The following is a 56,441-nucleotide window of genomic DNA, read 5'->3' on the forward strand; positions in this document are numbered from 1 at the left end:
TTTTTGTGGGGGGGGGGCGCGCGGGGGCGCCCCCCCCCCCCCCCCCGCCACCGGAGCAGTGGGCCTTCGGCCCGGGCCAGTTGGGCCGGGGACGATCAGGCCGGGGCAGGGGCGGTCAGGAGAGCATGTTGATCCGGTACTGCATGATCCGGTAGTTCGTCACGTCGTACCACTGGCTGACGACGATGTGGAAGTTGCCGAACGTCGAGCCGGGGATGACGAAGCCGCCGTACGGGCTGGCCACGACGTTGGCGGTCTCCTGGCCCGGGGCGCCGGGGAGGATCATGGCCTGTTCCAGCGTCCTGGTCAGGTCCGAGGTCGGGAGTGCGAAGACCATCGCCCTGATCGACAGCGGGTCCGTGTTCAGCCAGGTGAGGACGTACTTGCCGTCCATGGCGCGGAAGCACAGCTCGCCCCACTTGCGGGTGCCGAAGACGGTCGTCGGGGCGGGGGCGTTCCACTGCCAGTTGCCGTCGGTGTAGCCCCAGGGCTCGTAGGCGTCCGGGGTGCCGAGGCTCTCCTTCCGCACCCGGTGCAGCAGCATCCCCGATTCCACCTCACGGTTGAAGACCGTGGACAGCACGTAGCAGTAGCCGTCGTCGGCCACCGCGTAGGTCTTCTGCTGGAACTGCCCGCCGTACAGGTCGCCGGGCCACTGGCACAGGTACTCCCAGGTCTGCCCGTTGTCGGTGGAGCGCCAGAAGTCGGTGTGGTGGGTGTCGTAGATGACCCCGCGCATCAGGTGCATGTACATCACGCCGTCGACGACGAAGGCGTCGGAGGGGATCGCGGTCGTGAACTTGTCGCCGACCTGGGTGTGCGGCTCGTCGACGAGGCTGATGCCGTAGGCGCCCTGGACGACGCCGTCGATGCGCAGGTTGTCCAGGTCGGCGCTGCTGGAGCGCAGTCCGACGGGCGCGTTCCACTGGCCGGTGAAGAGCTGGTCGCCGGAGTAGGTGTCGCCGCAGACGAAGAGCATGGTGCCGTCCGGGCACCGGACGGGGATGCCGAGGTCGGTCCACGCGGCGCCGAACGATCCGGTCTCGGCCGGGCCGCTGAGGTTCTTGATCTTGGTCGCGATGGTCGGGGCGGTCGGGTCGTACGGGCCGTTGGCGAGCGCGGCGGGGGCGCCGGAGCCGAGGGCCCCGGCCCCCACGGCGACGCCGATGCCGATCCTGAGCAGGTGGCGGCGGGAGGGCCCGCCGGGCGTCTCGTCGTGTCCGCCCGCTGAGCGTGTCATGGTGTCGGTGGCCTTCCGGATCGACGGATCCCGCACCTTCGCCCGGATCGCGCACCCGAGCGGCGACGGGGCGCCACCGAGGCTACGGCGGCCCGCCGCCGCCCCGTCGGTGGGTGGACGGACCTTCACCCGAATTGGGTAGGCGTGGGGCCCGGCGGCCTCAGGAACGGGTGGGGGCCGGGGGGTGAGGGGCCGGGGCGGGGGTGCCCCGGGGGAGGAGGAGGGGGGCGGCCAGGATGAGGAGGCCCGCGGCGGCGAGGGCGGTGCGTGGGCCGGTGGTGTCGGCGAGGAGGCCGCCGAGGGCGGTGCAGACGGCGATGGCGGTCTGCTGGCCGATGGACCAGGCGGACAGGGTGCGGGCGAGGAGGTGCTCGGGCGTGCGTTCGAGCCGGTGGGTGGCGAGCACCGGGGTGTAGAGGCTCATGTTGATGATGATGGCGAGTTCGACGGCCATCACGGTGACCAGGCCGACGACGCCGGGGCGGACGAGGACCAGGCCGATCAGCCACACGGCGCGCAGGGCGCCGACGGTCCGGAACACCCGGTGTCGGCCGTAGCGGGTCACGACGCGCTGGGCGAGCCGGGAGCCGATGAGTCCGCCGAGGCAGGGGGCGGCGAAGGCGAGGCCGTACTGCCAGGGCGGGAAGTGGAGTTGGCGCAGCATGAGGACGGCCAGCAGCGGTTCGGTGGCCATGATCAGCCCGGAGACGAGCAGGTTGTTGAGGTAGAGCGCCCGCAGCTCGGGGTCGCCGAGGATGTGCCGCCAGCCGTCGAGGACCGAGCCGGCCCGCCCCGGGTTCCGCCCGGCGGGCGGCGGCGTCTTCTCCCGGCCGCGGATGGCGCCGATGCCGAGGGCGGAGAGCAGGTAGCTGAGGGCGTCGGCGATCACGGTGGTGACCGGTCCGAACAGGCCGATGGCGGCCCCGCCCAGGGGCGGTCCGATCGCGATGGAGCTCCAGTTCGTCGATTCGAAGCGGGAGTTGGCCACCAGGAGGTCCTCGGGTCGGACCAGGGCCTTGAGGTGGGCGCCGGCGGCCGCGTTGAACGCGATCTTGGCCGCGGCGACGACGGCCGAGACGGCCAGCAGTTGGGCGAAGCCGAGCAGCCCGAGGGCGTAGGCGGCCGGGATCGTCGCCATGGCCGCGAACCGGACCAGGTCCATGGTGATCATCACCGGGCGTTTGCGCTGGAACTCCACCCAGGGGGCGAGCGGCAGCGCGATCAGCGCCCCCACGGCGGGGCCCACGGCGGACAGTGCGGACACCTGGGCGGGCCCGGCGTGCAGCACCAGGACGGCCAGCAGCGGCAGGGCGCCGAACCCCAGTCCGGACCCGTACGCGCTGACCGTGTAGGCCGCCCACAGCCACCCGAACCGCGGCCCCAGCCGTCTCCTGCCGAACCTGCCCGCTGTCGCTGTCGCTGTCGCTGTCGCTGTCGCTGCCGTGCCTGCCGTGCCTGCCGTGCCTGCCGCACCTGCCGCGTCCCCCGTGCCCACCATGTCCGGCGCACTCCCTCGGCATCCCGTTCGAACAATCCGACGTTGACCGGGGAGAGCTAACCGAGCAGCTCGACCGCAGGTCAAACAACCGATCCGCCCCACGGGTACAACCATCCGTTGTTCACAAGGGCGTGTCTGACATTGCGCGTCGGATCGGCCTAGGGTGGGCCGACGTGGACCTCGAAGCCGTACGCACCTTCGCCGCCGCCGCCGAGGCCGGCCAGTTCCAGAAGGCCGCCGTCGACCTGGCGGTCACCCAGCAGGCCGTCTCCAAGCGCATCGCCGCCCTGGAGCGCGACCTCGGGGTGCGCCTGTTCACCCGCACCCCGCGCGGCGCCGAACTCACCATCGACGGACAGGCGTTCCTGCCCCACGCACGCGAACTGCTGCGCGCCGCCGAGCGGGCCGTCGCCTCGGTGCGGACGGGCCGTCGGCCGCTGCGGGTCGACATCATCGCCTCGCGCGGCGCCGGGTCGGGTCTGATGCGCGACTTCCACCGCGCGCACCCCGGGATCGAGTTGGACGTGGTGATGCTGTTCGACGTGGCGGCGGCCGTCGCCGCGATCCGCTCGGGGGCGATCGACGCGTCCTTCCGTGCCGTCGCCGCACCCGGGCGGCCCTTCCCGGAGGACGTCGAGTCCGTCCGGGTGCTCGACGAGCCCTTGCAGTTGCTCACCGGTCCGGCGCACGCGCTGGCGGGCGCGCGTTCGGTGACCGTCGCCCAGCTGGTCGGCCACCGGATCTGGATGCCCGGCATCGCCCCCGGCACCGAGTGGGCCGCCTACTACGACGACCTGGTCGCCGAGTTCGGCCTCACCATCGAGGCGACCGGCCCCAACTTCGGTTCCGACGCGCTGCTGGACACCGTCGCCGACACCCCGGCCCTGGCCACCTTCATGAGCGAGCGCACCCGGCTGGTCTGGCCCGCCGGGCACGGTCTGCGCCGCATCCCGGTGACCGACCCGACGCCGGTCTACCCGCACTCGCTGCTGTGGCACCGGGACAACCCCCACCCCGCCCTGGCCACCCTCCGGGCCCACCTCGCCGCCACCACGCCCGCCCACGACGCCCCCGGGACCTGGCGGCCGGACTGGGTGCTGCCGAACTGACCACCTCGGGGAGCGCCGGGGGCGCCGAGGGCGACGGGGGCGGGCGACGGTCGGGTCAGGCCTCCTCGCGCCAGCCCTCGTAGGAGGCCGCGACGGTGTCGAGGGCGTGCAGGAGGGTGGGCGTCCAGCCGTCGGACGGGGGGTCGAGGACGACGAGCCACTGGGCGTCCTCGGCGTCGTCCTCGCCGGCCAGCGCGTCGCGGACGATCTCCAGGTCGCCGAGGTCGGGATGGGCGGCGGAGAGCTCCTCGGCGGCCTCGTCGGCGGTGTCGCGGTCGGGCAGGACGAGCAGCTGGCGGACGAACGGGTCTTCGACGTCCGGCAGGTCGGGGGTGTGGTTCTCGGTCACCGGGCCATTCTCCAGGTCGGGCCGCGCGCCCCCGCAGGGCGGTCGGCCTTCACGAGCCCCGGCCCCGGCCCCGGCCCCGGCCCCGGCCCCGGCCCCGGCCCCGGACCACTGGCCCCCGTCCCCCGCCCGCCCGTACGCCCCCGCCCGTCCGTACGCCCCCGCCCGTCCGGGCGGGAGTGTCCGCGGCGCGTGGGATGCTGGTAGGCGATGGCCAGGAAGAGTGCACCCGACGACCTGCTCGCCCCGCTGACCCTCGCGGTCGGTCAGGAGGAGCTGCTGCTGGACCGTGCGGTAGCCCAGGTGGTGGCCGCGGCCAGGGCGGCGGACCCGGACACCGACGTGCGGGACCTCCCGCCCGGCGGCCTGCAGCCGGGCAGTCTGGCCGAGCTGACCACGCCCTCGCTGTTCGCCGAGCGCAAGGTGATCGTGGTCCGGGCCGCGCAGGACCTCTCCGCCGAGTCGGTGAAGGAGGTCAAGGCGTACATCGAGGCCCCGGCCGAGGAAGTGATCATCGTCCTGGTGCACGCCGGCGGGGCCAAGGGCAAGGGCCTGCTGGACTTCGGGCGCAAGGCGGGCGGGCGCGAGGTGGCCTGCGCCAAGCTGGCCAAGGCGGGCGAGCGGCTGGCCTTCGTCAAGGGCGAGTTCCGTACGCTGGGCCGCTCCGCGACCCAGGAGGCCTGCCAGGCACTGCTGGACGCGCTCGGCAGCGACCTGCGCGAACTCGCCGCCGCGTGCAGCCAGTTGACCTCGGACGTCGAGGGCACGATCGACGAGACGGTGGTGGCCCGCTACTACAGCGGCCGGGCCGAGGCGACCGGGTTCGAGGTGGCCGACCTGGCGGTCACCGGTCGGGCGGCCGAGGCGCTGGAGCGGCTGCGCTGGGCGCTGGCCGTCGGCCAGCCGCCGACCGGCATCACCTACGCGCTGGCCTCCGGCGTGCGCAGCATCGGCCGGCTGGCGACGACCGGGCGGAACATGCGCCCGGCCGATCTGGCCCGCGAGTTGGGCATGCCGCCGTGGAAGGTGGACCGGGTCCGTCAGCAGATGCGCGGGTGGACCGGCGATGCGGTGGCCACGGCGCTCACCGCGATCGCCCAGGCCGATGCGGCGGTCAAGGGCGGCTCGGCCGACCCGGCCTTCGCCCTGGAGCGGGCGGTGGTGGCCGTCGCCAAGGCCGCCCGGGCCGGCTCCCGTCCCTCGTACTGACCGCGGAGGCGGCGGACCGCTACTTGCGCATGGCCCGTACGGCGTTGTCGGCGTCGGTCTGCAGGTCGTTGCGGAGCTCGGTCATGGACGGCGGGTTGGCCTTCCCCTGGGTGTAACTGGCGTTGTAGCTGATGTAGTAGGTCATCCCGCCGTCGCGGATCTGCACCTCGCCGAACAGGCTGTGGTACGAGCCCGAACCGCCGTCGTCCTTGTAGATGAAGAACGCGTCCTCGCCGATCCCCGGGATGTCGGTGATCTGGTAGCCCCGGGCCCGGTAGAGCTCCTTGCCGGCCGTCTGCTCGGGTGCCGGGTTGACGGCCTTGTGCAGGTCGGCACGGATGTACACGCTGGCGTACTCGCTGTCGGTGCCGCCGCCGGTCCGCTTGAGCGACATGGAGCAGTTCATGCTGTCCAGGGCGGCGGTCCGGTCGGTGTGGTGGGACGGCGAACTGCTGTCCGTGGTGACGGTGTAGGTCTCCAGCAGCCGGGAGGGCTTCGCGGTGGCGCAGAAGTCGTCGGAGAGGTGGTAGTTGCCGAGGCTGCGCGGTGAGGAGTCGTTGCTGACGAGGTCCGGGACGGCCACCACGGCGGCGGCCCAGCCGGCCGAGGCGAGGACCGCGCCGACGAAGGCCCAGACGGCGTTGCGGCGCAGCCCACCGCCCTTGGGCGGCGCGGCGGGCAGCCCGGGCGCGGCGGGCAGCCCGAGCGGCGGCCCGAAGCCGCCGGCCCCCGGCCCGCCGGATCCACCGAGTCCGCCCGGCCCGCTCGTGCCGGGTGCGGGCGCCGTGGCCGGTTGCTGCGGAAAGCCGTAGCCCGGTCCGTTCGAACCCGGACCCTGGCCCGGACCCGGACCCGGCGGTGGCGGCGGTGGCGTCGTCATGGAAGTTCCCCCCTCGGGACTGGCCGCCGTGGGTGCTCCCCGCACCCCCGGTCGCGCCTGACCGACCCTAGCGGCCGGGGCGCGGAACGCGACAGGCGCCGCAGTCGCCCTCGGGGAGAGGATGACTGCGGCGCCTGTCGTACAGCTCGTGCTGCACCGCACCCGCGTGGCGAACGCAGGCCGCGTGCGGTGCGAGTCTCGCACGCCTCGGGGTTCCGGGTAGAGGGCCGGTCGCCCTGAGGCGGTGGGGGCCGGAGCCCCCGGGGGGCGTCAGGCCTGGACGGCGGTGTTGACGCGCTTGGTGATGGCCGACTTCTTGTTGGCGGCCTGGTTGGCGTGGATGACGCCCTTGCTCACGGCCTTGTCGAGCGCCTTGGAGGCGGCGCGGGCCAGCACGGTGGCCTTCTCGGTGTCACCGGCGGCAGCGGCCTCGCGGGCCTTGCGCAGAGCGGTCTTCAGCGAGGACTTGACGGCCTTGTTGCGCAGGCGCGCCTTCTCGTTGGTCTTGTTGCGCTTGATCTGGGACTTGATGTTCGCCACGAAGGAGCCTCAGTCTTGTCTGAATGGTTTGAACGGGCTGCACCGTGCGGCCGTCGGACCAGCTGAGAGGGCATGCCGAGGCCAGGTGCAGCTGACCACGCTACCAGGGGCCCGCCGCCCGCCCCAAACCGGCGGCCGGTCCGTGGCCGGTCCGCGGCCGGGAGACGGCGGGTAGAAGTGGTGCGGCAGCTCCCGCCACCGCACGTACCCGGCCGAGCCGCGGGACCCCTCGGTGCGGCCGGGCGAAGCCCTTCGGGCGCCCTCGGGAGGCTGTGAGGTGCCCGAACGGCGTCCCGCCCCGTAGTCGTGGGAGGATGGGAGGAACTATTTCGATCGGACGAGACTGTCCGGTCCCCGGGATAGCCGGTCAGCGATGATCCGGACACCCCCGGCCCCGGACCAACGGAGAATCGGACCAAGGTGCCCGCGACCCCCAGCAATGTGCCAGAGCCCAGCCGTACCGACCCGGCGCTGATCCGCAACTTCTGCATCATCGCCCACATCGACCACGGCAAGTCGACGCTCGCAGACCGGATGCTGCAGATCACCGGCGTCGTCGACCCCCGGCAGATGCGCGCCCAGTACCTCGACCGCATGGACATCGAGCGCGAGCGCGGCATCACCATCAAGTCGCAGGCGGTCCGCCTCCCGTGGGCCCCGAAGACCGGGCCGGACGCCGGGACGACCCACATCCTCAACATGATCGACACCCCCGGCCACGTGGACTTCACGTACGAGGTGTCCCGCTCCCTCGCGGCCTGCGAGGGCACCGTCCTGGTGGTCGACGCGGCCCAGGGCATCGAGGCCCAGACCCTCGCCAACCTGTACCTGGCGCTGGAGAACGACCTCACGATCGTCCCGGTCCTCAACAAGATCGACCTGCCGGCCGCCCAGCCGGAGAAGTACGCCGCCGAGATCGCCCACATCATCGGCTGCGACCCCTCCGACGTGCTCCAGGTCAGCGCCAAGACCGGTCTCGGTGTCGAGGACCTGCTGGACCACATCGTCAACACCGTCCCGGCCCCGGTCGGCGTCAAGGACGCCCCGGCCCGCGCGATGATCTTCGACTCGGTGTACGACTCCTACCGCGGCGTGGTCACCTACGTCCGTGTCGTGGACGGCCAGCTCACCAAGCGCGAGCGCATCGCGATGATGTCGACCGGCGCCACCCATGAGCTGCTGGAGATCGGCGTCATCTCGCCCGAGCCGAAGGTCGCCGACGGCCTCGGCGTCGGCGAGGTCGGCTACATCATCACCGGTGTGAAGGACGTCCGGCAGTCCAAGGTCGGTGACACGATCACCTCGATGCACAAGGGTGCCACCGAGGCGCTCGGCGGCTACAAGGACCCGCGCCCGATGGTGTTCTCGGGCCTGTACCCGCTGGACGGCTCGGACTACCCGCTGCTGCGCGACGCCCTGGACAAGCTGCGCCTCAACGACGCCGCCCTGGTGTACGAGCCGGAGACCTCGGTCGCGCTGGGCTTCGGCTACCGCTGCGGCTTCCTCGGCCTGCTGCACCTGGAGATCATCCGGGAGCGCCTGGAGCGCGAGTTCAACCTCGACCTGATCTCCACCGCCCCGAACGTGGTCTACCGGGTGGTGATGGAGGACGGCACCGAGCACACCGTCACCAACCCGAGCGAGTTCCCGAGCGGCAAGATCTCCGAGGTGTTCGAGCCGGTCGTGCGCGGCACCATCCTGGCGCCGAACGAGTTCGTCGGCGCGATCATGGAGCTCTGCCAGTCCCGCCGCGGCAACCTCCAGGGCATGGACTACCTCTCCGAGGACCGGGTCGAGCTGCGCTACACCCTGCCGCTCGCGGAGATCGTCTTCGACTTCTTCGACCAGTTGAAGTCCAAGACCCGCGGCTACGCCTCGCTCGACTACGAGCCCATCGGCGAGCAGGCCGCCCAGCTGGTGAAGGTCGACATCCTGCTGCACGGCGACCCGGTGGACGCGTTCTCCGCGATCGTGCACAAGGACAAGGCCTACGGCTACGGCGTGATGATGGCCGGCAAGCTGCAGAAGCTCATCCCCCGCCAGCAGTTCGAGGTGCCGATCCAGGCCGCCATCGGCTCCCGGGTGATCGCCCGTGAGACGGTCCGCGCGATCCGCAAGGACGTCCTCGCCAAGTGCTACGGCGGTGACATCTCCCGTAAGCGGAAGCTGCTGGAGAAGCAGAAGGAAGGCAAGAAGCGGATGAAGATGGTCGGCAGCGTGGAGGTCCCGCAGGAGGCCTTCATCGCCGCGCTGTCCACCGACGCCGAGACGCCGAAGGACAAGAAGTAGGCGTAGCGGGAAGCGGTGCGAGGAGGGCCCGGGCGGGACTGCCCGGGCCCTTCCGCGTTCCCGCCGGGCACGGGAACCGGTAGGCCCCGGACGGAACCGGTGGCCCCCGGCGGCTACTTGAGCGCGCCGAGGACGAGGCCGACGATCCCGGCCTTGGCCAGCCGCCCCGCGGTGCCGGTGAGCACGGTGGGCTTCATCGAGTCGTCGGGGTGGACCAGTTGGAGCAGCCCGTCCCGCCGGCCCAGGCTGAGGCACTGCACGAGGTACGTGAAGGAGAACGGCGCCGAGGTGCGCCCGTCGAGCAGCCGGCCCACGTACTGGCCCTGCGGCAGCGCGGTGGCGCAGCCCATCCGCAGGGTGCCGACGCCGGGGACGGTGACGGCGGCGGCGTCGCCGACCACGTGGACGTCCGGGTGCGAGACCGACCGCAGGTGGTCGTCCACCAGGGCGCGGCCGCGCTCGTCGACGGCCAGTCCGGCCTCGGCGGCCAGCGGGTGGGGTTCCAGTGAGGCGGCCCACAGGGTGAGGTCGGCGTCGACCGGGCCGGCGGTGGTGCGCAGCCCGCCGGGGGTGACCTCGGTGACGGTGGCGTCCTCGTGGACGTCGACGCCGAGACGGTCGAGGACGCGCCGGATGTGGGCGCGGCCCTTGGGCGAGTAGGCGCCGCCGACGGTGCCGGAGGCGACGATCCGCACCCGCCAGCCGGGGTGGGCCTCGGCGAGTTCGGCGGCCAGTTCGATGCCGGTGGCGCCGCCGCCGACGACGGCGAGGGTGCCGGGGCGGGCGGCCTCGCGGATGAGCCGGCGGACCTCGGCGGCGCGCTCCACGGGGTGGGCGTGCTCGGCGGCGCCGGGGACGCCGTGCCAGGCGGTGCGGCTGCCGAGGGCGTGGACCAGGGTGTCGTAGCCGAGGGTGGTGCCGTCGTCGAGGAGCACCTCGTGCCCGGCCAGGTCGAGTGCGACGGCCCGGGCCCGGCGGTGCTCGATCCGGCGGCCGCGGGCGAGTTCGGTGAGCGCGGGCCAGTCGCGGCCGCGGCCGGCGGCGGTCTCGTGCTGGCGGATGCGGTGCAGGAGCCGCTCCTCGGGGGCGACCAGGGTGACGGCGCGGCGGCGTCCGGCGCCCTTGGCCGCGGTGATCCCGGCGTACCCGGCGCCGAGGACGACGATCCGCTGATCGGTGCTGGTGGTGCTGCTCATCTCGTCCGCCTCCTCGTGGGGCGCTCCGGTGGAGCGCTGTTCGGGAAGGGGACGACGCGGCCGGCCGGAGTGTGACGGTGACCCGCGTCACAGCCCGGCGGGGCCCGGTTCAGCCGGTCGTGACCGGGTCGATCCGGCCGAGCTTCTCGGGGTTGACCACGACGAAGGCCTCGGTGATCCGGCCGTCGGCCACGGCGAAGGCCAGCACCCCGCCGACGTTGCCGGTGCCGCGCTCGTACCAGACCAGGCCGGGTTCGCCGTTGACGGCGGCGAGGCCGATCGCGGCGTCGGGGGTGAACCACTTGGCGACCAGTCCGGCCACCAGGCGGGCGACCTTGTCGGCGCCGCGCACCGGGCGGGCGGCGGCGCGGACGATGCCGCCGCCGTCGGCGTGCCAGACCACGTCGGGGTCGAGGACCGCCATCAGGCCGAGGATGTCGCCCCGGGCGCTGGCGGAGGCGAACGCCTCGACGGCCCGCCGGTGTTCGGCCGGGTCGGTGCCGCCGGGGTGCCGGCCGCCCTCCTTGACCCGGCGGCGGGCCCGGGAGGCGAGCTGGCGGGTGGCGTCCGGGGTGCGGTCCAGGGAGGCGGCGATGGACTCGAAGCCGACCGCGAAGACGTCGTGCAGGACGAAGGCGGCCCGCTCGGCCGGGGTGAGCTGCTCCAGCACGGTGAGCAGGGCGAGGGAGACGGACTCGCCGCGTTCGGCCAGGTCGGCGGGGGAGTCGGGGCCGTCGGCGTAGGAGACGGACGGTTCGGGCAGCCACTCGCCGTAGTAGGCCTCGCGGCGGCTGCGGGCGGAGCCCAGCTGGTCGTAGCAGAGCCGGGTGACCACGGTGGTGAGGAAGGCGCGCGGGTCGGCGACGGCGGCGCGGTCGGCGTCCTGCCAGCGCAGCCAGGCGTCCTGGAGGACGTCCTCGGCGTCGGTGAAGGAGCCGAGCAGCCGGTAGGCGACCGAGCCCAGGTAGCGGCGGTTCGCCTCGAAGGCGTCGGGGGCCGGTCCGGGGGCCGTGGGCTGGGCGGTCACGGGGGCCACCGTAGCGAAGGCGGTCGTGCCCCGCGAGGGGCGGGTGCGCGCGGAGCCGGGACGGCGGGTTCCGTCCCGGCTCCGGGCGTGACGACGGGTCAGTCCACCTCGGCCACGGCCTCCGCGAACTGCGCCTGGTAGAGCCGGGCGTAGGCGCCGTCGGCGGCGATCAGCTCGTCGTGCGAGCCCTGCTCCACGATGGAGCCGTTCTCCATCACCAGGATCACGTCGGCGTCCCGGATGGTGGAGAGCCGGTGGGCGATGACGAAGCTGGTGCGGCCGGTACGCAGCCGGGCCATGGCCCGCTGGATGAGCACCTCGGTGCGGGTGTCGACGGAGCTGGTGGCCTCGTCGAGGACCAGGATGGACGGCTGGGCGAGGAAGGCCCGGGCGATGGTGATCAGCTGCTTCTCGCCGGCGCTGACGCCGGTGCCCTCGTCGTCGATGACGGTGTCGTAGCCGTCCGGGAGGGTGCGGACGAAGCGGTCGACGTGGGCGGCCCGGGCGGCCTCGACGACCTCGTCGCGGGTGGCGGAGCCGGCCCCGTAGGCGATGTTGTCGGCGATGGTGCCGCCGAACAGCCAGGTGTCCTGGAGGACCATGCCGATGCCGGAGCGCAGGTCCTCGCGGGACATCGCGGCGATGTCGATGCCGTCGAGGGTGATGCGCCCGGAGCTGACCTCGTAGAACCGCATCAGCAGGTTGACCAGGGTGGTCTTGCCGGCGCCGGTGGGGCCGACGATGGCGACGGTCTGGCCGGGTTCGACCTTGAGCGAGAGGTCGTCGATGAGCGGCTTGTCGGGGTCGTAGCGGAAGGACACGTCCTGGAAGGCGACCCGGCCGTGGACGGTGTCGGGCTTCTCGGGCATGGCCGGTTCGGGGCTCTGCTCGGGGGCGTCGAGGAGTTCGAAGACGCGCTCGGCGGAGGCGACCCCGGACTGCACCAGGTTGGCCATGCTGGCGACCTGGGTGAGCGGCTGGCTGAACTGCCGGGAGTACTGGATGAAGGCCTGGACGTCGCCGATGGACAGCGAGCCGCTGGCCACCCGCAGGCCGCCGACCACGGCGACCAGCACGTACTGCAGGTTGCCGATCAGCATCATCGCGGGCTGGATGATCCCGGAGATGAACTGGGCGCGGAAGCTGGCGTGGAACAGCGCGTCGTTGTGCTCGCGGAAGGTCTCGGCGGACTCGCGGTGCCGGCCGAACGCCTTGACCAGGGTGTGGCCGGTGTACATCTCCTCGATGTGGGCGTTGAGTTGGCCGGTGGACTTCCACTGCTGGACGAACTGCGGCTGGGCCCGCTTGCCGACCTTGGCGGCGACGACCACCGAGAGCGGTACGGAGACCAGGGCGATCGCGGCGAGGATCGGGGAGATCCAGAACATCATCGCGAGCACACCGACCACGGTGAGCAGCGAGTTGACGATCTGTCCCATGGTCTGCTGCATCGACTGGCCGATGTTGTCGATGTCGTTGGTGACCCGGCTGAGCACCTCGCCGCGCGGCTGCCTGTCGAAGTAGCTGAGCGGCAGCCGGGCGAGTTTGGCCTCGACGTCCTGGCGCAGCCGGTAGCTGGCGGACTGGATCGCCCGGGTGGCCAGGCGGCCCTGGACGATGCCGAAGAGGGCGGAGGCGAGGTAGATGCCGAGCACCCAGAGCAGGATGGAGCCGATGGCGCCGAAGTCCATGCCCTGGCCGGGGGTGAAGTCGACGGCGGAGAGCAGGTCGGCGACGCCGCCGTCGCCGTGGGCGCGCAGTCCGGCGATGACCTCGGCCTTGGAGGTGCCGGCGGGGAAGCGGGCGCCGATGACGCCGGCGAAGATCAGGTCGGTGGCGTCGCCGAGGATCTTCGGGCCGGTGACGGCGCAGCCGATGCCGAGCACGCCGAGCAGCAGGACGCCGATCAGGACGTTGCGTTCGGGGCGTAGCAGGCCGAGCACGCGTTTGCCGGAGCCCTTGAAGTCCATGGACTTCTCGGTGCCCTGGCCGCCCATGAAGCGGCCCGGTCCGGCCGGTCCGCGGCGGGCGGCGGCGGCCTGGGAGTCGCTGGGGAGCTTGTCCGCGGGCTGTCCGGCGCCCGGTCCGGCGGGGGCCCCGGCCGGCTTTCCGGCGGGCGTTCCGGCGGGCTTTCCTGGGGTGGTCACGCCGCCTCCTGCTCGGTGAGCTGGGAGAGCACGATCTCCCGGTACGTCGGGTTGTCGGCCATCAGTTCGCGGTGGGTGCCGGTGCCGACGACGGCGCCCTCGTCGAGGACGATGATCCGGTCGGCGTCGCGGATGGTGGAGACGCGCTGGGCGACGATCAGGACGGTGGCGTCGGAGGTCTCGCGGGCGAGGGCCTTGCGCAGCCTGGCGTCGGTGGCGTAGTCGAGCGCGGAGAAGGAGTCGTCGAAGAGGTAGACGTCGGGCCGCCGGACGAGGGCCCGGGCGATGGCCAGGCGCTGGCGCTGGCCGCCGGAGACGTTGCTGCCGCCCTGGGAGATGGGGGCGTCCAGGCCTTCGGGCAGCTTCTCGACGAAGTCCTTGGCCTGGGCGATCTCCAGGGCGTGCCAGAGCTCCTCGTCGGTGGCGTCGGGGCGGCCGTAGCGGAGGTTGCTGGCGACGGTGCCGGTGAAGAGGTAGGGCTTCTGCGGGACGATGCCGACGCTGTCGGCGATCGTGTCGGCGGAGAGCTCGCGCACGTCGGTGCCGTCGAGCAGGACCTGTCCGGAGGTGACGTCGAAGAGCCGGGGGACGAGGCCGAGCAGGGTGGACTTGCCGGCGCCGGTGGAGCCGATGATGGCGGTGGTCTCGCCGGGGCGGGCGGTGAGGTCGATGCCGCGCAGCACCGGGGCCTCGGCGCCGGGGTAGCGGAAGTCGACGTCGCGCAGTTCCAGGTTGCCGCGGCGCAGCACCTCGGTGACCGGGGCGGCGGGCGGGACGACGCTGGAGGAGGTGCCGAGGACCTCCTCGACGCGTTCGGCGCAGACCTCGGCGCGCGGCACCATCATGAACATGAAGGTGGCCATCATGACGCTCATCAGGATCTGCATCAGGTAGGAGAGGAAGGCGGTGAGCCCGCCGATCTCCATGCCGCCGCTGTCGATGCGGTGGGCGCCGAACCAGAGCACGGCGACGCTGGAGACGTTGACGACCAGCATGACGGCGGGGAACATCACGGACATCAGCCGGCCGACCTGCCGGGCGACCTGGGTGAGGTCCTCGTTGGCGTCGGCGAAGCGCTGCTGCTCGTGGCCGTCCTTGACGAAGGCGCGGATGACCCGGATGCCGGTGATCTGCTCGCGCAGCACCCGGTTCACGGTGTCGATCTTCACCTGCATGCTGCGGAACTTCGGCCGCAGGGCGCGCACCAGCAGGACGACGACGATGCCGAGCACGGGGATGACGGCGAGCAGCAGGCCGGACAGCGGGACGTCCTGGTTGAGCGCCATGATGATGCCGCCGACGCACATGATCGGTGCGGCGACCATCAGGGTGAAGCTCATCAGGGCCAGCATCTGGACCTGCTGGACGTCGTTGGTGGTGCGGGTGATCAGCGACGGGGCGCCGAACTGGCCGACCTCGCGGGAGGAGAAGCTCTGCACCCGGTCGAAGACGGCGGCCCGCAGGTCGCGGCCGAAGGCCATGGCGGTGCGGGCGCCGTAGTAGACGGCGCCGATCGAGCAGAGCGCCTGGAGCAGGGTGACGCCGATCATCACGGCGCCCAGGCGCAGGATGTAGCCGGTGTCGCCCGTGACCACGCCCTTGTCGATGATGTCGGCGTTGAGCGTGGGCAGGTAGAGCGCCGCGAGGGTGGACACCAGCTGGAGGGCCACCAGCAGGGTGATCGGTCGGGAGTATGGGCGCAGGTACGCCCGGAGCAGTCTGATCAGCACTGGCACACTCTTGTCTTCGCCGGTCGGGTTCGCACCCCAATTCTCGTCGTTCTGTAGCGTCGTACAGACGATTCGGGGGCCGTCCGGCGGAGGTTTGCCGGGCCTTTGCCATCGGCGGCCCGGTTCGCGCCCTCCGGCGGGCACCGGCGCCGAGGGGGCGTGCCAGCTGGGGCCGCCCCCTTACGGAATGACCGGTTTCCCCCTAGGCTGCTGACTACGCCCTTGTTACTGACCGGTACCGACCACGTTAACGGGGGCCCGGCGGACGCCCCCACGGACGCCGCGACAATCCCTCAGACGGCCACCCGCCCCCGGAGGTCCTCGTTGAGTTCCGCGCAGTCCCTGATCGACTCCGGCAGTGCCGACATCGTCGCCGGGCGTCCCGCCTCCGTCGCCCACCTGTTCCTGGAGCGGGTCGCCCTGACCCCGAACGCCGAGGCCTACCGCTACCCGGCCTCGGTCGACGAGCACGCCGCGGACGGCGCGCCCGGCGCCGAGCAGTGGCGCTCGCTCACCTGGGCGCAGACCGCGGTCCGGGTCAAGGCGGTGGCCGCCGGCCTGATGGCGCTCGGCATCCAGTCGGAGGACCGGGTCGCGCTGGCCTCCTCCACCCGGGTCGAGTGGATCCTCGCCGACCTGGGCGCCATGTGCGCGGGCGCCGCCATCACCACCGTCTACCCGAGCACCAACGCCGACGAGACGGCCTTCATCCTCTCCAACTCCGGCTCCCGGGCGATGTTCGCCGAGAACGCCGCCCAGCTGGCCAAGGCCGTCGAGCACATCGACGAGCTGCCCGAGCTGCGCACCGTGATCCTCTTCGACGCCCCCGCCGGGGCGCCCGGGGCGGAGGCACTCGACACGGCCGGCCTGGACCTGCTCACCCTGGCCGAGCTCGAACGGCGCGGCGCCGAGTACCTGGAGCAGCACCCGGACGCGGTCGACAAGGCCGTGGCCGGGCTCGACAAGGAGCAGCTGGCCACCCTCATCTACACCTCCGGCACCACCGGCCGCCCCAAGGGCGTGCGCCTGGTGCACGACTGCTGGGCCTACGAGGGCCGGGCCCAGGAGGCCAGCGGCCTGCTCGGCCCCGACGACGTCCAGTTCATGTGGCTGCCGCTGTCGCACGTCTTCGGCAAGACGCTGATCTCCGGCCAGATCGCCACCGGCCACGTGATGGCCGTGGACGGCCGGGTCGACCGGATCATCCACAACCTGCCGGTCATCCGGCCGACCACCATGGCCTCGGCGCCGCGCATCTTCGAGAAGGTCTACAACGGCATCGCCGGGCGGGCCCGGGCCGAGGGCGGCGCCAAGTACAAGATCTTCCTGTGGGCCGCCAAGGTCGCCCGCGAGCACGCCCGGGTGGTCCAGGAGAGCCGGGTCGCCACCGGCGTCGGGAGCGCCCCGCTGGGCCTGCGGCTGCAGCACGCGCTCGCCGACAAGCTGGTGTACGCGAAGATCCGGGCCGCCTTCGGCGGCCGGCTGCGCGGCGCCGTCTCCGGCAGCGCCGCCCTGGCCCCCGAGATCGGCTACTTCTTCCTCGGTGCCGGGGTGCCGATCCTGGAGGGCTACGGGCTGAGCGAGACCAGTGCCGGCTCCTGCGTCAACCGCAAGGAGGACGTCCGGATCGGCACGGTCGGCCGCCCGCTGCCCGGCACCGAGGTGCGGATCGCCGAGGACGGCGAGATCCTGCTGCGCGGCCCCGGCGTGATGCGCGGCTACCACAACCTGCCGGAGAAGACCGCCGAGGTGCTGGAGCCGGACGGCTGGTTCCACACCGAGGACATCGGCGAGCTCACCCCCGACGGCTTCCTGCGGATCACCGACCGCAAGAAGGACCTGTTCAAGACCTCCGGCGGCAAGTACGTGGCGCCCAGCGAGGTCGAGGGCAAGTTCAAGGCGGTCTGCCCGTTCGTCAGCAACATCCTGGTGATCGGCAACGGCCGCAACTTCTGCACCGCGCTGATCGGCCTGGACGAGGCGGTGCTGATGCCGTGGGCCGCCGAGCGCGGCCTGGCCGGCAAGAGCTACGCCGAGCTGGCCGCCGACCCGGCCGTGCACCAGCTGATCGAGGGCTTCGTCAAGCGGGTCAACGCCGACCTCCAGCGCTGGCAGACGATCAAGAAGTTCCACCTGCTGCCGCGCGACCTCGACATCGAGCACGGCGAGCTCACCCCGAGCCTCAAGATCAAGCGCCCGGTGGTCGAGCGGACCTACGCGGACGCGGTGACCGCCATGTACGCGGGCGCCAACGAGGCCTGAGCCGGCCCTCCTCCCGTACGGCTCACGAGTCCGGGTGAGTCGTACGGGACAATGGGGTCATGCCCTCCGCACTCCCCGACGGCGAACCGGTGCCGTCCGACGGTTCCCTGCCCGCGCACGCCCTGACCGGGCTGGGCGACCGGCCGTTCGGCTTCTACCTGCACGTCCCGTACTGCGCCAGCCGCTGCGGCTACTGCGACTTCAACACCTACACCGCCACCGAACTGCGCTCCTCCGGGGCCGTCGCCTCGCAGGAGACCTACGCGGACAACGTGGTCGCCGAGATCCGGCTGGCCCGCCGCGTCCTCGGGGAGACCGACCTCCCGGTGCGGACGGTGTTCCTCGGCGGCGGCACCCCCACCCTGCTGCCCGCCCGCGACCTGGTGAAGATGCTCGCCGCCCTGCGCGAGGAGTTCGGGCTCGCCCCGGACGCCGAGGTCACCACCGAGGCCAACCCCGAGTCCGTCGACCCCGCGTACCTCGCCGAGCTGCGCGAGGGCGGCTACAACCGGATCTCCTTCGGCATGCAGAGCGCCCGCCCGCACGTCCTGCGGCTGCTCGACCGCCACCACACCCCCGGCCGCCCCGAGGCCTGCGTGGCCGAGGCCCGCGCGGCCGGCTTCGACCACGTCAACCTCGACCTGATCTACGGCACCCCCGGCGAGTCCGACGACGACTGGCGGGCCTCCCTGGACGCCGCGATCGGCGCCGGGCCCGACCACGTCTCCGCGTACTCCCTGATCGTCGAGGACGGCACCAAGCTGGCCGCCCGGGTCAAGCGCGGCGAACTGCCGATGATCGACGACGACGTGCACGCCGACCGCTACCTCATCGCCGAACAGGCGCTCAGCGCGGCCGGCTACTCCTGGTACGAGGTCTCCAACTGGGCCACCACCCCCGAGGGGCGCTGCCGCCACAACGAGCTCTACTGGACCGGCGCCGACTGGTGGGGAGCCGGCCCCGGCGCCCACAGCCACGTCGGCGGCGTCCGCTGGTGGAACGCCAAGCACCCCGCCGCCTACGCCCAGGCCCTCGCCGAGGGCCGCACCCCGGCCCTGGGCCGCGAGCTGCTGAGCGACGAGGACCGCCGGGTCGAGCGCATCCTGCTGGAACTGCGCCTGGCCGACGGCATCCCCCTCGACCTCCTGGCCGAGGCCGGCCGCAAGGCCGCCGCCAAGGCCCTCGCCGACGGCCTCCTCGCCGAGGACTCCTACCGGCGGGGCCGCGCCACCCTCACCCTCCAGGGCCGCCTCCTGGCGGATGCAGTAGTGCGTGACCTCGTGGACTGAGTGTCGTTAACGTGGTATCAGCCGTCAGGAGGAGTGTGGGATGACCGCCATCGATGACCGGGTGATAGGGATCTTCGAGAATCTGGAGATCCCGGAGGGTTTCAAGGCCGAGCTCATCAGGGGGGAAATCGTGATGATGGCCGGGCCCGACCGGGTCCACAACTGGATTGTCGAGTCGATCCAGGACCAGATTCCCCGGATGCGATGGCACCGCTCGGTCACGCAGGACATCGACATCCCCGGGCTCACCAGCGAACCTCAGCCCGATCTGGTCGTCTATGAGCGAGACGCGGTCGAGGGTCCTGGTCGCCTGATCCCTTCGCCTCTCCTCACGCTGGTGCTCGAGGTGGTCTCGAACACCAGCGTCCTGCGCGACTACCAGACCAAGCGGGAGCTCTACGCGGAGGGCCGGATTCCGGCCTATCTGATCGTCGACCCGATCAAGGCCGTCTGCGTGCTGTTGACCGAGCCGACCCGGGCGAGCGCGTCCGGGTTGCCGGACTACGTCTCCTCTCGGACCACCAAGTTCGGCGAGCCCATTCCGGTGGACCTGCTGGGCATCACGCTCGACACCTCGGAGTTTCAGACCTACTCCTGACCTGGCAGGGCGGTGAAGTCGATCAACTCCTCGACCCTGGCGAGGAGTTCGGGCTCCAGGTCCTTGTAGCTGTTCACCTTGGAGAGGATGTGCTTCCAGGCGGCCGGGGTGTCCACGGGCCAGCCGAGGCGGCGGCAGGTGCCCTGCTTCCAGTCCTCGCCGCGGGGGACGGCGGGCCAGGCGGGGATGCCGACGGAGGAGGGCTTCACGGCCTGCCAGATGTCGATGTAGGGGTGGCCGACGACCAGGACCGACTCGCCGGTGACCCGGGCGGCGATGCGGTGCTCCTTCGTCCCCGGGAGCAGGTGGTCGACCAGGACGCCGAGGCGGCGGCCGGGGCCGGGGGCGAAGTCGGCGACGATCGCGGGGAGGTCGTCGATGCCCTGGAGGTACTCGACGACGACGCCCTCGATGCGCAGGTCGTCTCCCCAGACCCGCTCGACCAGTTCGGCGTCGTGCCGGCCCTCGACGTAGATCCGGGACTCGCGGGCGACCCGGGCCCGGGCGCCGGGGACGGCGACGGAGCCGGAGGCGGTGCGGGCGGGGGTGCGGGGCGCGGCGGGGGCGGCCGGGCGCACCAGGGTGACCACCTCGCCCTCCAGCAGGAAGCCGCGCGGCACCAGCGGGAAGACCCGGTGCTTGCCGAAGCGGTCCTCCAGGGTGACGGTGAACCCCTCCGCGGTCCGCTCGCAGCGCACCACCGCCCCGCAGTAGCCGGTGGCCGCCTCCTCGACCACCAGGTCCCGCTCGGCCGGCACCTCGGGTGCGGGCTGCTGCTTCTTCCACGGCGGGGTGAGGTCCGGTCCGTACTGGTGGCTGCGCATGGGGGAGATGTTACGGACGGGGCGTCAGAGGGCCGGCGCGCCCCAGACCGGGAACCAGCGGCTGAGGTCCTTCTCCAGCCGCAGGTCGTTCCCCAGCATCGCGTTGACCTGGAGCTCCAGCGGACTGTTGCGCCGCTCGCCGCCGCCGGGCATCGGGGCGAAGGGGTAGAAGGTGCCGCGCTTGTAGAGGTAGACCAGGGCCAGCGACTGGCCCTGGGGGTTGCGGAAGGCGACCAGGGAGCAGAGCAGCTGCGGGCCGAAGCCGTTCGCCTCCAGCTCGCTGTTGACCGCGTGCAGGTCGTTGACCAGTTCCGGGAGTTCCTCGGGGGCGTGCCGGGTGAGCAGCCAGGAGTAGCCGTAGCCGTCCTTGGAAGCCTCCACCGGGACGCCGCCGCGTTCGGTGTCGGCGTCCAGCAGGGCCCGGACCTGCTGCTCCACCTGGACGAAGGCGGCGCCCTCGACGGCCGCGAAGCAGACCGAGCCGAGCCCGGTGGGGAGGAACCCGGCCCCGGCCTCCAGGGTGAGCGCGGCGGACGGCACGCCGAACAGCTGGTCGAGGTCGGGCTTGACGGGCTTGGTGCGGCCGAACAGGGCGTCCAGGAATCCCACGGCGGTCCTTCCGGGAGTCGGGCGGGGCCGGAGCCCAGGGGGGGTCAGCGGCCGAGCTGCTCGGAGATCTTGGCCAGCTGGGCCAGCCGCTTCTCCAGCGTCGGGTGGGTGGAGAGCAGCTGGGAGGCGGTCTCCTTGGCGCTCAGTGCGGGGGCGAAGTAGAAGGCGTTGTAGGGCTGGGCCCGGCGCAGGTCCTCGGTGGGGATGGCGGCGATCTGCCCGGTGACCTTGGTGAGCGCCGAGGCGAGGGCGCTGGGCCGGCCGGTGAGCTGGGCGGCGGCCCGGTCGGCGGCCAGTTCGCGGTAGCGGGACAGCAGCCGGGTGAGCAGGAAGCTGATCGCGTAGACCACGATCGACACCAGCGGGATGACCAGCGCCGCGATGGCCGCGTTCTGGTCGTTGCTGTTGCGGTTGCCGCCCATGAACCCGCCGTACATGGCGACCCGGGTCATCGCCCCGGCGAGCACGCCGAGGAAGCCGGCGATGGTCATCACGGCGACGTCCCGGTGGGCGACGTGCGACAGCTCGTGCGCCAGGACGCCCTCCAGCTCCTCGGGTTCCAGTCGGCGCAGCAGGCCGGTGGTGACGCACACCACGGCGTTCTGCGGGTTGCGGCCGGTGGCGAAGGCGTTCGGCATGTCGCTGTCGGCGACCGCCACGCGGGGCTTGGGCATGTCGGCCAGGGCGCAGAGCCGGTCGATGGTGCCGTGCAGCTGGGGGTACTGCTCCTCGGTCACCCGGTGGGCGCCCATGGCCCGCTCGGTGATCTTGTCGCTGAACCAGAACTGGGCCACGAACAGCCCGCCGGAGATCAGCACGATCAGCGGCCAGGCCCCGCGCAGCAGCGCGATCAGCAGGCCCGTGAAACCGACGTACAACAGCCCGATCACGAACATCGTCCCGACCATGCGGCTGGTCAGGCCGCGGTCGGGCGCGAAACGGGTGTGCTGGCCCGAGCTCGACATCGCTTGCTCCTCCGTTCGCCGTCGCTTTCGATGCTGCCACCCGGACGGCCCCGGGGCACCACCCGCGCACGCGGAGTGTCGCGGTGGCCGTCCGGAACTGCGGGCAGGATCACCCCGGCCGGGCCGTTCCTGCGGTACGACCCGGGCCGTACACTGGCAGGTACGGTTTTGGCACTCGTGCGTGCAGAGTGCCAGGGTCGGGGTCCTCACCGGAGCGGCTCGCAGCATCACAGACGGACAACGTGCGAAGACGGAGGTGCGTGCCCCATGGCCGGAGAGGTCCGCCAGCTGGACGACCGCAAGCTCGCCGTGCTGCGCGCGATCGTCCAGGACTACGTGGGCACCGAGGAGCCGGTCGGCTCCAAGGCCCTGGTGGAGCGGCACAACCTCGGGGTGTCCCCGGCCACGGTGCGCAACGACATGGCGGCGCTGGAGGAGGAGGGGTACATCCACCAGCCGCACACCAGCGCCGGGCGGATCCCCACCGACAAGGGCTACCGGCTGTTCGTCGACAAGCTCGCCGAGATCAAGCCGATGAGCTCCCCGGAGCGCCGGGCGATCCGGCACTTCCTGGACGGCGCCGTCGACCTGGACGACGTGGTCACCCGTACGGTGCGGCTGCTCGCCCAGTTGACCCGCCAGGTCGCCGTGGTGCAGTACCCCTCGCTGACCCGCTCCACCGTCCGGCACATCGAGCTGGTGGCGCTGGCCCCGGCCAAGGTGATGCTGGTGCTGATCACCAACACCGGCCGGGTCGAGCAGCGGATGGTCGACTGCCCGGGCACGGTCGGCGAGACGGTCCTGGCGGACCTGCGCTCGCGGATCAACACCCGGGCGGCCGGCCAGCGGCTGCCGGACGTCCCGGGGCTCCTGGAGGAGCTCCCGGCGGCGTTCGAGCCGGCCGACCGGCCGACCGTCAGTACGGTCCTGGCGACGCTGTTCGAGGCGCTCGCCGAGCAGAACGAGGAGCGGATCATGCTGGCCGGCACGGCCAACCTGACCCGCTTCGGGCACGACTTCCCGCTCACCATCCAGCCGGTGCTGGAGGCCCTGGAGGAGCAGGTCGTCCTGCTCCGCCTCCTGGGTGAGACCACGGACGCCGCGATGACGGTCCGGATCGGGCGGGAGAACGCGTACGAAGGGCTGAATTCCACCTCGGTCGTTTCGGTCGGCTACGGTTCGGGCGACGAGAGTGTGGCCAAGCTGGGTGTGATCGGTCCGACCCGGATGGACTATCCGGGCACAATGGGGGCGGTGCGGGCGGTGGCACGGTACGTGGGCCAGATCCTGGCCGAGTCGTAGCACACGGCCGACCGTTAGAAATCTAACGGCGGCGTCCAGTCGCAGCACTACTACAGGCGGAACAAGCGGAGCATTTGGTGGCCACGGACTACTACGCGGTACTCGGCGTCCGACGGGATGCGGGGCAGGACGAGATCAAGAAGGCGTTCCGGCGCCTGGCACGCGAACTGCACCCGGACGTCAACCCGGACCCGAAGACGCAGGAGCGGTTCAAGGAGATCAACGCCGCCTACGAGGTGCTCTCCGACCCGCAGAAGCGCCAGGTCTACGACCTGGGCGGTGACCCGCTGTCGCCGGGCGGCGGTGGCGCGGGCGGCTTCGGCGCCGGCGCGGCGGGCTTCGGCTTCTCCGACATCATGGACGCCTTCTTCGGCGCCGCGGCCGGCCAGCGCGGCCCGCGCTCGCGCACCCGCCGGGGCCAGGACGCCATGATCCGGCTGGAGATCACCCTGGAGGAGGCCGCCTTCGGCACCACCAAGGAACTCCAGGTCGACACCGCCGTCACCTGCACCACCTGCAGCGGCGAGGGCGCGGCCCCCGGCACCTCGGCCCAGACCTGCGACATGTGCCGCGGCAAGGGCGAGGTCTCCCAGGTCACCCGCTCCTTCCTGGGCCAGGTCATGACCTCCCGCCCGTGCCCGCAGTGCCAGGGCTTCGGCACCGTGGTGCCGACCCCGTGCCCCGAGTGCGCGGGCGACGGCCGGGTGCGGGCCCGCCGCACCCTGACCGTGAAGATCCCGGCCGGCGTGGACAACGGCACCCGGATCCAGCTGGCCGGCGAGGGCGAGGTCGGCCCCGGCGGCGGCCCGGCCGGCGACCTCTACGTCGAGATCGCCGAGACCACCCACACGGTCTTCCAGCGGCGCGGGGACGACCTGCACTGCACCGTCACCATCCCGATGACGGCGGCCTCGCTCGGCACCCAGGTGCCGCTGCAGACCCTGGACGGGCTGGAGGAGGTCGACATCCGGCCCGGCACCCAGTCCGGCCAGTCGATCCCGCTGCACGGCCGGGGCATCACCCACCTGCGCGGGGGCGGCCGGGGCGACCTGATAGTGCACGTCGAGGTGCAGACGCCCACCAAGCTCGACCCCGAGCAGGAGGAGCTGCTGCGCCGGCTCGCCGTGCTGCGCGGCGAGGAGCGGCCGTCCGGCCAGTTCGCGCCGGGCCAGCAGGGCCTGTTCTCACGCCTGAAGGACGCCTTCAACGGCCGGTAGTCGTCCGAGGAGGGGTGCCGGGGGAGGACCCCCGGCACCCCTTCGGTGTTCCCGTTCCATCCCAGGAGGTTCCCCGCCATGACCGCGCCCGTCTTCGTCGTCGAGACCGAGCGGATCGCCGCCGCCGCACCCGGGGCCGTGCTGCGCCTCGACGGGCCCGAGGGGCGGCACGCGGCAGCGGTGAAGCGGCTGGCGGCCGGCGAGGCGGTCACCCTGGCGGACGGGCTGGGGCTGGGCGTGGACGGCACCGTCGCCGCGGTGCTCGGCAAGGACGCGATCGAGGTCACGGTGGAGGCCGTGCGGCGCGAGCCCGAGCCCGCGCCGCGGATCGTGGTCGTCCAGGCGCTGCCCAAGGGCGACCGCGGCGAGCTGGCCGTGGAGACCATGACCGAGGTCGGCGTGGACGTGGTGGTCCCCTGGGCCGCCTCGCGCTGCATCACCCAGTGGAAGGGTGAGCGCGGCGCCAAGGCGCTCGCCAAGTGGCGGGCCACCGCCCGGGAGGCGGGCAAGCAGTCCCGCCGGCTGCGCTTCCCCGAGGTGCGCGAGCCGATGACCACCCGGCAGCTGGCGCCGCTGCTGGCCGGGGCCGCGCTCGCCGCGGTGCTGCACGAGGAGGGCGCCGAGCCGCTGGCGCACGCCGCGCTGCCGGCCGGCGGGGACATCGTGCTGGTGGTCGGCCCGGAGGGCGGGGTCTCCCCGGAGGAGCTGGCCGCCTTCGCCGAGGCCGGCGCGAAGCCGTACCGGCTGGGCCCCTCGGTGCTGCGCACCTCGACCGCCGGGGTGGCCGCCGGGGCGCTGCTGCTGGGGCGCACCGGCCGCTGGGCCTGACCCCACCGGCAACTCCCGTGCGCCCGCCGGGAGTCTGCGGAGAACGGAGCGGCTCGTACCCGCACCTGCCTACGCTGGCGGCGTGACGGACTCCCTGAGCACCTCCGCGGGCGCCTATCTGCGCCACCCCCATCTGCACGGTGACCTGGTCGCCTTCGTCGCCGAGGACGACCTGTGGCTCGCCCCGCTGGAGGGCGGCCGGGCCTGGCGGCTGACGGCCGATCACCTGCCGGTGCAGCACCCCAGGTTCTCCCCGGACGGGCGCCACCTCGCCTTCACCTCCACCCGGGACGGCGCCCCCGAGGTGCACGTGGTGCCGGTGGACGGCGGACCGTCCCGGCGGCTGACGTACTGGGGCAACGCCGAGACCCGGGTGCAGGGGTGGACCGCCGACGGGCGCCCGATCGCCACCACCGGCGCGGGCGAGTCCGGGGTGCGCCGCTGCTGGGCGCACGCGGTGCCGCTGGACGGCGGCGAGCCGGTGCGGCTGCCGTACGGGCCGGTCGGCGGGCTCGCCTTCGAGCCGGAGGGCGTCGGGGACCCTGCGGCCGAAGCCGGGGGGAGGGTGCTGCTGGTGACCGTCAACAACCGCGAGCCGGCCTGGTGGAAGCGCTACCGGGGCGGCCGGGCCGGCAAGTTGTGGATCGGGCGGGACCGGTTCGTCCGGATCCACCAGGACCTGGCCGGGCAGCTCGACTCCCCGCTCTGGGTGGCCGGGGACGGCGACGGCCGGATCGCCTTCCTGTCCGACCACGAGGGCGTCGGCGACCTGTGGTCCAGCCGCCCCGACGGCTCCGACCTGCGCCGCCACAGCACCGACCCGGACGGCTTCTACGCCCGCAACGCCAGCACCGACGGCACCCGGGTGGTCTTCCACCGGGCCGGCGACCTGTGGCTGCTGGACGACCTGGAGAGCGCCTCCCCGCGCCGGCTGGACGTCCGCCCGGCCGGCTCGCGGGCCCGCCGCCGCCCCCACCCGGTGCACGCCGCGCACTGGCTGGAGTCCGTCGCCCCGGACCGCACCGGCCGGGCCGGCGCCGTGGTGGTGCGCGGCAGCGTGCACTGGCTGACCCACCGCGAGGGCCCGGCCCGGGTGCTGGACGAGACCCCGGGCGTGCGCGCCCGGCTGGCCCGGGTGGTGCCGGGCGAGGACGGCGCCCAGGGCGTGCTCTGGGTGTCCGACGCCGAGGGCGAGGACGCCCTGGAGTACGCCCCCGCCGTGCACGACCCCGAGCGGCGCCGGCTGGCCGCCGGGAGACTGGGCCGGGTCAACTCGCTGGTGGTCTCCCCGGACGGCCGGCGGGCCGCGGTCGGCGTGCACGACGGCCGGGTGCTGGTGGTCGACCTGGCCGACGGCGCCGTGCACGAGCTGGACCGCAGCACCGACGGCGAGGTCGGCGGCCTGGTGTTCAGCCCGGACTCGGCCTGGCTGGCGTGGTCGCGCCCGGTGCACCGGATGGGCCCGTACTCGCTGCGCCAGATCGTGCTGGCAGACCTGGCCACCCGCACCGTCGGCGAGGTCACCTCGCAGCGCTTCCTGGACACCTCGCCCGCCTTCACCGCCGACGGCCGCTACCTGGCCTTCCTCTCGGTGCGCAGCTTCGACCCGGTCTACGACGCCCACGCCTTCGGCCTGTCCTTCCCGAACGGCTGCCGCCCCTACCTGGTGACGCTCGCCGCCGAGACGCCCTCCCCGTTCGGCCCGCAGCGGGCCGGGCGGGCGCCCGGCGGGGAGGAGGACGAGCCCAAGGCCCGCGCGGCGGACGGCGAGGAGGCCGCGGACGGGGCGGTGCCGGCGGTGCGGGTGGACCTGGACGGCATCGCCGACCGGATCGTGCCCTTCCCGGTCGAGGGCGGCCGCTTCCACACGCTGCGCGCCGCCAAGGACGGGGTGCTGTGGACCAGGGCGCCGCTGCTCGGCGAACTCGGCGACGAGGCCGCCTCCTTGGACGACGACCGGCCCCGCCCGGTGCTGGAGCGCTTCGACCTCAGGAAGCGCCGGGTCGAGCAACTGGTGCACGGCGTCGACGGGTTCTCGGTCAGCGGGGACGGCACCCGGCTGGCCGTGCTGGACGGGGGCGAGCTGCGGATCGTCCCGGCCGACCGCAAGTCCGGCGGCGAGGACGACGAGACCGCCGTCGACCTCACCCGGCTGCGGGTGACCGTCGACCCGGCCGCCGAGTGGCGGCAGATGTACGCCGAGAACGGCCGGCTGATGCGGGACAACTTCTGGCGCCCCGACCTCGGCGGCGTCGACTGGGCCGGGGTCCTGGAGCGCTACCGGCCGCTGGTCGAGCGGGTCGGCTCGCACGACGAACTGGTCGACCTGCTCTGGGAGGTGCACGGCGAACTCGGCACCTCGCACGCCTACGTCGTCCCGTACGGCCGCTACACCGAGCCCGCCCGGCGCCAGGGCCTGCTCGGCGCCGACCTGGTCCGGGACGGCGGGCAGTGGCGGATCGGCCGGATCCTGCCCGGCGAGTCCTCCGACCCCCGGGCCCGCTCGCCGCTGGCCGCGCCCGGCGCCGCGATCCGCCCGGGCGACGCCCTGCTCGCCGTCAACGGCCGCCCGGTCGACCCGGTCACCGGCCCGGCCCCGCTGCTGGCCGGCACCGCCGGGCAGCCGGTGGAGCTGACCGTGGCCGGCAAGGACGGCAGCGACCGGCGCCACCCCGTGGTCGTCCCGCTCGCCGACGAGGAGGCGCTGCGCTACCACGACTGGGTGGCCGGCCGGCGGGCGAAGACGCGGGAGCTGTCCGGCGGCCGGCTCGGCTACCTGCACATCCCCGACATGCAGACGGCCGGCTGGGCGCAGCTGCACCGCGACCTCTCCACCGAGATGGCCAAGGACGGCCTGATCGTGGACGTCCGGGAGAACCGCGGCGGCCACACCTCGCAGCTGGTGATAGAGAAGCTGGCCCGGCGGATCATCGGCTGGTACGCGATCCGGGACACCGAGGGCCGGGTGCCCTACCCGATGGACGCCCCGCGCGGGCCGGTGGTCGCGATCGCCAACGAGCTGTCCGGCTCGGACGGCGACATCGTCAACGCCGCCATCCAGGCGCTCGGCATCGGCCCGGTGGTCGGCACCCGGACCTGGGGCGGGGTGATCGGCATCGACAGCCGGTACCAGCTGGTCGACGGCACCCTGGTCACCCAGCCCAAGTACGCGATGTGGATGGAGAACTACGGCTGGGGCCTGGAGAACCACGGCGTCGACCCGGACGTCGAGGTGCCGTTCGCCCCGCACCACTGGGCGGCCGGCGAGGACCCGCAGCTGGCCGAGGCCGTGCGGATCGCCCTCGACACCCTGGCCGCCACCCCGGCCCGCACGGCGCCGCCGCTGCCCTGGGCGTAGCCGGCGCGGGGCGCTGCGGGGCCCTGCGGGGCGCGGGGGTCCGGCGCGGCCGGGCTCCCGCGCCGGGTCGTGGGTAGGATGCGGGGCTGTTCTTGATCGCGATCTTGATCTGGTCGACGGCTCACGGGGGAGCACACCATGGCGCAGGGCTATCCGCCGCCGCAGTACCCGCAACAGCAGCAGTACCCGCAGCAACAGCCGTACCCGCAGCAGCAGCAGTACCCGCAGAACCAGCCGTACCCGCAGCAGCAGTACCCGCCGGGCGGCCCGGGGCCGAACCCGTACGGCCAGGGGCCGTACGCCCAGCCCCCGCAGCCGTACCCGCCGCAGCCCCAGCCGTACGGTCAGCCCCAGCCGTACCCGCAGGCGCAGCCGCCGTACGGGCAGGCCCCGTACCCGCAGCAACAGCCCCACCCGCAGCCCGCGCTGCCGCCGTGCCCCCGGGAGGCGGGCGGCTTCCGGCGCTTCCTGGCGATGGTGCTGGACGCCGGCCTCGCGCTGGGCGCAGGCTTCGCCGCCGCCGTCGCCTCCGACGTCGCGGCGGGTCGTACCAAGCCCGTCGCGGCCGCGGCCGGCCACGCCGTCCAGCACGCGAGCGGGCCGGTGGTGCCGTTCTGGGCGGCGTTCCTGGGCGTCTGCGTGCTGGTCTCGTTCCTCAACCAGGTGGTGCTGGCCCGGCTGGTCGGGTTCAGCGTGGGCAAGGGGATCCTGGCGATGCGGGTGGTGCGCCGCAAGCGGGTGATGCGCCCCAACACCTGGCGGCTGACCCGGCGCTGGCTGGTCGGCTTCGTCGTCCTGGTGCTCTCGTTCGTCTTCGACGAGTTCGACCTGGAGGAGGGGGACATCATCGGCATGCGCTCGGTGCGCTGGAAGCACCTGCAGGAGTACCAGCAGGCGCTCGGGCGGCTCGGCTAGGCTGCGCCCGTACGGCCCGTGCAACCGTGATCGACGACCGAACCGAGGAGATTCCGATGGCCGGCGAGCCGCAGTCCGACTGTGTGTTCTGCAAGATCGTGGCGGGCGAGATCCCGGCGACCGTGCTGCGCAGGACCGAGCGCGTCCTCGCCTTCCGCGACATCGCCCCCAAGGCCCCCGTGCACGTCCTGGTGATTCCGCACGTCCACTACCCGAACGCCGCGGCGCTGGGCGCCGCCGAGCCCGAGGTCGCCGGCGAACTGCTGGCCGAGGCGGGCGCGGTGGCGCGGGACGAGGGCATCGAGGACTACCGGCTGATCTTCAACACCGGCGCGGGCGCCGGGCAGACCGTGTTCCACGCCCATGTGCACGTGCTCGGCGGGATGCCGATGAACGAGAGCATGGTCTGATCCCAGGTGTCCCAGCGCGAACTCGTCGTCCTCGGCACCGCCAGCCAGGTGCCCACCCGGCACCGCAACCACAACGGCTACCTGCTCCGCTGGGACGGCGAGGGCCTGCTGTTCGACCCCGGCGAGGGCACCCAGCGCCAGATGCTGCACGCCGGGGTCTCGGCCACCCAGATCACCCGGATCGCGGTGACCCACTTCCACGGCGACCACTGCCTGGGCCTCGCCGGGGTGATCCAGCGGATCAACCTTGACCGGGTCCCGCACCCGGTGGACGTCTACTTCCCGGCGTCCGGCGAGGTCTACTTCGAGCGGCTGCGGCACGCCACCGCGTACCACGAGACCGCCGTGCTGCGGCCGCGGCCGATCGACGAGCCCGGCCCGCTGCCCGCGCCCGGCGCCCGCTTCGCGCTGGACGCCGTCCGGCTGGACCACCCGGTGGAGTCCTTCGGCTACCGGCTGTCCGAGCCGGACGGCCGCCGGCTGGTGCCCGAGCGGCTCGCCGCGGCCGGCGTGCGCGGCCCGGCCGTGGGCCGGCTCCAGCACGAGGGCGCGGTCGAGGTGGACGGCCGCACCGTCACCCTGGACGAGGTCAGCGAGCACCGCCGGGGCCAGCGCTTCGCCTTCGTGATGGACACCCGGCTCTGCGAGGGGGTGCACGAACTCGCCGATGGCGCCGACCTGTTGGTGGTCGAGGCGACCTTCACCGACGCCGACGCCCACCTCGCCGAGGACCACGGCCACCTCACCGCCGGCCAGGCCGCCAAGGTCGCGGCCGAGGCCGGGGCGCGGACCCTCGTGCTGACCCACTTCTCGCAGCGCTACCCGGACCTGGGCCAGCACCTGGCCGACGCCCGCAAGCACTTCGACGGGGACCTGGTGCTCGCCGAGGACCTCGCCCGGGTGCCCGTCCCCGCCCGCCGCCACCCGTGAACGGTCCGCCGCCACCCGTGAACGGTCCGCCGCCACCCGTGAACGGTCCGCCGTCACCCGTGAACGGTCCGCCGTCACCCGTGCAGCACCCGCCGTCACCCGGGGACGGCGCGGCGCCGGCGGTGGACGCCGCACGGGCTCCCCGCGAAAAGGGCTCGCGCCGCCCCGCGATCTGCCGCAGCATCGTCGGGTGCGGCCCCGCCGCCCGCCGCAGCGATCACGCTCGCGGCGTACCCTGGTGCCCCGGAGAGACCGAGCGGCACACGAGACCACGGATGGGATGAGGCAGGCCCAGCGCCGACCCATGAGTGACACATCGCAGACCCGTACCGATGGACAGTCGCGCCCCGAACCGACCGACGACGGCCGGGTGAGCGCCCGGATCGTCATCCCCGAGAAGCATCCGATGGTCACCCTGCTCGGCACGGCGGACTCGCTGCTGCGCGTGATCGAGCAGGGGTTCCCCGCCGCCGACATCCACGTCCGCGGCAACGAGGTGACCGCCACCGGGGAGCGCGCCGAGGTCGCCCTCGTGCAGAAGCTCTTCAACGAGATGATGCTGGTGCTGCGCACCGGCCAGCCCCTGACGGAGGACTCCGTGGAGCGCTCCATCGCCATGCTCCGCGAGGAGGGCCCGGACAGCCCGGCGCCGTCCCAGGTGTTCACCGCGAACATCCTGTCCAACCGCGGCCGCACGATCCGCCCCAAGACGCTCAACCAGCAGCGCTACGTCGACGCGATCGACAAGCACACGATCGTCTTCGGCCTCGGCCCGGCCGGCACCGGCAAGACCTACCTGGCGATGGCCAAGGCCGTCCAGGCCCTCCAGGCCAAGGAGGTCAACCGGATCATCCTGACCCGCCCGGCGGTCGAGGCGGGCGAGCGGCTGGGCTTCCTGCCCGGCACCCTCTACGAGAAGATCGACCCGTACCTGCGCCCGCTGTACGACGCGCTGCACGACATGATGGACCCGGACTCCATCCCGCGCCTGATGGCGGCCGGCACCATCGAGGTCGCGCCGCTCGCGTACATGCGCGGCCGCACCCTCAACGACGCCTTCATCATCCTGGACGAGGCCCAGAACACCTCGCCCGAGCAGATGAAGATGTTCCTCACCCGCCTCGGGTTCAACTCCCGGGTGGTGGTCACCGGCGACACCAGCCAGATCGACCTCCCGGGCGGCACCCGCAGCGGGCTCAAGGTCGTCCAGGAGATCCTGGCCGGCGTCCCGGACATCCACTTCTCCGTCCTCACCAGCACCGACGTGGTCCGCCACAAGCTGGTCGGCCGGATCGTGGACGCCTACGAACGCTGGGACGCGCGGCAGGAGGCCGAGGAGAACTCCCCGGCCGCCCGCAAGCCCGCCCAGCGGCGCCCCGGAAAGACCGCCGCGGCGCGCGCACCCCGACAGTCCCATCGCACCGAAAGCTGAGCACACAGCCCGTCATGTCGATCGACATCGCCAACGAGTCCGGTTGGGACGCCGATGAGGAAGCCATCCTCGACGTCGCCCGCTTCGCCCTGGACAAGATGCGGATCCACCCGCAGTCCGAACTGTCCGTGATCCTGGTGGACGGTGCGGCGATGGAGGAGCTGCACATCCAGTGGATGGACCTGCCCGGACCGACCGACGTGATGTCGTTCCCGATGGACGAGCTGCGTCCGGGCAAGGAGGGCGAGGAGCTGCCGCAGGGCCTGCTCGGCGACATCGTGCTCTGCCCCGAGGTCGCCGAGCAGCAGGGCAAGGCGGCCCCCTCCAAGCACTCGATGGACGAGGAGCTCCAGCTGCTCACCGTCCACGGTGTGCTGCACGTCCTCGGCTACGACCACGAGGAGCCGGAGGAGGAGGAGGAGATGTTCGCCCTCCAGAAGCGGATCCTGGACGACTGGCGGGCGGGCCGGGGCCTCGGCGGCATCTCCCCGGCCCCCACCACCCACTGAGCGCGGGGCCCGAACTCCTGTGAGCGGTGAGAGTACGAGCTTCATCCTCGGTGCCGTGGCCCTGGTCGTCCTGGGCTGGCTGGCCGCGTGCGCCGAGGCGGGCATCTCCCGGGTCTCCCGGTTCCGGGCGGAGGAGGCCGTGCGCAACGGCCGGCGCGGCTCCGCGCGGCTGCTGGCCGTCGCCTCCGACCCGTTCCGCTACCTCAACCTGGCCACCCTGATCCGGGTGGCCAGCGAGATGGCGGCCGCGGTGCTGGTCACCGCGGTGTGCGTGCGCAACATCCACCCGACCTGGCAGGCCGTGCTGTTGGCCTTCGGCGTGATGGTGCTGGTGTCCTTCGTCGCGGTGGGCGTCTCGCCGCGCACGATCGGGCGCCAGCACCCGATCTCCACCGCGACCGCGGCCTCCTTCGTGCTGCTGCCGCTGGCCGCGGTGCTCGGCCCGATCCCGCGGCTGCTGATCCTGCTGGGCAACGCGCTGACCCCGGGGAAGGGGTACCGGGAGGGGCCGTTCGCCTCCGAGGCGGAGCTGCGGGCGCTGGTCGACCTCGCCGAGAAGGACGACCTGATCGAGGACGAGGAGCGCCGGATGGTGCACTCGGTCTTCGAACTGGGCGACACCATCGTGCGCGAGGTGATGGTGCCGCGCACCGACCTGGTGATGATCGAGCGGCACAAGACCGTCCGGCAGGCGCTCACCCTGGCGCTGCGCTCGGGCTTCTCGCGGATCCCGGTGGTCGGCGACAACGAGGACGACGTGGTCGGCATCGTCTACCTCAAGGACCTGGTGCGCCGCACCCACATCAACCGGGAGGCGGAGGCCGAGGAGGTCGGCGCGGTGATGCGCCCGGCCGTGTTCGTCCCGGACTCCAAGCCGGCCGGCGACCTGCTGCGGGAGATGCAGCAGCGCCGCTCGCACGTCGCGATCGTGATCGACGAGTACGGCGGCACGGCGGGCCTGGTCACCATCGAGGACGTCCTGGAGGAGATCGTCGGCGAGATCACCGACGAGTACGACCGGGAGATCGCGCCGGTCGAGGACCTCGGCGACGGCTCGTACCGGATCACCGCCCGGCTGCTGGTGGAGGACCTGGGCGAGCTGTTCGGGATCGAGCTGGAGGACGAGGACGTCGAGACCGTCGGCGGCCTGCTGGCCAAGCACCTGGGCCGGGTGCCGATCCCCGGGTCGGCCTGCGAGATCCCGCTGCCCGAGCCGGCCGCGGACGGCCTGACCGGCATCCTGCTGACCGCCGAGTCCTCGGCCGGGCGCCGCAACCGGATCGGTTCGATGGTCGCCTCGCCGGTGCGCCGGTCGGAAACGGTGCGGGCCGCGGGCGAGTAGCGGGTGTGCGGTCGCCGCGCGACCATGGAGGGCATGACGCACAAACTTCGCGCGGAGTACGGCCCGCAGGGGGCGGTCGGCGGAGTCAAGTCCTGGCACGTGGTGCGGGACGAGGACCCGTCGACCGCGCTCTGCGGCCGGAGCATGCCCGACGACGCCGAGACGCGGCCCGAGCAGGAATGGGGCACCGGGCTGCGCTGCTGCCAGCAGTGCGGCTCGCTCTACATGCACGAGACGCCCCACATGCAGGGGAGCCATCCCTACAGCTAGCCGTGCCTCCCGGCCGTGCCCCGCGGCGACGGCCGGGCTCTGGAGGTCGCCATGAAGCTGCAAGACGAACTGCCGACCGTCGATCGACGGCTCGCCCTGGTGTGGCGGGTCGGGGCGGGGCTCGGGGGGATCTTCCTGATCGTGTTCGGGATCCTGGGGCTGGCCGACCACCCCGGCTTCCTGGCCACCCACGGTGACCGGATCGCCGGGCTGTCGACCAACGGGGCGCTGAGCATCCTGTCCATCGTGGCGGGTGCGGTCCTGCTGGTCGGAGCGGTGATCGGCGGGAACTTCGCGTCCAACCTCAACATGGTGGTCGGCGTGCTGTTCGTCCTGTCCGGCTTCTACGGGCTGACGGTGCTCGGCCGGCCGGACGCGAACATCCTCAACTTCCGGATGTCGAACGTGCTGTTCGCGTTCGTCTTCGGGATCGTCGTGACCACCTTCGGGATGTACGGCCGGGTGGGCAGCCACCTGCCGCACGACAATCCGTTCTGGCGCGAGCGGGCCTCGCACGAGGAGCCGCTGCCGTCCGGCGCCGCGAAGACCTTCGTCAAGGTGCTCAACCCGAACCCCGGCCGCACCCACCCGGTGGGCCACTGAGCCGGGTTGACGGAAGGGCCGGGTTGCGCGAGGGGGCCGGGTTGACCGAGGGCGCCGGGAGGGTGCCGCCTATGCTCGGCGGCATGAGTGACATCGTCGAACTCGACCCCGAAGACAAGAAGATCATCACCCTGGCCCGCTCGGCCCGCGCCCGCAACGGCGTGGCCGAGGGGGCCGCGGTGCGTGACGAGACCGGCCGCACCTACGTGGCCGGGACGGTCGCGCTGGAGTCGCTGCGGCTGAGCGCGCTGCGGACGGCGGTGGCGATGGCGGTGGCCAGCGGTGCGAAGTCGCTGGAGGCGGCCGCCGTGGTGAGCGAGGCCGAGCAGCCCGCCGAGGCCGATCTGGCGGCCGTGCGGGACCTGGGCGGGGCCGGTACGCCGGTGCTGCTGGCCGGTCCGGACGGGACGCTGCGGGTGGTGGCCGAGGCCCGCTGAGCGGCCCCCGGCGGCCCCCTCGGGGCCGGTGCGAGGAGACCGCGCCCCCTGCATTCAGCAGATAATCTCACCGGAGGGGTGGACTCGGTGAGGGGCTGGGGCATGGGGGCGTTGGCGTTCGTCGCCGGGCTGGTGCTGTTCGTGATGGGCATGGGCAAGTGGCAGGAGACCGGCACGGTCTACTGGCTCTGGGGTTCACTCGCCTTCCTGCTGCTGCTGGTGGTGTTCTCGCTGGTCGGACGGGGCGGCGGCAAGGGCTGAGCGCCCCGGACGGACCGGCCCCGGACGGCGGGGCTCCGGTGATCAGGGAGAATGGGGCGCATGAATGCCCCTTCCTCCTCGTACCGCTCCGGGTTCGCGTGCTTCGTCGGCCGTCCCAACGCGGGCAAGTCGACCCTGACCAACGCCCTGGTGGGGACGAAGGTCGCGATCACCTCCGACCGCCCGCAGACCACCCGCCACACCGTGCGCGGCATCGTGCACCGCCCGGACGCCCAGCTCGTGCTGGTCGACACCCCCGGCCTGCACAAGCCCCGCACCCTGCTCGGCGAGCGCCTCAACGACCTGGTCCGCACCACCTGGGCCGAGGTCGACGTGATCGGCTTCTGCCTGCCCGCCGACCAGAAGCTCGGCCCCGGCGACAAGTTCATCGCCAAGGAGATCGCCGGGATCAAGAAGACCCCCAAGGTCGCCATCGTCACCAAGACCGACCTGGTCGACTCCAAGCGCCTGGCCGAGCAGCTGATCGCCATCCACCAGCTCGGCATCGAGCTGGGCTTCGAGTGGGCCGAGATCATCCCGGTCTCGGCGGTCGGCGACCAGCAGGTCGACCTGGTCGCCGACCTCCTCACCAAGCTGCTGCCCGAGGGCGACCAGCTCTACCCGGAGGGCGACCTCACCGACGAGCCCGAGCAGATCATGGTTGCCGAGCTGATCCGTGAGGCCGCCCTGGAGGGCGTGCGGGACGAACTGCCGCACTCGCTCGCCGTCGTGGTCGAGGAGATGCTGCCGCGCGAGGGCCGCCCGGCGGACCGTCCGCTGCTGGACATCCACGCCAACGTCTACATCGAGCGGCAGAGCCAGAAGGCGATCGTGATCGGCGCCAAGGGCTCCCGGCTCAAGCACGTCGGCACCACCGCCCGCAAGCACATCGAGGCGCTGCTCGGCACGCCGGTCTACCTGGACCTGCACGTCAAGGTGGCCAAGGACTGGCAGCGCGACCCCAAGCAGCTGCGCAAGCTCGGCTTCTGACCGGGGAGTTCGGCGACGGGCGGTGAGCCGCCCCGGGCCCGTCCGGACGCCGTGCGCGTCCGGGCGGGCCCGTGCCGCACCGGGCCCGGGAGGGGCCTACGCCCCCTCGCGGAGCACCAGCGAGACCAGCTCCCGCTGGGAGTCGGTGAGTTTGGGGTCGGCGCAGTACACCGTCCGCCCGTCGACGGTGATCTCGTAGTGGAAGCCGTCCGGCACCCCGTACGAGGGCGCGCGCAGCCCGCCCGCGACGGCCTCGCGGGCGAGCGCGTGGACGTGCGGGGCGTCCGTGCGGTCGACGGTTTCGAGCTCCGCGTGGCGGAGGATTCCGGCGAGTCCGCCGGTCCGGGTCACCTGGATACGCATGGTGTCCATGGTGCTACGCAGGGGAGGCTTTTGCGGCTCTTTTCCCCGACCGTGACCTTAAGGCGGTCTCAAACCGCTCCGAACCGGTGGTGAACCGGTCGTCCGCGGTCAGCCCGGGCTGACGCCGACCTGGGCCCAGGAGGCCGTCACGGTGTCGGCGACCGGGGGCCTGTCGGGGTAACGGGCCTTGGCGGCGGCCACGGTGGCCCGGGCGAAGGCGGTGAAGTCGGCGGTGGCGGGCAGCCCGCCGCCGGTCAGGGCGTCGTACCAGATCCGCCCGGCCTGTTCCCAGGACGACCCGCCCAGGGCGGTGGCCAGCAGGTAGAACGCGTGGTTGGGGATGCCGGAGTTGATGTGCACCCCGCCGTTGTCGTCGGTGGTGTCCACGTAGTCCCGCATGTGGGCGGGTTGCGGGTCCTTGCCCAGCTGGGGGTCGTCGTAGGCGGTGCCGGGCGCCTTCATCGAGCGCAGCGCCACGCCCTGGATGCCGGGGGCGAGCAGTCCGGCGCCGATCAACCAGTCGGCGGAGGCGGCGTCCTGGTGCAGGGCGTACTGCTTGACCAGCGAGCCGAAGACGTCGGAGACGGACTCGTTGAGCGCGCCGGGCTGGTCCTGGTAGTCCAGTCCGGCGGTGAACTGGGTGACGCCGTGGGTGAGTTCGTGGCCGATGACGTCGATGCAGGCGGTGAAGTCGCCGAAGACCTGGCCGTCGCCGTCGCCGAAGACCATCTGCGAGCCGTTCCAGAAGGCGTTGTCGTAGTTGCGGCCGTAGTGGACGCTGGCGTCCATCCGCAGGCCGCGGCCGTCGATCGAGTCGCGGCCGAAGACGTCGGAGTAGAGCGCGAAGGTGGCGCCCAGGCCGTCGTAGGCGTGGTTGACGGAGGCGTCGGCGACCGGGGCGTGGCCCTCGGTGCGGACGGTGCGCCCGGGCAGCCGCTGGCCGTGCCCGGCGTCGTAGACCAGCCGGCTGAGGCCGGGGGCGCCGGTGGTCGGCGGGGGAGCGGCGAGGCGGGCCGCGCGGTGCGCGGCGTCCAGGGCGAGGGAGTGGACGGCGGGCTGGTGACCGGCCTCGGCGAGGCGGTCCAGGACGTACGGCGGGACGATCGCGCAGCGCGGGACTCCTGCAGTCATGTGGCCCAGGGTGAGGCCTGGATGACCGGATGTCACCACCCGTGGCAGGACCGTTCCACGTCTCAAGGGGTGGAACGGAAGCCCGGATCACTTCGGGGGCGCGCGGGCCTGGGTTACGCTGGGCCACATCATGCGCAACGGGCTGCTTCTTCTTAGCTGCCGCGTCGAGGGCCTGTAGTCCACCGGGCCGGCTCCCTCGCCGCGGGGAACGAGCTGTGCGCGGAAACGGCGATGCGACGGCGTATCGCGGGGCGCAGCAGCGGCCGGCCAGTCGGTGTCGATCCCTCCCGACCGCCCGCACCACGCATCCACAGGAAGCCGAGAGTCCCCTCCATGACCGAGCAGACCTCCGCCGCGTCCGTCCCCGCCGCTCGCGCCTTCGTCGACCGGCCGACCCCGATCACCGCCGCCTCCGTGCGCCAGCGGCCCTCGGGCATGCGCCACGGGCGCTACCTGCCGTTCGGCACCGTCGACCTGCCGGACCGCACCTGGCCGCACCAGGTGATCACCAAGGCGCCGCGCTGGCTCTCCACCGACCTGCGGGACGGCAACCAGGCGCTGATCGACCCGATGTCCCCGGCCCGCAAGCGGAAGATGTTCGACCTGCTGGTGGCCATGGGCTACAAGGAGATCGAGGTCGGCTTCCCGTCCTCCGGCGCCACCGACCACGCCTTCGTGCGGTCGCTGATCGAGGAGGGGGCGATCCCGGAGGACGTCACCATCTCGGTGCTGACCCAGGCCCGCGAGGAGCTGATCGAGAAGACCGTCGAGGCGCTGGTCGGCGCCCCGCGGGCGACCGTCCACCTGTACAACGCGACCGCGCCGCTGTTCCGCCGGGTGGTGTTCCGCAACGACGAGGCGGCCACCAAGGCGATCGCGGTGGACGGCACCCGGCTGGTCATGGAGTACGCGGAGAAGCTGCTGGGCGACGACACCGTCTTCGGCTACCAGTACTCGCCGGAGATCTTCGTGGACACCGAGCTGGACTTCGCGCTGGAGGTCTGCGAGGCGGTGATGGACGTCTGGCAGCCCGGTGAGGGCCGCGAGATCATCCTGAACCTGCCGGCCACCGTCGAGCGGGCCACCCCGAACGTCCAGGCCGACCAGTTCGAGTGGATGTCGCGCAACCTGTCGCGCCGCGAGTTCGTCTGCCTGTCGGTGCACCCCCACAACGACCGCGGCACCGCCGTGGCCTCCGCCGAGCTGGCCTACATGGCGGGCGCGGACCGGATCGAGGGCTGCCTGTTCGGGCAGGGCGAGCGGACCGGCAACGTCGACCTGGTGACGCTGGGGATGAACCTGTTCTCGCAGGGCATCGACCCGCAGATCGACTTCTCCGACATCGACGAGGTGCGCCGCACCGCCGAGTACTGCAACCAGATGGAGGTGCACCCGCGCCACCCGTACGCCGGGGACCTGGTGTACACCTCCTTCTCCGGCTCGCACCAGGACGCCATCAAGAAGGGCTTCGACGCCCTGGAGGCGGACGCGAAGGCGGCCGGGGTGCCGGTGGCGGAGCACACCTGGGGCGTGCCGTACCTGCCGATCGACCCGAAGGACGTCGGCCGCACCTACGAGGCGGTCATCCGGGTCAACAGCCAGTCCGGCAAGGGCGGGGTGGCGTACGTCCTCAAGAACGACCACAAGCTGGACCTGCCGCGCCGGATGCAGATCGAGTTCTCCCGGATCATCCAGGCCAAGACCGACGCCGAGGGCGGCGAGGTCAGCCCGGCGGAGATCTGGCGGGTCTTCGAGGACGAGTACCTGCCGACCACCGGCAACCCGTGGGGCCGGCTGTCGCTGGCCGGTTCGCGCACCCTGACCACCGAGGACGGCCGGGACGCGCTGACCGCCGAGGCCGTGGTGGACGGTGCGCCGGTGACCCTGACCGGTACCGGCAACGGCCCGGTCTCGGCCTTCGCGGACGCGCTGGCCCGGATCGGCGTGGACGTACGGGTGCTGGACTACGCCGAGCACGCGCTGAGCGAGGGCGGCGACGCCCAGGCGGCCGCGTACGTGGAGTGCGCGGTGGACGGCAAGGTGCTGTGGGGCGTGGGCATCGACGGCAACACCGTGCTGGCCTCGCTGAAGGCGATGATCAGTGCCGTCAACCGCTCGCAGCGCGGCTAACTCCCGCGGGTGGTACGCGAAGGGCCGTCCCGCGGGACGGCCCTTCGCCGTGTCCGTCGGGCGTCCCGGGCGGGCTGTGGCCTGCGCCACATTTTTTCGGATCGGAAGCCGTTCGAGGTACTGACACGTGCCGGTAACCGTGGCAACATCGATCCACCGGCAAGCCGGGTCGGTGGGACGGCCTCGGTGTCCGGTCGCGTGACCTGTCCATAGTTGTGCAGGCCGCCTGCCATGTCTGGGGAGTGGCGCCGTGACCAGGTTGTGGGGTGTTCGCCCGAGGTGGCGGACCGATGTTCTCGGTGATTTCTTCTGTCCGGGCTGCGGCGGGGACCGCAACTACCGCCGGCAGCACGGCCGGCGGTGGCTGCGGTTGCTGGGGACGCCGGTCGCGCCGCTCGGACCGGTGATCGGCAGCGTGCAGTGCACCAGCTGCCACGGGCGCTACGGCGTCGAGTCCCTGGAGCAGCCCACCAGCGTGCGCCTCGGTGCGATGCTGCGGGACGCCCAGTACACCATCGCCCTGGCCCTGCTCGCGGCCGGCGGCACCGCCCACCGGGCGGCCCGCGAGGCGGCCTGCACGGCGGTGCGCGAGGCCGGGTTCGAGGACTGCGGCGAGGCCCAGGTGCTGGCCGCGCTCGCCGCGCTGTCCGGGCTCGGCGGCGAACTCCACGACGCCCACGGGATGGCGGGCGGCCTGACCGTGGAACTGCACGCGGTGCTCGAACCGCTCGCCCCGCACCTGGCCCAGCAGGGCCGGGAGCGGCTGCTGCTGCTGGGCGCGGCGATCGCCCTGGCGGACGGGCGCTACCTGCCGCAGGAGCGCGAGGCGCTGGCCGCGGTCGGCAGCTGCCTGGACCTGCCGCAGAGCCAGGTGCCGGCGCTGCTGGAGGCGGCGACCCGGGCACCGTACGAGAACCTGTAGGGCCTCGGCCCCGCCCCTCCGGACCTTCCGTATCCCCCACAAACGGGCCCGCCCCCCTCCGGGCCCGCCGTGACCCGCACCGCAGTGGTCCTCCCCCACGGCCCCCGGTGCGGGCAACACGGCTGTCCACGGCTGTCAGAGCCCTGGGGGACAATGGGGGGCATGAGTCTTTTCCGGGACGACGGCGTCGTGTTGCGGGCGCAGAAGCTCGGCGAGGCCGATCGGATCATCACCCTGCTGACCCGCCACCACGGCAAGGTGCGGGCGGTGGCGCGCGGGGTGCGCAAGACCAAGTCCAAGTTCGGCGCCCGGCTGGAGCCGTTCTCGCACGTGGACGTGCAGTTCTTCAGCCGGGGGAGCGAGCTGGTCGGGCGCGGGCTGCCGCTGTGCACCCAGGTGGAGACCATCGCCCCGTACGGCGGATCGATCGTCACCGACTACGGCCGCTACACCGCCGGCACGGCGATGCTGGAGACGGCCGAGCGCTTCGCCGAGAACGAGGGCGAGCCGGCCGTCCAGCAGTACCTGCTGCTGGTGGGCGGACTGCGGGTGCTGGCGGCCGGGACGCACGAGTCGCACCTGGTGCTGGACGCCTTCCTGCTGCGCTCGCTCGCGGTGAACGGGTACGGCGCGAGCTTCACGGACTGCGCCAAATGCGGCCTGGACGGGCCGAACCGTTTCTTCTCCCTCCCCGCAGGGGGGGTGCTCTGCGCGGACTGCCGAGTGCCCGGATGTGCCGTACCCTCCCCTGAGACACTGGTACTGCTCGGGGCGCTGCTGTCAGGGGACTGGCGGACGGCCGACGCCTGCGAGCCGCGGTACTGGCGGGAGGGCAGCGGCCTGGTCGCGGCCTATCTGCAGTGGCACCTGGAGCGGGGCATCCGCTCGATGAGATACGTGGAGAAGTGAGCACATGGCAGCGCGACGGCTCTTCGGCGGCGGCAAGCAGCGGGTCTACGAACCCCCGACCCCGCACCCCAGCGGCGCCAAGCCCCCGAAGCTCCCCGGCGAGCTGGTCCCGGACCACGTCGCCATCGTGATGGACGGCAACGGCCGCTGGGCCAAGGAGCGCGGGCTGCCCCGCACCGAGGGCCACAAGATCGGCGAGTCCGTGGTGCTGGACGTGCTCAAGGGCGCGATCGAGCTCGGCGTCAAGAACATCTCGCTGTACGCGTTCTCCACCGAGAACTGGAAGCGCTCGCCCGACGAGGTGAAGTTCCTGATGAACTTCAACCGGGACGTCATCCGCCGCCGCCGTGACGAGATGGACGCGATGGGCGTGCGGATCCGCTGGGCCGGCCGGATGCCCAAGCTGTGGAAGAGCGTCGTCCAGGAGCTCCAGGTCGCCGAGGAGCAGACCAAGGGCAACGACGCGGTGACGCTCTACATGTGCGTCAACTACGGCGGCCGGGCCGAACTCGCCGACGCCGCGCAGGCGATCGCGCTGGACGTGGCGGCCGGCCGGCTGGACCCGAAGAAGGTCAACGAGAAGACCATCGCCAAGTACATGTACCACCCGGACATGCCGGACGTGGACCTCTTCCTGCGCCCCAGCGGCGAGCAGCGCACCTCCAACTTCCTGCTCTGGCAGTCCGCGTACGCCGAGTTCGTGTTCCAGGACGTGCTCTGGCCGGACTTCGACCGCCGCGACCTGTGGCGCGCCTGCGAGCAGTTCGCGATGCGCGACCGCCGCTTCGGCGGGGCGATCCCGAACGAGGTCGCCGCGCCGCTGGAGCTGCCCACCCAGCGCTGACGCCGACCGGTGCGCGCATGCCGAAGGGCCCGCGGGAACGAACCGTTCCCGCGGGCCCTTCGGCCGTCGTCCGCGCGGGCTGCCCCCGTACGGACGGCCGTTCAGCCCTTCTTCGCGCAGTCCGCGCAGGTGCCGAAGATCTCCAGGGTGTGCGCGATGTCGCTGAACCCGTGCTCGGCGGCGACCGAGTTGGCCCAGCGCTCGACCGCGGGGCCCTCGACCTCGACGGTGGCGCCGCAGTGCCGGCAGACCAGGTGGTGGTGGTGCCCGCTGCTGCACCGGCGGTAGACGGCCTCGCCGTCGGCGGTGCGCAGCACGTCCACCTCACCGGCGTCGGCGAGCGACTGGAGGGTGCGGTAGACCGTGGTCAGACCGACGGAGTCCCCGCGGTGCTTGAGCAGGTCGTGGAGCTCCTGGGCGCTGCGGAAGTCCGCGATCTCGTCCAGGGCCGCCGAGACGGCGGCTCGCTGCCGGGTCGAGCGGGCGCGCGGCGACGGGCCTGCGGTGGTCACCGTGGGTCCTCCTGGGGTCGTGGGCGTCACGCACCTCATTGTGCCAGCCCGGCCCGCCGCTCCGGAGTGGTCGTGTCGGAGGAAGTCCTTCCCGGGTCCTGGCCGGGGATCCGGCCGGTGCCGCGGCCGGGGATCGGGTCGGGGATCGGGTCGGGGAAGGCGTCGGTGATTCCGTCGGGGAAGGCGTCGGGGATTCGGTCCGGGAGCCGGACGTCGCAGACCTGGGGGGCCGGGTCGGCGTCGCCGCGGCGCCGGTGGCGACGGCGGGCCAGCGGGGCGGCGATCGCGCTGAACACCGCGAACACCGCGATGGCGAGCAGCACGATGGCCGGGCCGGAGGGCACGTCGAGCTGGTAGGAACCGGTGACGCCGGCCAGCGAGACCACCACGCCGAGCGCGATCGAGGCGGCCTGGGTGGCGGCGAAGGAGCGGGTCAACTGCTGGGCGGCGACCACCGGGACCACCATCAGCGCGCTGACCAGCAGCAGGCCGACCACCCGCATGGCGACCGTGACGGTGACCGCGGCCATCACCGCGAGCAGCAGGTTGAGGGTGCGCACCGGAACGCCGGTGACCCGGGCGAAGTCCTCGTCCTGGCAGATCGCGAAGAGCTGGCGGCGCAGGCCGACGGTGACCGCGATGACCACGGCCCCGAGCACCGCGATGGTGGCCAGGTCGGCGGGGGCGACGGTGAGGATCGAGCCCCACAGGTAGCTCTCCAGCGAGCCGGCCCCGGCCTGGGCGGACATCGAGACGAGCAGCTTGCCGCAGGCCATGCCGCCGTAGAAGAGCATCGCCAGGGCGATGTCGCCGCGCTGGTTGCCGCGCGAGCGGACCAGCTCCATGGTGACGGCGCCGAGCACGCAGACCAGCACGGCCATCCAGACCGGGCTGGTCTGGAAGATGAAGCCGAGGCCGACGCCGGTCATCGCGACGTGGCCCATGCCGTCGCCCATCAGCGCCTGGCGGCGTTGCACCAGGTAGATCCCGACGGCGGGGGCGGTGATCCCGACCAGTACGGCGGCCAGCAGGGCGCGCTGCATGAAGTCGTAGGAGAGCATCTCGGTCATGCGAGCAGCCTCGGCGGGGTGAGGTCGGCGTGCGGGTGGACGTGGTCGTGGCCGGGCAGCGCGTGCAGGCCGGTGTTGGGAACCGGCGGGCCGTCGTGCGCGACGCAGCCGTCCCGCAGCACCACGGCGCGGTCGATCAGCGGCTCCAGCGGCCCGAGTTCGTGCAGCACCAGGAGCACCGAGGCGCCGCGGCCGACCTCGGCGCGCAGGGTGTCGGCGAGCACCTGCTGGCTGGCGGCGTCGACGCCGGCCATCGGCTCGTCCATGATCAGCAGGTCGGGGGTGCCGACCAGGGCGCGGGCGATCAGGACCCGCTGCTGCTGGCCGCCGGAGAGGTCGGCGACGCCGTCCCCGGCCCGGTCCAGCATGCCGACGGCGGCCAGCGCGCCGTCCACCGCGGCGCGGTCCCGGCGGCGGAACGGCAGCAGCCGGTGCTGCGCCAGCCGCCCGGTGGAGACCACCTCGCGCACGGTGGCGGGGACGCCGGAGGCGGCGGTGGTGCGCTGCGGGACGTACCCGATCCGGTGCCAGGCGCGGAAGGAGCCGTACGGGGTGCCGAACAGCTCCAGGGTGCCCTGCTCCAGCGGCACGGAGCCGATCACGGCCTTGACGGTGGTCGACTTGCCGGAGCCGTTGGCGCCGAGCAGGGCGACGACCTCGCCGGGTCGGACGGTGAGGTCGACGCCGCGCAGCACCGGCCGGCCGCCGCGCGAGGCGACGGCGTCGAGGAGGCGGACGGCCGGGGGTATCGGGTGGGTCATGGTGGTGCGTCCCGTCAGCTCGCGGGGGTGGGGGCGGCGGTCGCCGTGGGCGCGCCGAGGGCGGCCCGGAGGTTGGCCAGGTTCTGCTTCATGACGGTCAGGTAGTCGTCCTTGGCGGCGCCGTTGGATGCATCAGTCTTGACGCCCTCCAGCGGGTCCAGCACGGCGGTCTTGAGGCCGAGGTCCTTGGCGACGGTGTCGGCGAGCTTGGGGCTGACCAGGGTCTCGAAGAAGATCGTGGTGACGCCGTTGTCCTTGGCGGCCTTCTGCACCTCGGCGAGGCGGGCCGGGGTGGGCTCGGACTCCGGGTCGACGCCGTTGATGGCGACCTGGGTGAGGCCGTAGTGGTCGGCGAGGTAGCCGAAGGCGGCGTGGCTGGTGACGAAGGTCTTGGTCTTGACGTCCTGCAGCCCGGTCCGGAACTCCTGGTCCAGGGCGGTGAGCCGGGTGACCAGGTCGTCGGTGTTCTTCCGGTAGTCGGCGGCGTGGGCGGGGTCGGCCTTGGCGAACTCGGCGCCGACGCTCTTGGCGATCGCGGCGTAGCGGCTCGGGTCGAGCCAGACGTGCGGGTCGCCGGCCGGGCCCTCGTGCTTGTGGCCGTCGCCCTCGGCGGTGCCCTCGTCGAGGTGGTGGTCGACCAGCGGGCTGGCGGCGGTGGCGTCGATCTTGTGCTTGCTGCCCGACTGGTCGACGGCCTGGTCGACGGTGGGCTGGAGGCCCTTGAGGTAGAGGATCGCGTCGGCCTTCTGGACGCCGGCGACCTGCTTGGCGGTGAGTTCCAGGTCGTGCGGCTCGACGCCGGGCGCGGTGAGGTCGGTGACCGAGACGTGCTCCTTGCCGATCTGCTGGGCCAGGAACTCCATCGGGTAGAAGGAGGCGACGACGTTCAGCTTGCCGTCCGTGCCCTGGGCGCTGCTGCTGCCGCCGCAGGCCGTGAGGGCCAGTGAGGAGGCGAGGGCGGCGACGGCGAGGGCGGCGGTCTTGCGGGTCCGGCGGCTGAGCAGTCCGATCATCATGACAATCATTCTCATCTCAAGTGGAAATGATTGTCAACTCACTCGGACGGGTGAACGACAGGTGGCCGTGGACGGGGGGAGCCGGACCATATCGATTTGAAACCCGTACCCGTCCGGCCGGTAACCTTGGGTATTCGGGTACGAGCAACCAGCCGTGCCCTGACCGTGCCGTACGTACTGAAGAGAGCACTGTGGCCGCCGACAAGATCGACACGATCGTCAGCCTGAGCAAGCGCCGAGGCTTCGTCTACCCCTGCAGCGAGATCTACGGCGGCACGCGTGCCGCCTGGGACTACGGGCCGCTGGGCGTCGAACTCAAGGAGAACATCAAGCGCCAGTGGTGGCGCACGATGGTCCAGGCCCGCGAGGACGTCGTCGGACTCGACTCGTCGGTGATCCTGGCCCGCGAGGTCTGGGAGGCCTCCGGCCACGTCGCCACCTTCAACGACCCGCTGACCGAGTGCCTCTCCTGCCACAAGCGCCACCGGGCCGACCACCTGGAGGAGAAGTACGAGGCCAAGCACGGCTTCCCGCCGCCGAACGGCCTCAAGGACGTCAACTGCCCCGACTGCGGTACCAAGGGCCAGTTCACCGAGCCCAAGGACTTCTCGGGCATGCTGAAGACCCACCTCGGCGTCACCGAGGAGGCGAGCGGCCTGGCGTTCCTGCGCCCCGAGACCGCCCAGGGCATCTTCACCAACTTCAGTTCCGTCCAGACCACGTCGCGCAAGAAGCCGCCGTTCGGCATCGCCCAGACCGGCAAGAGCTTCCGCAACGAGATCACCCCCGGCAACTTCATCTTCCGCACCCGCGAGTTCGAGCAGATGGAGATGGAGTTCTTCGTCAAGCCGGGCGACGACGAGCAGTGGCACGAGTACTGGCTCCAGCAGCGCTGGGACTGGTACGTCGACCTCGGCATGCGCACCGAGAACATGCGCTTCTTCGAGCACCCGAAGGAGAAGCTCTCCCACTACGCCAAGCGCACCGTGGACATCGAGTACCGCTTCAACTTCGGCGGCTCCGAGTTCTCCGAGCTGGAGGGCGTCGCCAACCGCACGGACTACGACCTGCGGGTGCACAGCGAGGCCTCCGGCAAGGACCTCCGGTACTTCGACCAGGAGAGCGGCGAGCGGTACTTCCCGTACGTCATCGAGCCGGCGGCCGGCCTCAACCGCGCCATGCTGGCCTTCCTGATCGACGCCTACTTCGAGGACGAGGCGCCGAACGCCAAGGGCGTCATGGAGAAGCGCGTCGGCATGCGGCTCGACCCGCGCCTGGCCCCGGTCAAGGTCGCCGTGCTGCCGCTGTCGCGCAACGCCGAGCTCTCCCCGAAGGCCCGCGGCCTGGCCGCCGACCTGCGCACCGCGTGGAACGTCGAGTTCGACGACGCGGGCGCGATCGGCAAGCGCTACCGCCGCCAGGACGAGATCGGCACGCCGTTCTGCGTCACGGTCGACTTCGACACCCTTGAGGACAACGCCGTGACCGTGCGCGACCGCGACACCATGTCGCAGGAGCGCGTGTCGCTCGACCAGGTGAAGGGCTACCTGGCGGCGCGGCTGATCGGCTGCTGAGTCCGGTCCTTCGGTAGTCCGGTGCTTCGGTAGTCCGGTACTGCGGTGCTTCGGGGAGCCCCCGGCCGTCCTCCTTCGTGGAGGCGGGCCGGGGGCTCCCTGCGTTCCTGTCGTTCCGGGGGCGGGGGGCTACCGCCGGCCCCAGCGGGAGCGGGGGGCGGCCGGCGGGGCGGTCGGCAGGCCGGCCGTGCGCAGGGCGGCCAGGGTGGTGCGGTGGCGGGTGCCGTCGGCGAGCAGGGCGGCCAGCAGCTGCCCGTAGAGGTCCCGGTGGTTCTCCAGCGCGGCGGCCAGGCGCACCAGTTCGACCGGCGGGCGCAGGGCCGCCAGCTCGTGCAGCAGGAGGGTGGCGAGCGCGGGCGGCAGCTCGGTCGCGAGTCCGGCCAGGTCCGCGGTCGGGCGGCCGGCCGCCTGGCGCAGCAGCGTGCGGACGTCGGCGGGGCGGCCGTGCTGCTGGAGGCCGGCGGCCAGCGAGGTCAGCTCCGGGGTCGGTGCCGAGCCCCACTCCCAGAGCAGCGTGGCGCTGTCGGCGTGCTGCCCGGCCCGCTCCAGCGCGGCGAGCAGGGCCGGGACCGCGGCGGCCGGGTAGGCCCGGAAGGCGTGGAACAGTTCGGCGGCCTCCTCGGCCAGGCCCAGCTCCCGCAGCTCCGCCAGCACCGTGACGGCGTGCTCGGGGGCGCCCCGGGCAGCCGTCCGGGCCAGTTGGAGCGAGGCGCCGGTCGGGCCGCGCCGGGAGAGCATCCCGACCAGCAGGGCGGCGTCGGCGGGGGCGAGGTGGGCGGCGGCCCGGTCCAGCAGCTCCCCGGCCTCGGGGAGGGCGCCGCTGCGGTGGAGTCCGGTGATCCGCTCGGTGAGGGCGCCGAGGTCGGGGCGGACGGGTGGAGCGGGAGACGGCGCCGCTGCGGGGGGCGGGGCCGTTGCCGGGATCGGGGCCGGGGGTGGGGTCGGCGCCGGTGGCGGGGGTGGTGGGGGCTGGTGAGGAGAGAGGGGCGGGTGATCCGCCTGCTCCGGGGCGGGCCGGGGGTGCGGCCGCTGTCTGAGGTGGATCTCCAATTCCCTTAACTGATCGCTCAGTTGCAGGCAGCGCGCGCCCAGGCCCTCGCGCAGGGTGCGGGCCTGGGCGAGCTGCCGCAGCAGGTCGTCGTCCGGGCGCCGGCGGCCCGGGGCTGCCCGTATCGCCTCGTTCAGCCGGCGTTCGCGTTGGCCCGCGTAACGGCTCGCGCGGAGCAACTCGTCCAGTTCCGACCGGAGTTCGGCGGCCCGTTGCTCGCCCTCCGGTTGCTGGCCTGCGGATTCTTCCGTCGACCGCATGCGCATGATCGCCCCAACCTGTCCATCTGTACCCTGACTGCGGGACATCCTGGCGTCGGAATGTGGCGATGGAGTTACGAGAGCGCGACCAGTCGTGCCCGAGTGGTGTCAAGGAGCGCGCAGAGGGCGGCCGTTGCGAGAAGTGCGCCGGTCGCGCTCCGCGGCGGGGCCGCCCCGTCCGGCCGGGGAGCGACCGGCCTCATCCGGCCAGTTGCGCCCGCGCCTCCATCAGTGCGAACCCGAGCAGGTTCAACCCCCGCCACTCCAGCGGGCGTTCGGCCCGGATGTCGTCCGCGCCGAGGCCGATGCCCCAGATCCGGTCCACCGGGCTGGCCTCGACCAGGACGCGGCCGCCCGTGCCGAGCAGGTACTCCCGCAGGGTCTCGTCCTGGCCGAACTTCGCGACGTTCCCCTCGACCACCAGGTCGAACCGGCCCGCCGTCCAGGTCTCGTCGTCGAAGTCCCGGACCAGCCGGCCCAGCTTCTTCGCCTCGGCGGGTGTCCGGGCCGCCAGCACCTGCTGCTCGATCGCCCGGTCGCCGAACATCCGGGCCTTGCCGGCCATCATCCAGTGCTCGGCGGAGGCGTACGCCACCCCGTCGACGGTGAACTGCCCGGGCCACCACTGGCTCAGGCACTCCTGTCGCGTCCCGCCGCCCTTGCGGGCGGTGTGCCCCCAGAACATCACCCATTTCGGCCGCGCCCCGGTGGCCATCAGGCCCGCCAACTGCTCGCGGCTGCGGACGTCGGCGAAGTCTCCGGCCTGCTGCTTGCTCATAATCGTCATTCTGACACGAAGGGTCGGGCGCCCGCCATCCGTTTGACGGCGGGCTCCCTCGGAGGGCCGGCCCTCCCGGGGGTCAGTCCCGTTCGGCGGCGACCAGCTCCAGGAAGCGCAGCCCGAGTCCGGTGACCTCCTGCGCCGTCCAGTCCTGGGCCGAGCCCGCCAGTCGGACCTCGGCCATGGCGAGGCCGGGGGCGGCGTCGGTCCAGTCCAGGAACCAGGTCCCCTCCCGCTCGGCGAGGGCGAGGGTGGCGGCGTTCAGGACGCGCGCCGGGTGGGGGAGCCAGAGCTGGAAGTCGTGGGTGGGCGGCGCCTCCGGGAGGATCCGCGCCCCGGGAAGGGCGGCCAGGGCGGGGACGAGGGTCGCCGCGTGGCGGGTGTAGCCGGGGATCCGGGGGAGCTCGGTGTCCAGGCCGGCGAGCGCGGCGAGGGCGGCCGGCCACTGCTGGTAGAGCTGGCCGCCGTAACGGTGGCGCCAGGTGCGGGCGTAGGCGGTGAAGGCCTTGTCCCCGGCGAGGGCGGCCCCGCTGATGCCGCCGAGGTCCTTGTAGTAGGAGACGTAGACGCTGTCGGCCAGGGCGGCGATCTCGTCCAGCGGCCGGCCGAAGTGGGTCGTGGTGTTCCAGAGGCGGGCGCCGTCGAAGTGCACCCGGGCACCGGCCTCGCGGGCGGCGGCGACCAGCTCGGTGAGCTCGTCCCAGCTGGGCAGGAGGAAGCCCGGGTCGCGGAGCGGGAGTTCCACCACCAGGGTGCCGAACGGTTCGCCGAGGCCGCGCAGGTCGTCGGCGGTCGGCTGCCGCGCCTCGGTGGTGGGCCAGAGGCTGCGCAGGCCGGTGAGCTGGATGTGGGCGTGGCGTTCGTGCCGTTCGAGGTGGCTCTGCGGGTGGAGCGCGACGGCCGGGTTGCCGGTCCGCTCGGCGTGGTGGCGCAGGGCGACCTGCTGGGCCATCGTCCCGCTGGGGAAGAACACCGCGTCCTCGGTGCCGAGGAGCGCGGCGGTGCGCTCCTCCAGCTCCCCGACCGGCCCGCCGTTCCCGTAGATGTCGGGGTGGGCGTCCGGCTCGACCGCCTCGGCGAGCGCGGCGAGGCGCTCGCGCATGGTGAGCGGGCGGGCGCCGGAGAGGAAGCGGGTACAGGCCCGGCGGGCGGCGCGCAGGCGGGCCGGGTCGATCTGGTCATCGGTCATCCGGCGATTGTCGGAGCGGCGGGGACGCCGGGCCAACTGCTTTTCCCGGCGCTCAGGCCTTTTCTGCCCCGGGCGGGTCGAAGGCGCGGAAGAGGGACAGGTCGGGGGCCTGGCGCCGGATCGCCGCCCACCGCTCCCGGAAGGCGTGGCGCAGTCGTGCGGGCGGCCAGGGGGCGGGCCGCAGTTCGGGCGGCAGCAGTGGGTCGTGCTCCAGCGCCCGGCTGAACGCGTCGGCCAACCCCAGGGCGGAGGCGACGAGTGCGGGGGAGCCGTGGTCGGTGCCGATGAGTTCGGGGGAGCCGTGGTCGGTGCCGACCGGTTCCGCGGCGAGCGCCTCGGCGAGCGGCCGGTAGGCGGCGTGGGTGTCGGCCGCGGGCCACAGGCGCTCCGCGACGGAGGCCGGGTCGGTGAACCCGGGGCCGGTCAGCCGGGTGGCCTCCGCCGTGACCAGGTAGCTGCCGACGGTGGACTCCGAGGTCTCGCCGACGAGTTCGGCCAGCAGGTCGTGCGGGCTGAGGTAGGCGCCGGGGGCGAGCGGGGCGGCGCCGAGGCGGGTCAGCGCGGTGCGGAGGGCGTCGCGTTCGGGGCGGCGCTGTTCCGGTACGGAGAAGGTGTGGAGCCGCCAGAGCCCGTCCCAGGGGGCGAGTCCGGCGTCCTGGGCGTAGGCGAGGCGGACGAGGCGGACGTCCGTGTCGGAGCGGAGCCGGCCCGCGTCGGTCAGCAGGAGGCGGCCCTTGCGGCCGCGGCCCTCCTGCCGGAGGACGCCCGCGGCCTCCAGCCGGCGGATCGCCAGCCGGACCGGCTGGTCGGCGAGTCCGGCCGCGGCGGCGAGGTCGTAGACGTAGGCGAGGGAAGCGGTGCCCTGCGGGTCGAAGCAGGCCTCGACGACCGTCCGCGGCGCGGCCTGGTACTCGGACAAGGGGAGACCTCGGTTCTCGATCGCGCCCCGGCTCCGGCGCCGCCCCCAGGGTAACCGCGGCGGGAGGAGCGACGCGGGTCACCGGAGCAGGGCGGCGCCGGGCTGTCGCACCGGGCCGCGAGGATCCGCCGACCCCCCTACGCGGGGGCGCCGAAGCGGGCGAGGTAGTGCCACACCCTCTTGAGGTCCTGGGGGTCGTGGCGGCCGGTCGCGGCGGCGGCGCCGATGATCCGGGGGTCGAGGGCGCCGTCCTCGGCGATCCGGGCGCCGAGGTCGACGAACTCCTGGCCGCGGTAGTCGGGGTGGCGGCGGAGCTCCTCGACGGTGAGCCGGAAGCCGGGGTGCCACTCCAGCGGGCAGGGGAGGCGGCGGGCGGCGTCCTCGACCGGGGTGTTCCGGTAGCAGGGGTCCAGCACCAGGGCCTCGACGTCCACGGCCAGCCGGACCGGGCCGTGGACGTGCGCCTCGATGCAGTCGTCGAGGGCGTCCCGGTCGTCGGCCAGGGCGAGCGGGATGAGCCCCATGTGGGCTGCGGTGCCGAAGTCCGTGGGCTCCAGGAAGCTGTCCGGGTAGCAGAAGGTGGTGCGCTCCAGGGCGGGGGCGGTGAGCCGGAAGTGCGCGGACCCGAAGCGGGGTGCGGCGCCGACGGGATTGCGGCGGTGGTCGAGGGCACCGTAGACGGGGCGTTCGCCGGGGGCCGCGTCGTCGTAGGCGCCGTTGAAGATCCGGCTCTCCCAGCGCCAGCGGTCCCCGCCCGGGTGGGCGGTCAGGCCGCCGTTGCTGGTGCCGGTGGCGAACTGGGAGAGGTAGACGCCGTCCTCGGCCAGGGCGTCGAGGACGGCCCGGCCGCGGGAGACCCGGTCCGGGTGGAAGTTGAGGGTCACCCGCAGGGCCGGGTCGACCGGCGGGCCGGCGGCGAGCGAGGCCACGTGGTCGAGGGCCCGGACCTGCGGGGTCGGGGCGGCGTCGGAGCTCATGCGGGGTAGTGTCGCGCGGCCGGGCCGGTGGGTGCACCCGGGTTTCCGTCCGCCGCCGCACTGCCGCGTCCGCCGCGGCGCCGCACCGCCGCGTCCGCCCTGGCGTCGCCCCGTCAGACGTAGTGCGTCTGGAGGTCGTCGGGGAACAGGCCGTTGCCGTGGTGGGTGGCCCAGGTGGAGTGGGTGGTGCGGATCCGGGCGGCCTGGGAGGTCCGCCGCCGCTCGATCAGCAGGCCCTCCGTGCCGTCCGCCCACCGTCGGTGGGCCCGGTCGCGACGGGCCAGGAACAGGGTGGTGCCGACGACGACGGCCGCCAGGGCGGCCAGGAACGCGAGAACGAAGCTCATGAGCTCCCCCTTCCTTCGGACTCGATCACTGTGCGAACCAAGTATCGCGGACCGGGGTGCCCGTCCGCCATAGCTGAAGTAGCTTGGGGCGTATGGCAGATGATGGCGCAGGACGTCCCCCCGCGGCCGGTCCGCCGACCGCTCCGCGGGCCTCGCGGAACGCCGTACCGGCCCTGATGTTCTCGCAGGGCGTCAGCGTGGCGGGCACCCAGGTCACGGCGCTGGCCCTGCCCGCGCTGGCGATCCTGCTGCTGGACGCCGGGCCGCTGGCGGCCTCGCTGCTGTTCGCCCTGGAGTACGGGGTGCAGGGGCTGACCGGCCCGTTCGCCGGGGTGCTGGTGGACCGGGTCGCCTCCCGGCGGCGACTGCTGGTCGCGGTGGACCTCGCCCAGCTGCTGCTGATCGCCACCGTCCCGCTGGCGCACGCCGCCGGTGCGCTGACGCTGGCCCACCTCTGCGCGGTCGCGGCGGTCTCCGGGGCGCTGGGCGGGATCTCCGCCATCGCGGTGCCGACCGTGGTGGCGGACTTCGTGCCGAAGGACGGCCTGGTGGCGGTCAACGCCAAGCTGGCCGGGGCCCGTTCGGTCGGCCAGATCGCCGGGCCGGGGCTGGCCGCCGCGCTGGTGCAGGCGGTCGGGGCGGCCACCGCGATGGTCGCGGACGCGGTCAGTTACGGGTTGTCCGCCCTCGCCATGAGCCTGCCCCGGCTCCGCCGGGACGAGGAGCCGCCGCAGGCCGCCGCCCGGCCGGGGGTCGCGGCCTCGCTGCGGGAGGGCGTCGACGTCCTGCGCGGCCGGCCGCTGCTGGCCCGGCTGGCCGTCGCCGCGGCGGCGCTCAACCTGGGCGGGGCCGGGCTGGCCGGGCTGTTCGCCTACTTCGCCTACCAGGTCGTGGACCTGAGCCCCGGGGAGCTCGGTCTGACCCAGGCCGTCTACAGCATCGCCGCGGTGACGGCGGTGCTCACCGCGAAGCGGGTGATCCGGCGGGTCGGGCTGACCAGGGTGATCCCGCTCTTCGGCCCGCTGGCCGCGGCCGCCCTGTTCCTGATCCCGCTGGCCTCGCTCGGGGCGGCCCTTCCGGTGCTGGTCGTCTACCAGGCGGTGTTCGGCTTCTGCGCGACGGTCTGGGGCGTCAGTTGGGTGACCCTGCAGCAACAGCTGTCCCCGCCGGAGCAGTTGGGGCGGGTGCTCGGCCTGTCCCGCTCGATCGGCCAACTCGTCATGCCGGTGGGCGCGTTGCTGGGCGGCGCGCTGGCCGGTGCGGTCGGCGTCACCGGGGCGCTGGCCGTCTTCGCCGCGATCGCCGTGGCCGGCACCCTCGCGGTGGTCGGCACCCGGCCCCAGGCCGTCCTCCCGGAGGGGAGCCGGGCCTGACCGGCACCCGCCAGGGCGGACGGCAGTAGCCTGCGGGCATGTCCGCCTCCCCCGCACCGAGCCTCCCCACCCGCATCGACGGCGACCCGGACCGGGTCGCGCTGGTCGTCCCGGGCGTCGGCTACTCGCCCGCCCGTCCACTGCTGCACTTCGCCTCCTCGGTCCTGGCCCGGCACGGCTGGACGGTCCAGGAGCTGTGGTGGCGGATCCCGGAGGCGTTCGCCGAGTTCACGACGGAGCAGCGGATCGCCTGGGTCGAGCGGCAGGTCGGCGCGGCCGTCGACGCGGAGGGCGGTGCCTGCCGCCTGCCGGTCGGCAAGTCGCTGGGCTCCCTGGCCGCCGGCCTCGCCGCGGACCGCGCCCTCCCGGCCGCCTGGCTCACCCCGGTGCTCACCCTCGACCACGTGGCCCGCACCCTCCGCCGGGCCACCGCGCCGACCCTCCTGATCGGCGGCAGCGCCGACAGGCTGTGGGACCGGAGCGTCGCCGACGCCACCGGCCACCAGGTCCTGGAACTCCCCGCCGCCGACCACGGCCTCGAACTCCCGGACGACCCGACCGGATCCATCGACCTGCTCCGCACCGCCGTCGCCCGCCTGGACACCTTCATCGGCGGACTGCCCCCGGGGAGGGGGACGGCCGCCTAGGCAGGGGCGCCGCCGGTGGCCCGGGGGATCGGAGCGGGCAGGAGCCGAGGCCGATCAGCGACCTCCCTCGTCGCGCATCCCGTGGAGGGCCTCGGTGGCCGACGGGAGCCGGACGGCGATCGAGGGCGGGATCCCGTCGGCCGCTGGTGCAGTCGCGTACGAGGTTCTCCAGCACCCGCTGCTCCGGGGCCGGCGGTGTGAGTACGGCGATCAGCCGTCCCTCGCGGGTGATTTCCGATCAACTCCCCGGCCGCCACCCGGTCGAGCAGTCCTGATCTCTGGCCCGGGGCGGCCGGTTCACCCGGACGGGCGTCACCCCTTGCCCGGGAACCCGTGGCGGCGGGCGGCCACCGTGACGGCCAGGGCGAGGGCCAGCAGGGCGAGGGCCGACCAGGGGAGGGAGCGCGGTCCGGCGTGGTCGAGGAGGAGGCCGCCGGCGGACGCGGCGGCGGCGATGCCGAGGTTCCAGCAGGTGACCAGCAGGGACTGGGCGAGGTCGGCGGCCGTGTCGGCGGCGTCGGCGACGGCGGTCTGCAGCAGGGTGGCGACGCCGCCGAAGCCGAGGCCCCAGATCGCGGCGGCGGCGTAGACGGGCCAGGGGGACGAGCCGAGCAGGGCGCCGGCGAGGGTCAGGGTCGCGGCGCCGACGAGGAGGCAGGCGGTGAGGGTCAGGGTGCGCAGGTGCCGGTCGATCAGGGCTCCGGTGGCGGCGATGCTCACCAGCGAGGCCAGGCCGAGGACGAGCAGCACGGTGTCGGTCCGTCCGCCGAGGTGCAGCGGTTCGAGCAGGGCCGCGACGTAGGTGTAGAGGACGTTGTGGGCGAGTACGAAGGTCGCCGTGACGGCCAGGACGGCCGCCACGCCGGGGATCCGCACCACCTGCCGGAGCGGCAGCCGGTCGTGTTCGGCCCGGCCGGGGACCGGGGGGACGGCTGCGGCGATCCAGCCGACGAGGGCGAGCGCGAGGACGCTCATCAGCCCGAAGGCGACCCGCCACCCGGCGGCCCCGGCGAGCAGGGTGCCGGCCGGGACCCCGACGGACAGGGCGACCGTGGCGCCGCCCATCGCGACGGCCATGGCCCGTCCGCGCTGTTCGGGCGCGACGA

53 protein-coding genes (1 of these 53 running past the window's edge) are annotated in these 56,441 nt (G+C 73.0%); 28 read left to right on the top strand and 25 right to left on the bottom strand.

Features of this window, described 5'->3' with window-relative positions:
- Nucleotides 1-115 precede the first annotated feature (115 nt).
- Both ACFC1T_RS26520 and ACFC1T_RS26525 read right to left on the bottom strand, forming a co-directional pair.
- Complete coding sequence (locus tag ACFC1T_RS26520; RefSeq protein ID WP_375892430.1) at nt 116-1,240, bottom strand: DUF4185 domain-containing protein; 1,125 nt, start codon at nt 1,238-1,240, stop codon at nt 116-118.
- Nucleotides 1,241-1,400: 160 nt separating this feature from the next.
- Entirely contained in the window at nt 1,401-2,603 is a 1,203-nt protein-coding gene (locus ACFC1T_RS26525) for an MFS transporter (protein ID WP_375892552.1), read from the bottom strand.
- 308 nt (nt 2,604-2,911) lie between these two features.
- Here ACFC1T_RS26525 and ACFC1T_RS26530 point away from each other — a divergent pair, with 308 nt between their 5' ends.
- Complete coding sequence (locus ACFC1T_RS26530) at nt 2,912-3,847, top strand: LysR family transcriptional regulator (protein WP_375892432.1); 936 nt, start codon at nt 2,912-2,914, stop codon at nt 3,845-3,847.
- 55 nt (nt 3,848-3,902) lie between these two features.
- Here the strand turns inward: ACFC1T_RS26530 and ACFC1T_RS26535 are convergent, their stop codons facing one another.
- A complete protein-coding gene (locus tag ACFC1T_RS26535; protein WP_375892434.1) occupies nt 3,903-4,196 on the bottom strand; it encodes a hypothetical protein in 294 nt (97 codons plus the stop codon).
- 207 nt (nt 4,197-4,403) lie between these two features.
- Here ACFC1T_RS26535 and holA point away from each other — a divergent pair, with 207 nt between their 5' ends.
- Complete coding sequence (holA, locus tag ACFC1T_RS26540) at nt 4,404-5,402, top strand: DNA polymerase III subunit delta (protein WP_375892435.1); 999 nt, start codon at nt 4,404-4,406, stop codon at nt 5,400-5,402.
- 19 nt (nt 5,403-5,421) lie between these two features.
- Here holA and ACFC1T_RS26545 read toward each other — a convergent pair whose 3' ends face one another.
- Both ACFC1T_RS26545 and rpsT read right to left on the bottom strand, forming a co-directional pair.
- Nucleotides 5,422-6,282: a hypothetical protein gene (locus tag ACFC1T_RS26545; RefSeq protein ID WP_375892436.1), complete on the bottom strand. Its 861-nt coding sequence runs from the start codon at nt 6,280-6,282 to the stop codon at nt 5,422-5,424.
- Between the two features lie 270 nt (nt 6,283-6,552).
- Nucleotides 6,553-6,822, bottom strand: a complete 270-nt coding sequence (gene rpsT / locus ACFC1T_RS26550) for a 30S ribosomal protein S20 (protein ID WP_375892438.1) — start codon at nt 6,820-6,822, stop codon at nt 6,553-6,555.
- Between the two features lie 420 nt (nt 6,823-7,242).
- On the opposite strand from rpsT, the gene lepA reads away from it, so the two are divergent.
- The gene (gene lepA / locus ACFC1T_RS26555; RefSeq protein ID WP_375892440.1) at nt 7,243-9,111 is read left to right on the top strand and encodes a translation elongation factor 4; all 1,869 of its coding nucleotides are present in this window, start codon (nt 7,243-7,245) and stop codon (nt 9,109-9,111) included.
- 113 nt (nt 9,112-9,224) lie between these two features.
- Here lepA and ACFC1T_RS26560 read toward each other — a convergent pair whose 3' ends face one another.
- The 4 genes from ACFC1T_RS26560 to ACFC1T_RS26575 form a co-directional block, all read right to left on the bottom strand.
- The gene (locus ACFC1T_RS26560) at nt 9,225-10,307 is read right to left on the bottom strand and encodes an NAD(P)/FAD-dependent oxidoreductase (RefSeq protein WP_375892441.1); all 1,083 of its coding nucleotides are present in this window, start codon (nt 10,305-10,307) and stop codon (nt 9,225-9,227) included.
- A gap of 109 nt (nt 10,308-10,416) precedes the next feature.
- On the bottom strand, nt 10,417-11,334 hold the full coding sequence (sigJ, locus tag ACFC1T_RS26565) for an RNA polymerase sigma factor SigJ (protein WP_375892442.1): 918 nt from the start codon (nt 11,332-11,334) through the stop codon (nt 10,417-10,419).
- 98 nt (nt 11,335-11,432) lie between these two features.
- Complete coding sequence (locus ACFC1T_RS26570) at nt 11,433-13,331, bottom strand: ABC transporter ATP-binding protein (protein WP_375892554.1); 1,899 nt, start codon at nt 13,329-13,331, stop codon at nt 11,433-11,435.
- 146 nt (nt 13,332-13,477) lie between these two features.
- Nucleotides 13,478-15,211 carry an ABC transporter ATP-binding protein gene (locus ACFC1T_RS26575; protein WP_375892444.1) on the bottom strand — a complete coding sequence of 578 codons (1,734 nt, stop codon included), beginning with the start codon at nt 15,209-15,211 and terminating at the stop codon, nt 13,478-13,480.
- A gap of 324 nt (nt 15,212-15,535) precedes the next feature.
- Between ACFC1T_RS26575 and ACFC1T_RS26580 the strand changes: the two genes are divergently transcribed.
- From ACFC1T_RS26580 to ACFC1T_RS26590, 3 genes are read left to right on the top strand one after another with little or no spacing between them, the layout of a single operon-like run.
- On the top strand, nt 15,536-17,473 hold the full coding sequence (locus tag ACFC1T_RS26580; protein ID WP_375892446.1) for an AMP-dependent synthetase/ligase: 1,938 nt from the start codon (nt 15,536-15,538) through the stop codon (nt 17,471-17,473).
- A gap of 59 nt (nt 17,474-17,532) precedes the next feature.
- A complete protein-coding gene (gene hemW, locus ACFC1T_RS26585; RefSeq protein WP_375892447.1) occupies nt 17,533-18,762 on the top strand; it encodes a radical SAM family heme chaperone HemW in 1,230 nt (409 codons plus the stop codon).
- 40 nt (nt 18,763-18,802) lie between these two features.
- On the top strand, nt 18,803-19,360 hold the full coding sequence (locus tag ACFC1T_RS26590; RefSeq protein WP_375892449.1) for a Uma2 family endonuclease: 558 nt from the start codon (nt 18,803-18,805) through the stop codon (nt 19,358-19,360).
- Here the strand turns inward: ACFC1T_RS26590 and ACFC1T_RS26595 are convergent.
- The 3 genes from ACFC1T_RS26595 to htpX are packed head-to-tail and all read right to left on the bottom strand — an operon-like array spanning nt 19,351 to nt 21,758.
- Nucleotides 19,351-20,184, bottom strand: coding sequence for a DUF3097 domain-containing protein (locus ACFC1T_RS26595; RefSeq protein ID WP_375892451.1), 834 nt, complete (start codon nt 20,182-20,184; stop codon nt 19,351-19,353). The genes ACFC1T_RS26590 and ACFC1T_RS26595 overlap by 10 nt on opposite strands.
- 24 nt (nt 20,185-20,208) lie before the next feature.
- Nucleotides 20,209-20,793 (bottom strand): hypothetical protein, encoded by a 585-nt coding sequence (locus ACFC1T_RS26600; protein ID WP_375892453.1) that lies wholly within the window; start codon nt 20,791-20,793, stop codon nt 20,209-20,211.
- Nucleotides 20,794-20,837: 44 nt separating this feature from the next.
- Nucleotides 20,838-21,758, bottom strand: coding sequence for a zinc metalloprotease HtpX (gene htpX, locus ACFC1T_RS26605; RefSeq protein WP_375892455.1), 921 nt, complete (start codon nt 21,756-21,758; stop codon nt 20,838-20,840).
- 267 nt (nt 21,759-22,025) lie between these two features.
- On the opposite strand from htpX, the gene hrcA reads away from it, so the two are divergent.
- From hrcA to era, 15 genes are all read left to right on the top strand, one after another.
- Nucleotides 22,026-23,060 (top strand): heat-inducible transcriptional repressor HrcA, encoded by a 1,035-nt coding sequence (hrcA, locus tag ACFC1T_RS26610; protein ID WP_375892457.1) that lies wholly within the window; start codon nt 22,026-22,028, stop codon nt 23,058-23,060.
- A 77-nt stretch (nt 23,061-23,137) separates the two neighbouring features.
- Nucleotides 23,138-24,277, top strand: a complete 1,140-nt coding sequence (dnaJ, locus tag ACFC1T_RS26615; RefSeq protein WP_188304451.1) for a molecular chaperone DnaJ — start codon at nt 23,138-23,140, stop codon at nt 24,275-24,277.
- Between the two features lie 78 nt (nt 24,278-24,355).
- Nucleotides 24,356-25,105 carry a 16S rRNA (uracil(1498)-N(3))-methyltransferase gene (locus ACFC1T_RS26620; protein ID WP_375892458.1) on the top strand — a complete coding sequence of 250 codons (750 nt, stop codon included), beginning with the start codon at nt 24,356-24,358 and terminating at the stop codon, nt 25,103-25,105.
- Nucleotides 25,106-25,187: 82 nt separating this feature from the next.
- On the top strand, nt 25,188-28,463 hold the full coding sequence (locus ACFC1T_RS26625) for a S41 family peptidase (RefSeq protein WP_375892460.1): 3,276 nt from the start codon (nt 25,188-25,190) through the stop codon (nt 28,461-28,463).
- A 138-nt stretch (nt 28,464-28,601) separates the two neighbouring features.
- A complete protein-coding gene (locus ACFC1T_RS26630; protein ID WP_375892461.1) occupies nt 28,602-29,378 on the top strand; it encodes an RDD family protein in 777 nt (258 codons plus the stop codon).
- 56 nt (nt 29,379-29,434) lie between these two features.
- A complete protein-coding gene (locus ACFC1T_RS26635; protein ID WP_375892463.1) occupies nt 29,435-29,788 on the top strand; it encodes a histidine triad nucleotide-binding protein in 354 nt (117 codons plus the stop codon).
- 6 nt (nt 29,789-29,794) lie between these two features.
- Nucleotides 29,795-30,718, top strand: coding sequence for a ribonuclease Z (locus tag ACFC1T_RS26640; RefSeq protein WP_375892465.1), 924 nt, complete (start codon nt 29,795-29,797; stop codon nt 30,716-30,718).
- Nucleotides 30,719-31,022: 304 nt separating this feature from the next.
- On the top strand, nt 31,023-32,150 hold the full coding sequence (locus ACFC1T_RS26645; protein ID WP_375892466.1) for a PhoH family protein: 1,128 nt from the start codon (nt 31,023-31,025) through the stop codon (nt 32,148-32,150).
- A 14-nt stretch (nt 32,151-32,164) separates the two neighbouring features.
- On the top strand, nt 32,165-32,659 hold the full coding sequence (ybeY, locus tag ACFC1T_RS26650; protein WP_030061268.1) for an rRNA maturation RNase YbeY: 495 nt from the start codon (nt 32,165-32,167) through the stop codon (nt 32,657-32,659).
- Nucleotides 32,660-32,678: 19 nt separating this feature from the next.
- Nucleotides 32,679-34,001: a hemolysin family protein gene (locus tag ACFC1T_RS26655; protein WP_375892468.1), complete on the top strand. Its 1,323-nt coding sequence runs from the start codon at nt 32,679-32,681 to the stop codon at nt 33,999-34,001.
- Between the two features lie 33 nt (nt 34,002-34,034).
- Entirely contained in the window at nt 34,035-34,271 is a 237-nt protein-coding gene (locus ACFC1T_RS26660; RefSeq protein ID WP_375892469.1) for a hypothetical protein, read from the top strand.
- Nucleotides 34,272-34,322: 51 nt separating this feature from the next.
- Nucleotides 34,323-34,874, top strand: a complete 552-nt coding sequence (locus tag ACFC1T_RS26665; RefSeq protein ID WP_375892471.1) for a DUF4383 domain-containing protein — start codon at nt 34,323-34,325, stop codon at nt 34,872-34,874.
- A gap of 71 nt (nt 34,875-34,945) precedes the next feature.
- Entirely contained in the window at nt 34,946-35,311 is a 366-nt protein-coding gene (locus tag ACFC1T_RS26670) for a cytidine deaminase (RefSeq protein WP_375892472.1), read from the top strand.
- A gap of 78 nt (nt 35,312-35,389) precedes the next feature.
- The gene (locus ACFC1T_RS26675) at nt 35,390-35,572 is read left to right on the top strand and encodes a hypothetical protein (protein WP_360228745.1); all 183 of its coding nucleotides are present in this window, start codon (nt 35,390-35,392) and stop codon (nt 35,570-35,572) included.
- Between the two features lie 60 nt (nt 35,573-35,632).
- Nucleotides 35,633-36,562, top strand: coding sequence for a GTPase Era (gene era, locus ACFC1T_RS26680; RefSeq protein ID WP_375892474.1), 930 nt, complete (start codon nt 35,633-35,635; stop codon nt 36,560-36,562).
- 96 nt (nt 36,563-36,658) lie between these two features.
- Here the strand turns inward: era and ACFC1T_RS26685 are convergent, their stop codons facing one another.
- Nucleotides 36,659-36,925 (bottom strand): protealysin inhibitor emfourin, encoded by a 267-nt coding sequence (locus ACFC1T_RS26685; RefSeq protein WP_375892475.1) that lies wholly within the window; start codon nt 36,923-36,925, stop codon nt 36,659-36,661.
- Nucleotides 36,926-37,033: 108 nt separating this feature from the next.
- Complete coding sequence (locus ACFC1T_RS26690; RefSeq protein WP_375892477.1) at nt 37,034-38,056, bottom strand: M4 family metallopeptidase; 1,023 nt, start codon at nt 38,054-38,056, stop codon at nt 37,034-37,036.
- A gap of 333 nt (nt 38,057-38,389) precedes the next feature.
- Between ACFC1T_RS26690 and leuA the strand changes: the two genes are divergently transcribed.
- The 4 genes from leuA to ACFC1T_RS26710 all read left to right on the top strand — a co-directional run bounded on the left by leuA (nt 38,390) and on the right by ACFC1T_RS26710 (nt 42,861).
- Nucleotides 38,390-40,186, top strand: a complete 1,797-nt coding sequence (leuA, locus tag ACFC1T_RS26695; RefSeq protein ID WP_375892479.1) for a 2-isopropylmalate synthase — start codon at nt 38,390-38,392, stop codon at nt 40,184-40,186.
- Between the two features lie 370 nt (nt 40,187-40,556).
- Nucleotides 40,557-41,108 (top strand): TerB family tellurite resistance protein, encoded by a 552-nt coding sequence (locus ACFC1T_RS26700; RefSeq protein WP_375892480.1) that lies wholly within the window; start codon nt 40,557-40,559, stop codon nt 41,106-41,108.
- A gap of 162 nt (nt 41,109-41,270) precedes the next feature.
- Entirely contained in the window at nt 41,271-42,017 is a 747-nt protein-coding gene (gene recO / locus ACFC1T_RS26705) for a DNA repair protein RecO (RefSeq protein ID WP_375892482.1), read from the top strand.
- Nucleotides 42,018-42,021: 4 nt separating this feature from the next.
- Entirely contained in the window at nt 42,022-42,861 is an 840-nt protein-coding gene (locus ACFC1T_RS26710) for an isoprenyl transferase (protein WP_375892484.1), read from the top strand.
- A gap of 101 nt (nt 42,862-42,962) precedes the next feature.
- Here the strand turns inward: ACFC1T_RS26710 and ACFC1T_RS26715 are convergent, their stop codons facing one another.
- From ACFC1T_RS26715 to ACFC1T_RS26730, 4 genes are read right to left on the bottom strand one after another with little or no spacing between them, the layout of a single operon-like run.
- The gene (locus tag ACFC1T_RS26715) at nt 42,963-43,373 is read right to left on the bottom strand and encodes a Fur family transcriptional regulator (protein WP_360228723.1); all 411 of its coding nucleotides are present in this window, start codon (nt 43,371-43,373) and stop codon (nt 42,963-42,965) included.
- Between the two features lie 35 nt (nt 43,374-43,408).
- Nucleotides 43,409-44,443, bottom strand: coding sequence for a metal ABC transporter permease (locus ACFC1T_RS26720; RefSeq protein ID WP_375892485.1), 1,035 nt, complete (start codon nt 44,441-44,443; stop codon nt 43,409-43,411).
- Nucleotides 44,440-45,204, bottom strand: coding sequence for a metal ABC transporter ATP-binding protein (locus tag ACFC1T_RS26725; RefSeq protein ID WP_375892487.1), 765 nt, complete (start codon nt 45,202-45,204; stop codon nt 44,440-44,442). The genes ACFC1T_RS26720 and ACFC1T_RS26725 overlap by 4 nt, the downstream gene beginning before the upstream one ends.
- Before the next feature lie 14 nt (nt 45,205-45,218).
- Nucleotides 45,219-46,220, bottom strand: a complete 1,002-nt coding sequence (locus ACFC1T_RS26730; RefSeq protein ID WP_375892488.1) for a metal ABC transporter substrate-binding protein — start codon at nt 46,218-46,220, stop codon at nt 45,219-45,221.
- Between the two features lie 191 nt (nt 46,221-46,411).
- Here ACFC1T_RS26730 and ACFC1T_RS26735 point away from each other — a divergent pair, with 191 nt between their 5' ends.
- Complete coding sequence (locus ACFC1T_RS26735; RefSeq protein ID WP_375892489.1) at nt 46,412-47,794, top strand: glycine--tRNA ligase; 1,383 nt, start codon at nt 46,412-46,414, stop codon at nt 47,792-47,794.
- Between the two features lie 129 nt (nt 47,795-47,923).
- Here ACFC1T_RS26735 and ACFC1T_RS26740 read toward each other — a convergent pair whose 3' ends face one another.
- The 6 genes from ACFC1T_RS26740 to ACFC1T_RS26765 all read right to left on the bottom strand — a co-directional run bounded on the left by ACFC1T_RS26740 (nt 47,924) and on the right by ACFC1T_RS26765 (nt 53,315).
- The gene (locus tag ACFC1T_RS26740) at nt 47,924-49,102 is read right to left on the bottom strand and encodes a hypothetical protein (RefSeq protein ID WP_375892490.1); all 1,179 of its coding nucleotides are present in this window, start codon (nt 49,100-49,102) and stop codon (nt 47,924-47,926) included.
- 199 nt (nt 49,103-49,301) lie between these two features.
- Entirely contained in the window at nt 49,302-49,880 is a 579-nt protein-coding gene (locus tag ACFC1T_RS26745) for an NADAR family protein (protein ID WP_375892492.1), read from the bottom strand.
- Nucleotides 49,881-49,962: 82 nt separating this feature from the next.
- Nucleotides 49,963-51,072: a threonine aldolase family protein gene (locus tag ACFC1T_RS26750; RefSeq protein WP_375892494.1), complete on the bottom strand. Its 1,110-nt coding sequence runs from the start codon at nt 51,070-51,072 to the stop codon at nt 49,963-49,965.
- Nucleotides 51,073-51,124: 52 nt separating this feature from the next.
- Nucleotides 51,125-51,991 carry a transcriptional regulator gene (locus tag ACFC1T_RS26755; protein ID WP_375892495.1) on the bottom strand — a complete coding sequence of 289 codons (867 nt, stop codon included), beginning with the start codon at nt 51,989-51,991 and terminating at the stop codon, nt 51,125-51,127.
- A gap of 137 nt (nt 51,992-52,128) precedes the next feature.
- Nucleotides 52,129-52,968 (bottom strand): DUF3626 domain-containing protein, encoded by an 840-nt coding sequence (locus ACFC1T_RS26760; RefSeq protein ID WP_375892496.1) that lies wholly within the window; start codon nt 52,966-52,968, stop codon nt 52,129-52,131.
- 113 nt (nt 52,969-53,081) lie between these two features.
- Nucleotides 53,082-53,315, bottom strand: coding sequence for a hypothetical protein (locus ACFC1T_RS26765; RefSeq protein ID WP_375892498.1), 234 nt, complete (start codon nt 53,313-53,315; stop codon nt 53,082-53,084).
- A gap of 92 nt (nt 53,316-53,407) precedes the next feature.
- Here ACFC1T_RS26765 and ACFC1T_RS26770 point away from each other — a divergent pair, with 92 nt between their 5' ends.
- Together ACFC1T_RS26770 and ACFC1T_RS26775 are read left to right on the top strand one after the other, a co-directional pair.
- Nucleotides 53,408-54,688 (top strand): MFS transporter, encoded by a 1,281-nt coding sequence (locus tag ACFC1T_RS26770; RefSeq protein WP_375892500.1) that lies wholly within the window; start codon nt 53,408-53,410, stop codon nt 54,686-54,688.
- Nucleotides 54,689-54,726: 38 nt separating this feature from the next.
- Complete coding sequence (locus ACFC1T_RS26775) at nt 54,727-55,335, top strand: alpha/beta hydrolase (protein ID WP_375892502.1); 609 nt, start codon at nt 54,727-54,729, stop codon at nt 55,333-55,335.
- Nucleotides 55,336-55,647: 312 nt separating this feature from the next.
- Here the strand turns inward: ACFC1T_RS26775 and ACFC1T_RS26780 are convergent, their stop codons facing one another.
- On the bottom strand, nt 55,648-56,441 hold the 3' portion of the coding sequence (locus ACFC1T_RS26780) for an MFS transporter (protein WP_375892505.1). The gene runs 490 nt beyond the window's last position; 794 of the gene's 1,284 nt are visible here — the last part of the coding sequence; its start codon lies beyond the right edge, outside the window; the stop codon is at nt 55,648-55,650.

It is taken from the genome of Kitasatospora sp. NPDC056076 (assembly GCF_042266305.1).
In the GTDB taxonomy this organism is placed as follows: Bacteria; Actinomycetota; Actinomycetes; order Streptomycetales; family Streptomycetaceae; genus Kitasatospora.

Coding starts and splice junctions, on each gene's coding strand:
- ACFC1T_RS26520 (WP_375892430.1), bottom strand. CDS start 1,240: ATGACACGCTCAGCGGGCGGACACGACGAGACGCCCGGCGGGCCCTCC.
- holA (WP_375892435.1), top strand. CDS start 4,404: ATGGCCAGGAAGAGTGCACCCGACGACCTGCTCGCCCCGCTGACCCTC.
- ACFC1T_RS26545 (WP_375892436.1), bottom strand. CDS start 6,282: ATGACGACGCCACCGCCGCCACCGCCGGGTCCGGGTCCGGGCCAGGGT.
- ACFC1T_RS26560 (WP_375892441.1), bottom strand. CDS start 10,307: ATGAGCAGCACCACCAGCACCGATCAGCGGATCGTCGTCCTCGGCGCC.
- ACFC1T_RS26570 (WP_375892554.1), bottom strand. CDS start 13,331: ATGGGCGGCCAGGGCACCGAGAAGTCCATGGACTTCAAGGGCTCCGGC.
- hemW (WP_375892447.1), top strand. CDS start 17,533: ATGCCCTCCGCACTCCCCGACGGCGAACCGGTGCCGTCCGACGGTTCC.
- ACFC1T_RS26590 (WP_375892449.1), top strand. CDS start 18,803: ATGACCGCCATCGATGACCGGGTGATAGGGATCTTCGAGAATCTGGAG.
- ACFC1T_RS26595 (WP_375892451.1), bottom strand. CDS start 20,184: ATGCGCAGCCACCAGTACGGACCGGACCTCACCCCGCCGTGGAAGAAG.
- htpX (WP_375892455.1), bottom strand. CDS start 21,758: ATGTCGAGCTCGGGCCAGCACACCCGTTTCGCGCCCGACCGCGGCCTG.
- hrcA (WP_375892457.1), top strand. CDS start 22,026: ATGGCCGGAGAGGTCCGCCAGCTGGACGACCGCAAGCTCGCCGTGCTG.
- ACFC1T_RS26620 (WP_375892458.1), top strand. CDS start 24,356: ATGACCGCGCCCGTCTTCGTCGTCGAGACCGAGCGGATCGCCGCCGCC.
- ACFC1T_RS26630 (WP_375892461.1), top strand. CDS start 28,602: ATGGCGCAGGGCTATCCGCCGCCGCAGTACCCGCAACAGCAGCAGTAC.
- ACFC1T_RS26635 (WP_375892463.1), top strand. CDS start 29,435: ATGGCCGGCGAGCCGCAGTCCGACTGTGTGTTCTGCAAGATCGTGGCG.
- ACFC1T_RS26645 (WP_375892466.1), top strand. CDS start 31,023: ATGAGTGACACATCGCAGACCCGTACCGATGGACAGTCGCGCCCCGAA.
- ybeY (WP_030061268.1), top strand. CDS start 32,165: ATGTCGATCGACATCGCCAACGAGTCCGGTTGGGACGCCGATGAGGAA.
- ACFC1T_RS26660 (WP_375892469.1), top strand. CDS start 34,035: ATGACGCACAAACTTCGCGCGGAGTACGGCCCGCAGGGGGCGGTCGGC.
- ACFC1T_RS26665 (WP_375892471.1), top strand. CDS start 34,323: ATGAAGCTGCAAGACGAACTGCCGACCGTCGATCGACGGCTCGCCCTG.
- ACFC1T_RS26670 (WP_375892472.1), top strand. CDS start 34,946: ATGCTCGGCGGCATGAGTGACATCGTCGAACTCGACCCCGAAGACAAG.
- era (WP_375892474.1), top strand. CDS start 35,633: ATGAATGCCCCTTCCTCCTCGTACCGCTCCGGGTTCGCGTGCTTCGTC.
- ACFC1T_RS26685 (WP_375892475.1), bottom strand. CDS start 36,925: ATGCGTATCCAGGTGACCCGGACCGGCGGACTCGCCGGAATCCTCCGC.
- ACFC1T_RS26690 (WP_375892477.1), bottom strand. CDS start 38,056: ATGACTGCAGGAGTCCCGCGCTGCGCGATCGTCCCGCCGTACGTCCTG.
- leuA (WP_375892479.1), top strand. CDS start 38,390: ATGACCGAGCAGACCTCCGCCGCGTCCGTCCCCGCCGCTCGCGCCTTC.
- recO (WP_375892482.1), top strand. CDS start 41,271: ATGAGTCTTTTCCGGGACGACGGCGTCGTGTTGCGGGCGCAGAAGCTC.
- ACFC1T_RS26710 (WP_375892484.1), top strand. CDS start 42,022: ATGGCAGCGCGACGGCTCTTCGGCGGCGGCAAGCAGCGGGTCTACGAA.
- ACFC1T_RS26720 (WP_375892485.1), bottom strand. CDS start 44,443: ATGACCGAGATGCTCTCCTACGACTTCATGCAGCGCGCCCTGCTGGCC.
- ACFC1T_RS26725 (WP_375892487.1), bottom strand. CDS start 45,204: ATGACCCACCCGATACCCCCGGCCGTCCGCCTCCTCGACGCCGTCGCC.
- ACFC1T_RS26730 (WP_375892488.1), bottom strand. CDS start 46,220: ATGATGATCGGACTGCTCAGCCGCCGGACCCGCAAGACCGCCGCCCTC.
- ACFC1T_RS26740 (WP_375892490.1), bottom strand. CDS start 49,102: ATGCGGTCGACGGAAGAATCCGCAGGCCAGCAACCGGAGGGCGAGCAA.
- ACFC1T_RS26745 (WP_375892492.1), bottom strand. CDS start 49,880: ATGAGCAAGCAGCAGGCCGGAGACTTCGCCGACGTCCGCAGCCGCGAG.
- ACFC1T_RS26750 (WP_375892494.1), bottom strand. CDS start 51,072: ATGACCGATGACCAGATCGACCCGGCCCGCCTGCGCGCCGCCCGCCGG.
- ACFC1T_RS26760 (WP_375892496.1), bottom strand. CDS start 52,968: ATGAGCTCCGACGCCGCCCCGACCCCGCAGGTCCGGGCCCTCGACCAC.
- ACFC1T_RS26765 (WP_375892498.1), bottom strand. CDS start 53,315: ATGAGCTTCGTTCTCGCGTTCCTGGCCGCCCTGGCGGCCGTCGTCGTC.
- ACFC1T_RS26770 (WP_375892500.1), top strand. CDS start 53,408: ATGGCAGATGATGGCGCAGGACGTCCCCCCGCGGCCGGTCCGCCGACC.
- ACFC1T_RS26775 (WP_375892502.1), top strand. CDS start 54,727: ATGTCCGCCTCCCCCGCACCGAGCCTCCCCACCCGCATCGACGGCGAC.